Genomic DNA, 57,671 nt, shown 5'->3' on the forward strand with positions numbered 1-57,671 from the left:
TGAATATCCTTTTGGGTGTATATTACTCAAATGACACAGATTTATGAACACTACCACTTATCTACCTTGGTGGTTGGGGCTTGCCGTTCCGGCAATATGGCCTCAGGGACAGTATGGAAATGCTGGATGAATGCCTACGCAATCTTTCAGAATTCGCTGCCAGGTTAAGCCAGAGATTTGGAAAAACTTATGGCTTCGGTGACCATCAAGGAGGTATATACAATTTTTGGTTTATGGCGGAAAACGGTCAGGTAACAAGAAAATATGCTGTGTATCATGACGGGCTCTATGAATATGACCAAAGCTACATCTCGGCGGGTGAACCCACTGAGGCAGAGGTACAAGCCGCTAAACGTTGTTATATTAATGGTTTGTCTACAGGGGGATGTTATCCGGATGGTGCGAATGTTCGGGAAATCGCTACTAACTGGGTTCTTGATCCGCAGCAGTTTTCGCAACGTTTGGTCAGAGCCAAGTTGATAGAGTGGAGCCTGAGAAAGCCCGTGGCATGAGAAGGTGAAATATAAGCAGTGGGCAATCCAGGTGTGGCTTACAGACCTGTCTGCTATGTTGAGTTTCTTGCAAAGGACTAGGGCCATTTGCTGCGAACCACGCCTTGCATCCAGGCCCGTAAGCCGACCCACAGCACACATGGGACTTGTTCACACCTTCCTTAGATGAGTGCACTTGCAGTAAACATGTTTATTTTTAGAAGAGTAAAGAGTTTATTGCCTGTGTTCATTTAAGCGGCAGTTTTCAAGTCAACCCAGAGCGGCAAGATAGAGATTAAGGATTTGCCGCAGATGCGCCCTTGAATGCCACAGATACGATAGTGGGTTGCCAAGGGCGTGGCTTACGGGTTTGTAAGTCACGCCGCAGAGCACAGATGAAACTTGTTCGCCCCTTTTTAGCAGCAGGCTTGCTTTAGCACCTGTAGTAGCCCGGTTTCAGAAGCTGCCAGCTCAGTTTGTTCGTTTAATACATCTGCCAGTATGGTGTCTGTGGTCAGCGGGTTGGCCAGCACCACCCGGAATACAGTCACGGTTTCTCTGTGATATCGGGCGGGTTGGATCCGGGTGCGGGACACAAAAGACTTGCCTTGTTCACGTTGTTTTTTCTGAATGGCACGAGTGAGGTCATCAAGAATGCCATTGATCTCTTTGACCTTTTCAAGATTGCCCTGTGCCAATTGCCGGTTCAGAGCGGTTTGTGCCCAAGAGGGGCACCAACGGTAGGTGAGCAGACACAACTCGGGCGGACTCACCAGTTCAAATTCGCTGTGTTGCTCAATCAAGCCGGCAAAGAAGCGGGCCTTTTCAAGCGAATTATTGATTAGTATTTCATAGCCTTCCTTGCCGATTATCTGCATGCAGGCATGCACCAGCATGGCCATTCCTGGACGGGAACCTTCCAGAGTCTGGCTGCCCAAATCCTTGGAACCTTTACGCAAAATATATTCGGCATGATGCACAATTGCCCGGGCCAGTTCAGGCTGTTTGAACAGCACCATACCGGCACCCATAGGAACATACATCTGTTTATGGGCATCTATGGTCACTGAGTCTGCCATTTCTATCCCTTTGAGCAGATGGCGATATTTGCTGGATAACAAGCTGGCTCCGCCCCAGGCGGCATCAACATGAAAGTGGCAATTGAGCTCGGTTGCCAACTCGGCCAGCTCAGGCAGAGGGTCTATGTTACCGGTTTCTGTGGTGCCGGCGACGCCGACTATCGCCATGACTCGGATGCCCTGCCTGGCCAGCTTGGTGGCCGCCTCGCGCATGGCGTCGACATCGACCTTATTGTTGGCATCGGTCGCGATTGAAACTATGTTATCCCGGCCAATGCCCAACAGATCGGCGGCTTTGCCCAGGGAGTAATGGCCGCGCTCGGACACCAGTATCGCCAGGCCCTTCCAACCGTAATGGCAGAGCGCCGCGCCTAAGCCTTCGCGGTTGATACCGCGAAATTCATCGTCAGCCTTGAGCAGTTGGTTACGGGCAATCCATAGGGCGGTGATATTGGCTACAGTGCCACCGGAGCAGAAGGCTCCCAGAGCATGATTGGCGCTGTGCATCCACTGGTGGTAGAAGTCGGTGGTTTCGCCATAAATGAGGTGATGCATCATTCCCAGCACCTGCCGCTCCAAGGGAGTGAAGGCCTTGGAGGTTTCGATTTTGACCAGATTCTGATTCAGGCCCACCATCATTTTCGACAAGGGCAACACGAAGTAGGGCAGTGCCGATGTCATATGGCCGATAAAGCTGGGGGCGGCGGTGTGTACTGAATGCGCCACCAAATTCTGCATCATCTCTTCTGTGTAGTCAGAAACAAATCTGGGTTGACGCGGGATTTCAAAGGCCTGGAAATCTTTTTCGATTTCACTCAGGGGCTTTTCCAGCGCGGCGATATTCTGGGTCAGGAAACCGGCGAGATCTTGAGACAATGCCTGCTCTATGCGGCTCAGGGTCGATTCCGGTGCTTCGGGCACGGTAAAGATACGCATCAGAGAGTTTTCTGAGGCGGTGGCCTGGCGTTGCTTGCTGGCGGTCATTGGGCTTTGGTCTCACACTGTATCTGCCTGTGTCTGCACAGGTCTTGAAATGGCAGCTCACTTTACTGCAAGGATTACGGTCAGACAAGTTGAAACTGAAACGAAAAAGCGGCGGGCCACAGAGGTTGGCCCGCGAAAAATCAATTGGCGTTATTCAGTTGCAGAGCCAGCAGAGCGGCGATATTGCTTGAGGTGCGCTGCAGATTGGTTCTGGCTTCGGCCAGCGCCTTGGGCAAGTCGCAGGCTGAGGGAATGATATCAAAAATGGCGCTCATTCCCTGCTCCAACACCAGCTCTGAGCCCGCTCCCAAACAGCCGGCAATACCAATCACGGGAATGTTGCGTGCCTTTGCCAGGCGCAAAACTCCCATGGGCGTCTTGCCATAGATGGTTTGTCCATCTATACGTCCTTCGCCGGTGATAACCAGTGCGGCGCCTTCGAGTTTGGCATCAAGCCCCACGGCCTGCATGACTATGTCGATACCGGGGCGCAGCTTGGCGCCCAGAAATGCCATTACCCCAAGCCCCATGCCACCGGCGGCGCCGGCGCCACTTTGCAGGCGCTTATCTTCAAAGCCGCTCTGAACCAGAATATCTGCAAAGTGGCCGAGGGCGGCGTCAAGCTCGGCGACCATTTCCTCTGTGGCTCCCTTTTGCGGCCCGAATACCGCCGAAGCGCCGCGCTCGCCACATAAAGGGTTGTCCACATCACAGGCCACTTCAAAATGGCAGTCAGTGAGCGCCGGATGCAGTTGGCTGCAGTCCAGTGTTGCCAGGGCCACGAGCGCCGCGCCGCCCGGGCCTATCTCCAGCCCGGCACTATCCAATAGTTTGGCGCCCAGCGCCTTGGCCATACCGGCGCCGCCATCATTGGTGGCACTGCCGCCAAGGCCGATGATGAAGTGGCGAATACCACGTTCCATGGCATCGACAATCAGCTCGCCGGTGCCGTAACTGGTGGTGAGCCTTGGATTGCGAAGCGCCGGGCTGACATGATGCAGCCCGGAGGCGGCCGCCATTTCGATAACTGCAGTTCTGGCGCCATGAGTGCCTTCTGTACCCAGAATGCCGTAATGGGCCTTCACTGGTTGTCCGAGTGGGCCACAGACTTCAAGCTCGACCAGGTGACCATTGGTCGCATCGACCATAGATTGCACTGTGCCTTCGCCGCCGTCGGCCACCGGCACTTTGAGGTACTCGGCATCCGGCAGCCTGTGTTTAAAGCCTGCTTCAATTTCATTGGCAACTTCGAGGGCGCTCAGGCTTTCCTTGAAGGAATCCGGTGCTATCACTATTTTCATCTGATTTCCTGTACAACGGGCTGCCGGTGAAACCGGCAGCAGCAAGGGAAGAGTTTAGAGCAGAACCAGGCTAAGCAGCCAGACGAAGATGATGGCGGTGATCCCCTGAATTAGGGTCGCCATGGTCTGAGCCCGATAGGCCTGGGCTACGCTCATACGGCTGAACTGAGTAACCACCCAGAAGAAGCTGTCGTTGGCGTGGGACACTGTCATGGCACCGGCGCCTATGGCCATGACGGTCAGCACCCGGCCCATTTCGCTGCCAAGGCCGATATCTCCCAACATGGGGGCTACCAGAGCCGAAGTGGCTACCAGCGCCACAGTGGAGGAGCCTTGAGCCGACTTCAGTGCCGCCGCCACCAGGAAGGGCATAAAGATACCTATACCCAGAGCTGACAGTGAAGTGCCGATAAAGTCACCGATAGGCGTGGCTTTGATCACAGCGCCAAAAGCGCCGCCGGCCCCGGTAATCAGCAGTATGGGGGCGGCAACAGCCAGGCCCTGTGAGATACGATCGGAAAACTCTTTGACCTTGTTGTCGCCCTTGAGCAGCAAGAGTGACAGCCCCAGGCCTATCATCAAGGCGTTGAGCGGTTGGCCGAGGAAATGGAACAGGCTGAACAGCATGCCTTCACCCATGGGCTTGGAAGGGAAGGCGGCGATAGAACCAAGGCAGATCAGCAAAATAGGAACAAAAATAGGTGAGAACGCCGCCAAGGGGCTTGGCAGCTTGCCATAAGCAGCCTTGAGTGTTTCAAATTCTTCGGCAGAAGCCTTGAGCTCTTCGGCGCCTTCGCCATCCGGCTCAGTGTTCATAAAGCGGTTGGCCCAGAGCAAACCTGCGAAGGCGGCAACGGCAGAAACCAGGATGCCGACGGCAATCACCAGCCCCAGGCTGGCTTCCAGTTGCAGGTTACCGGCGGCGGCAATCGGGCCGGGAGTAGGCGGCACAAAGGTGTGGGTAGCATAGAGGCCGGTGGCCAGGGCGACGCTCATGGCAACGCTGGAAACCTGCATTCTATTGGCCAGAGACTGTTTCAGGCTGTTGAGGATCACAAAGCCCGAGTCACAAAACACCGGGATGGAAACGATATAACCTATGATGGACATTGTCAGAGTCGGGAAGCGCTGCCCGAGCACCTTGATGACCACATCGGCCATGGTGATGGCCGCGCCGCTCTTTTCCAGCACTGTGCCTATGATAGTTCCCAGGACTATCACCAGCCCTATATAACCAAGAATACCTCCAAAACCACCACTGATGGTTTTGGCGATTTCCCCGGCGGGCAGGCCGAATCCGAAGGCGGCGATAAATGACGCCAGCAACAGCGTCAAAAAGGGGTGTAGTTTAAATGTTGAGGTGGCGATAACAATAAAGATGATCACCGCCAATAGTACTAGTACCAGGCTCATAAGTGTCCCTTATTGGGTCGTTATTTGTGTAGGGTTGGGGCGCCGGCGCAAAGGCGGGCTGGCGATTATTATCCCAGTTGCCGCGCCGTGATGGCTTTAGGGGAAAATACGGAATTCCCCCCTGAAAGAGGGGAGTTTTTTGTGCGTATGCACAATTATTTGTGTTCCAGGCGACTGAGGACTTCCCCCAGGTAGAGTTGCAGTAATCCATCCAGGCTTTGCAGTTCTATGCCGGTGATTTCACTGATACGCTCCAGGCGGTATCTCAGGGTATTACGATGGATAAACAGGGCCTTGGCACATTGTTGCTGGTCGCCGAAGTGTTGCAGATAGGCACTCAGTGTACGCAGCAACAGGCCCTTTTTGTCATGCTGTTGCAGTTTGCGAAAAGGCGCAGCCAGTTCCTGACCGCGCCAGCTATTAACCAGCCCGGACAACAATACCGCCAGCGCGTGATCCTGATAGAGGTATTTGGTCTTTTCCGGCGCGCGTTTCTTTCCCAATCTCAGGGTTTCCAGCGCGGTTTGATAGGAGCGCCGAATACCGCCTTCACCGGGAAAGAAATGCCCCAGCGCGATTTTGAGCCGGCCCTGGGTGTCGGCCGGCAAACGGGCAAGCAATTTCTCGATTCGCAGATCCTCAAGCGCCGGATCCCAGCTGCGACCATCGAGAAAGGCGGGTTTGAGGATCACCAACTGATCCATGGCGGTCATGGCCACCAGGTTGTCCCTTTGGGGATACTCGAGTAAGCGCTGGATCTCCTTGAGATCTGTGGCCTTGCTTTCGCCTTTGGCGAGTTCTATCACGGCGGCAACTCTGGGTTTTTGCAGATCTATCTGCAGCTGGGCGGCCCAGGCACAAAAATCGCTTTCGCTATAATTGTCACGTTTCAGCAGTTGCAGAATAAACTCTTCCCGCTGGCGTTTATGCCAGAGATCCAGCTCGAGGGAGTTGGCTTGCTCGACCATCATTTCGGCGGTCATTTTCAACAACTCGCCATAGTGCAGCAGCTCCGCCGGATTACCGGTAATGCCAACAACGCCGATTATCTTGCCGTGGTAGTGCAGCGGCAGGTTGATCCCGGGTTTGACGCCGTGCAGGCTGTGGCGACTGCCTTCATCTATCACTACAGTGCGGTTTTGGGCTATGGCCAGAAGGGCGCCTTCATGGACACTGTTGAGTCGCTGCTTGTCGCCAGAGCCGAGGATCACCCCTTGACTGTTCATCACATTGATATTGTGGTCGATGATGTTCATGGTGCGATCCACTATTTGCTGCGCGGTCGCGGCGTCGAGAAAATACATGCGAGCCTCTAGGGTCTGTTGACCTTTCATGGTTGAATTTTGCTCGTACTAGACGCGTTTTAATCGCGACGCAAGGTATGCAGCCTAGGGGCCTAGGTAAATACCTTGCAACAAAAAGTAAAGCGCGTCTTGCTGAGCCCTTTGAGTAGCATTTGTCGTTGTTTGGTATAAAAAACGACAAAAGCTGCAAAAACCATCTTCAAGGGTCAACAGACCCTAATGTGCCAATAACTCGGCGACTCTCTGCCTGAGCCTGGGTAACAGGTTTTGCTCAAATTCCGGGTGCTGTTTAAACCAGAGGCGATTACGCGGACTCGGGTGAGGCAGCACCAGTTTTGTCGGCCACAGCGAGTCAGCTTCTGCCACGGCGGTGCTGACGGACGCCTTGGCCAGCGGACTGCCATTAAGGTGCCAGGCCATGGCGTATTTGCCGAGGATCAGTGTCAGCTCAATATTGGGCAGGGCGGCAAAAAGCCTTGGGTGCCAGGTGGCTGAGCATTCTGGCCGCGGCGGCATATCACCCTGTTTGCGCCCCTGTTTTTCAACTGTTCCCGGATAGCAAAATCCCATGGGAATGACAGCAAACAGCCTGGGGTCATAAAACTGCTCTCGGCTCACCCCCAGCCACTGCCTTAGTCGGTCGCCGCTGGCATCGTCAAAGGGCACGCCACGCTCATGGGTTATCCTGCCGGGCGCTTGCCCCGCGATTAAAATCCTGGCGTCAGGGTGGGCCTGCAGTATCGGCTTGGGCAGCAATGGCAGTTTATCCCGGCACAGGGTGCAGGCTCGCACCTCATCGAGTAGCGGAAAATCACTGGGCAGAGCGGCAGTTTTCATTATATTTCCTGGTTTTTGATGGATATCAGACCCTACTTAGGCTTCGAAAACTTGGCTCCGAAAATCAGGCTTCGAAAATCAGGCACCGAAAAAGTGTTGCCAGGCCTGAAAGCCTTCATACAATGTCAGCCCCAGCGCCGCCAGTATTAACACTATCCGGCTGAACTTAAAGCCGTTTTCTTTACGCTGTTGCCAATCGCTAGCACTCCAGGCGATAAGCATCGCCGGGATAGTCAGTGGCCAGATGAAATTGGCCAGCAGCAACAATAAGGCAGAGGTTGCCAGCAAGCGCCAACCGGCCTGAGGCCCGGCGACTTTGGCCGAGTTTTTCAGTTGTAGTGGCAATAACGCCAGTGCCACGGCTATCAACACCAGACCGAAGTTCATACTGAGATCGGCAACAGAGGCATGATCCCAGAGGACAAGTAACAGGGTAATGAGCGGAATGGGCAAGGTCCAATAGATATGGCTGCGGACAAACCTAGGGCGGCTATATTGGCCGTTGAAGTAAAAAACCAGCTGCAGTAGCAGGTTAACCAGAGTAAAACCACCCAGCACCAGTATGGTAAACACCCCGGCCATTAACCCCTCGGGTTGTGCAGCCATGGCCGATAGCGGAAAAAGGGCGACCAAGGCACAAGGATATTTCAACTTCATCAATAGATTCTCATCATAAAGGTTGCGCCTTACATTGGCTTAAAGGCGAAAGGCTTGCAAGTGCTTGATGGCTGTTATGGGATGGCTCTGAGACTATGAGGAAAAAAGGGGCAGTTCCGTCCGCCCAAGCTCACAAGGTAACAGGGAGGTGGGCCGGAGGAGCCGGCCCACGAAAGGTAAACTAATCTGCTATAGCTTCCTTAGTTTTGAAAGGGGGTGTTTTCAGCAAAGTATTCGTGGCTGTCGGCGTTTTGAATCGCCTGGGCAGGATTACTCAGGGCCAGCGATTTGGCGCCACTTTGGCCGTAGACAATGTCATCGGTTCCCGCCACCACATTGAAGTGACTCATTTCATGGACTATGGTGCCGCCCTTGGAGTCGGTGCCCGATACCGGTGCGCTCCAGAAGGCGTTACACATGTAGATCTTGTAGGGTTGAGTCGGGTAAACGTAGGCGTAATAGCTCTTCTTACAGCTGCAATCGAAGGTCAGTGGCTGATTGTTCAAGGCCGAGTCTATGGCACTGAAGTTACTGCTGACGCTATTCCAGCGGCTGCTGTTGTAACTGCCAAACCAGGTGGCATAACGCACTGAGCTTGAGGGGTTGTTGTTGCTCGCGAGGTATTGTTTGCTGTCGGCCGCCATGGCGCGGGCGGCGTCCAGTCCCGCCAGAATATCGCTCTGTTGGGAATTGCTGCAACGGCCGGTAAAGCTGATACCGTCGGGTGACGTACCGTCATCGCCACTGCCGGGTTTACCCTTGTTGGCGCCGGACTTGAATTCACGGCCTTCCACATAGAAGCTGACCGGATCTGAATGTATCCCTTCTATCCCTAAGCGGGCCAGCTTCTTTTGTTGGCCCGGGTTGGGGGAGAAGAGTTGCAACGAACTGACATCATAGCTTATCTCGTAGTTGCCGCTGCTGCTCATGTCGTAAAGTGAGGACAACTCTACCTGATAGGACACACTCTCACCGGATTTGAGCTTGATATAGTCCTGTTTGCCGGGAGCCGGGCGTTTGAAATGGGCGCCCAGATAGTGACGGTCAAGGCCATCGGCATTGACTTTGAACAGGGATTCTTCCACTCCATCAGCGGCTGTGTACCACTTGAGCAGTTTTACCGGCTGGTTGGCGTCATTGGTCAGGGTCACAGTGACCAACACGTTATCACTGGCCTTATAGCTCTGCTGGCTCATCTCCAGGCTGGCACGAATGCCATCGGCCAGCACGCTGGTACTGGAAAGGGCCGCGAGCAAGGCTATTCCTTGTAGTGTATGAGTGATTCTCATGCCTTTGTCCTCAGGTCATATAATCTTAATTGTTATAATTGTTGCAAAGATGTAACGTTTCGCAGTGTAAGCTGCAAAAAGGGCCGCTGGCAAGAGGAATTTTACCGAATGCTTGTTGGTTTGGGGGGAGGGTGGGAAGAGATAAAAAAGCCCGCGAAAAGCGGGCTTTTGGGAGCTAAGAGCGAGAATTACAGACGGTAGTTGACGCTCAACATGATCAGGTGAGCCGTGTAGTCATGGCTGTTGTCACCAAAGCTGACCAGGTTCCAGATACCATCCGGGGCGATATCGTTACCTGCGTCGTTGTCCTCGTATTTCTCCATCTTGTAGTCAAGACGCAGCGCCATTTTCTCAGTAGCCTGATACTGGGCATAGAGGTTAACGTTGTGCACTTTGGCATAGTAATCGCCATAGTCGCCTGTGATGCCTTGGCGTACCTGAGTGCTGGAATCCGAGTCAGAGTAGGTGTAATCCAGCCCCAGACGCAGTTTCTTCTCCAGCAGGTTGTCGTAGGCCAAACCGGCCCCTATGACATCTACCTTGTCTTCCACGGTTCCTGTCCAGGTGACAGTGCTGAAGTTGCTGCTGCCGGCCTGATCTGAGTCTATGGTCTGATGGTTGTAGAAGGCACTCAGGCTGAGATCGTCTGTCAGCAAATAGCTGATGCTGGCGTCATAGCTGAGGTCTTTGGATTCAGTCAAACCGATAACCGTGTTGTTGTAGTCATCCAGCGCATAGCGGGCACCGAAATCCAGGGTCAGGGTGTCGATAGGGCTGTGGGTCACCCTGGCCTCAACCTGAGTGCGCTTGCGGTCGGCCAGATTGTACTTGCGCAGCAACTTGTTGGACTCGGAAGAGGTCCACTCAGATGTTTCGTACTCTGAGCCATCGCGCTTGCCATAGCTGCCCTTGATCCACATATTCCAGTGTTCAAAGCTGTTGAGACTGAAACGGGCCCAAACGCTGTTCTCGTCGGTGATTTCCCTGTCCTGATAGCTGCGTTCATCACGACGGTAGTCATAACCTGCGTCCAACTTCATGCCGTTGGCAATCCGGTAATCCATGGCCAACTTGGCCTTGTGACTGGTGTTGTCATAAGGGGTGTTGTAGGCCACACGACCACTGACGTTATTGATACTGATCTGAGTCCATTCCTGGATCTGGGTCTGGTTGTCCCTGTCGTAGTAATCATAACTGCCGCTTATCCGCAGATTGCGGGTGGCGCGTTTGACCGCCTTGAGGTTCATCCCGAGGATATCGACTTTACCGTCCAGGGATTCCTGCGGCAATTGATAGCCGTAACCCGAGGTGATAAAGGCCTCATCCTGGGTCATCTGTCCGGCAAACAAACGGCCGCTGACCACGGCGCCTTTCTGGGCAAATTGGCCGCTCAAGGTCACTGTGTGAGACTCGTTATCCGGATCCAGGCTCATATAGCCCGCCCTTTGGGCACCAAAGGTTGGGTTGAAGGCGTTATCGAATCTCAAGGTCTGGATGTCATTCTTGAAGAATGAACCATTGTAGTTGAGTGCGGTAAACCAGTTGTCACCCTTGAGTTTGATCCCGGCCTCAACCGTATCTGTGGTGTAGTCCACAGGTTCGGCCAGCATCATTGACTGGTTGAAGAAGCTGCCGGACGCAGTTTTCAGGCCGGTTTTTTCTTCGCGCATATAGGTGACATAGGTGCTCCACAGCTCTTCACCCTGATATTCAAGGCCCAGGCCCGCGCGCTTGCGCTTGAGCGACAGCTCAAGTGGGCTCAGGCTGTCATACAGCATGGGCATCTCGCTGCTGCCACCGGCTGTCTGCCAGTTAGCCGGCAGTGTCAGGTTGCCGCTGCCGGCTCCCAGATAAGGGCTCATGGCTGAGTCTGTCTTATAGGTGTGGATCTGACGGTAGTTCAGGTTGATGTTGTACTGCCCGAGTTTACCGGCATTGATATCGACCCGGCCGTTTTCCATACCCAGATTATCGGCTTCGATACTGGCTCGATAGCCGTTTTCACCGCGATAGCTCAGGTCTGCGTCCACCTTGCCGGCAAAGTCATCTTCGGCGGCAAAGGCGTTGGCAGAACGGATATCGTCAGAGTCGTTATAGCCGACCCCGGCGCCAATAGTGCCGGATACACCGGTTTCACTGACGCAACCCTTACAGCTCCAGGCCGAAAACTTCACCTTTTCGGTATTGGCGTTGGCCAAGTCATAACCGTCAGCGGCCATCGCCAGGCTGGCAGGAGCCAGCAGAGCCAGGGTGATCAAATTAAGTTTGAATTTCATCTTCCCGCCTCCTTAGCGTTGGAACAACTTGCCGGATGGATGGTTGGAACCATGGATCTGGCTGTGACAGTTCAGGCAGCTGCGACCACCGGTAAAGGCGTTGTCGTTGACCTGAGAACCCATGCCTGTGTTACCCAGATAGGCACGGCTGGCGTGGCCGTCGCTGGCGTGACACTGTTGACATAGTTGCGGCGCTCGGGTCTTCAGCATGCCATCGTTAACACTGCCGTGGGGATTGTGGCAAGTGACACAATTCTCAGTGACGGGTGCATGCTCCCAGAGTTTTGGGCCGCGCTTCTCCGCATGGCAGCTGTAACAAGTGTCATTGACTGACGCCTTGTTCAGATCGGCATCTGTGGTGCTGCCGTGAGGGTTGTGACAGTCGCTGCACACCATCTGTGCCCACTTCAGCGGGTGGCTGGAACGCTTGTTCATATCAGCCTTTTGCTTGGTGTGACAGCTGGTACAGACTTCCATTTCAGTGTTCTTGGAGAGCACAGGATCCTTGGCGGTATGCACGCTGTGGCAAGAGGCACAGGCAACATCGGCGTTGTCGTGGTGACCACCGTTCCAGGACATACGCTTGTCATCCTGGTGACAGGAGAGACAGACACTGTTCTGCTTGTCGGCTGCCAGGGTTGAACCCTTACCGAAGGTAATCATGGGTTCGTTACCGCCACGGTTGTGTTTGCCCATAGGGCCGTGACAGGCTTCGCATTGTAGTCCGGCCATAGGACTCTTGCTGGAGTCGATGGCACCGTGAACCCCTTTGAACAGGTCCATGACCTTCTCTGACTTCTTGTGGCACATCAGACAGGAGTCGGCGCCCTTGGAAGAGTAGCTGCCTTCGGCAAACTTCTGATCCAAAGTCGCTTCCACTTCTTCCGGGCTCATTTTGGCGTCCCACTTGGAGGCGTGAGCCACCTGGGTGATACCAAAAGATAACACTGCCGTCGCCAGCAGGGCGCTTAGCAGTGTTGGTATATTTTTGCTGATTCTCATATTAGGCATCCTTAATTTGTCCAAACCCTTGAAAGACGGGGGAGGTAACTCCCCCGGCCTGGGCAAATTACATCTTCACCTGAGTGTGATCTGCGGCGGTTGGTTTGTGGCAGTAGAAACAGGTTTCCAGCTGCGCAGCCTGGTTGGCAGGGGTGTAATCACCATCTACCACAGCGCCGTAGGCTTCCAGTTGCTCCTTGGTGTGTACCATGTAGTCACCACCGACAGTGTGACAAGAAGTACAGGTAGCAGTGATAGGCGTGGTGTACTTACCTGCTGAGGTGGCCAGAGCGCCTTTGTTCTTGAAGGCATCAAGATTCAGCTTACTGTGACAGGCTGAACAGTTGCCACCGATCAGGCCGTGAGCCTTTTCAATGTGGGTCTTGTGCAGTTTCATCTCCAAGGCGCCTTTGTTGGCACCGCTGGCGTAAGTCCCATCAGGTGTATGACAGGCCACACAGCCATCAACACCGACGGTGAGCTTGCCATTCACTTCGCGAGCAAGCTGGTCTGTCATCACAAAGCCTGAGTGGTGGCCTTTGTGCAGTTCGAAGGTGTCGCTGTGACAGCCTTCACAGGTGGCAAAGTCCACAGAGTCGATATGACGGTGACTAGGCGCATCACCCGACTTGGTAGCGAAGGCCAGTTGAGCTTTCATACTGGTAGTGGCAACGCCATCGGCACAGGCGATGAGCTCGCTGCCTTGGTTGCACATTTCCAGACCGATAAAGCTAAAGGCAGTATCGGCATCACCGGCACCGAAAGGCAGATCTTGAACGGTAAATTGCAGCTTGCCGTCAACCAGGGTCACGGCGTCCTGCAGCTGGCCGTCTTTAACCAGATCTTTGGCAACCTTGGCTTTACCGCTTCCAGGGCTTTTGTTGTAGCCCATGACAGGGAAGTTAGGGCCCACGTTAGTGATGGTTTCCAGGCGCTTGATCTTGGCCAGCTCCTTGTTGGCATCCAGCGCATTACCGGCTTTATCCAGCAGAGTCACAGTCAGAGTGGCACTGTTGTCGGCATTGCCTGTCATCTCTGCGGCCAGACCGCGCTGAGCGATAACGGCGCGCTTATCAGCGGTTACACCTGTGTGCAGCTCTTCTGTCCACTTGCTGTTGTGACAGGCGATACAGTTGGAGTTGTCGGTTTGTTGGCTGTGGCCTTGGCCTGCAGCAAAGTCGATGTTGCTGTGGCAGCTACCGCAACTTGCAGCAGTAGGCACTTTGGACCAGTTGCCCCAATCGGGCGTCAGCTCGACATTGGTGTCGTTGTGACAGGATTGGCAGCTGTTAAGCGCATCCAGCCCCAGGTCCTTGTGCTTGGCGTGAATAAGGACATTGAACTCTTTTCCTTCACCAACCCGACCAGGAGTGTGGCAAGTGGCACAATAGTTGACGTCAGGATAGCCACCGTTATGTTTGACGTCGGCCAAGTCACCGTGACAGGTATTACAGCTATCAGTACTCACCAGCATGCGGCTGTATGCGGCAGCACCTGAGTTGGCACTGAAGTCGACGAAGGCGTTGCTGTTGGGGATCAGAGTGCCGTCAGGCAGTGGTGTGTTGTAAGCACGCAGCAATACCCGCTGAGCCAGCTCAGGGTTGAAGCTGATGCTATCTTTACTCAGTTCATTGAGTGTCTTGCTGAAGGTGTAGCTGTAGCTACCGTTTTTGTGGTCAACGAAAGTGCCTGCGCAGCTGCTGCTTACAGTGCAGTCTTCGTTGCCGAAATATTGCCACTGAGAGGCGTTACCTGCACCGGTTGCGCCTTCCGGCAGCAACTGAGCGGCGGCGAAGCGGAACTTCTGCAAGCCAACTACCGGCATATCGTCTTCGTTGGTCACGGTAAATTCGACAGTTGGGATACCGTCTTTGACAACGGCCTGCTCAAAGCTGAAATGCAGTGCTTTGATTTCGCCTGCCGGCTCGCCGCCTGGGTTACCTGGATTACCATCGTTGCCATCATCGCCACCACAGCCACCTAAGGCCAGAGTAGCTGCACTGGCTGCCAGCAGCAGTGCGATTCTGGTTTTTTGTGCGTTCATCATCTTGTTCCCTGCAATAGTGGAAGTATCTGGTTTAGGGAGTGGTTGATTTGAGTCAACCAAATTGATTATGTAATTGGCCCTTAACCCGATACCGGAAATAGGATTTCCCCTTGAAAAGGCTAACTCAAGCAGGGCCGAAAAGCTGCATAACTGGTGTTAATGTGTGACTTGGATCTTTCTATTTATAAAGAGGTATTTGAGCTGGTAGGAAAAACTTAATCTCGATCAAAAAAACGCTGTTTTTTAATTCGATTTTAACAATTTGACAGATAAAAAAAGAGAGGCCGAAGCCTCTCTTTAGGGTTAAGTATTAGTGATCGAAACTCCAGTTGGAGTGAGCTTCCAACAGCTGGGAGTCTGTATGACAGGTAGCGCAGGCTTCTTGGCCTTTCTGGGCGTCATAATCACTTGCAGCTACACCGTGGCCTGTACCTATCACACCACCATTGGTCACTATGTGGTTGATAGTGGTTTCACTCAGGCCGTATGGCGGTTGGTGACAGCTGGCGCAGGCGGCAGTCTGTGGTGATACCAGAGTCTGCTCTGTTTCATCTTCGGTCTTGCCGAAGGCAACCGGCGCGGCATCGGCGGCAATTTTCTTCAGTGAGAAGCCGTCTTTACCGTGACAGGTCTGACAGTCTGTCTTCTTGAAGAAGCCATTGCCTGAGCTGTCATACAGGTAGTGCTTGGAGTGCACTATGTATGCCAGGTTAGATGAGCCATTACCCTTCTTGTCGCGGGTGCCGTTATGGCAGGAGGCACAACCGTCGATGTCGTTGGAGAAACGATGCTTGATGGCAGTGGTGTGACACTGCTGACAAGCTGTCATTTCGGCATGCTGAACCCTTGGCGTCTTGTCGACTTTGCTGCCATCCACATTGAAGTAAACTGTGTCAGATGGCACGTAAGGACCGGAGTTAGGGATAACACCGTCTGCGACTGGCTTACAGTTGGCTACAGCGCCTTTGCCATCGAAGCAGACATGCAGCTGGCTGCTCAAGGCCACTTTGACCTCAGGTGTACCCATGACTTCGGCTACTTTGAAGTCGCTGTCGCTGAAGGTGACATCTATGCTGCCGTCGGCGCCTTCACTGAAGTGGTCGTAACCCACTTTCTGGTAGTTAACCAGGAAGTCGTCTTTAACCACGCCGTTGAAGACGATGGCGCTGGTGAAACCGCCGTGTGAGTATGGGCTGGAGTCAATCTGCGCCAGCGTCACATTGGTGTCGCCGTGCTTGACCGTCATATTGGCCGTGACTGTCTTGCTGGCCTCATCATAGGTCATGCTATTGAAAATGACGCGGGTTTTGGCGGCCTGAGCACTGTCGTTGCTGCTATAGTGGGCGCGTTCGGCACCTCGGGCACCATCAGGATCATTGTGGCAGGAAACACAGTTTTGCTTGTTTTCTAGGATCTGGTTGTTTTCTGCATCCCAGTGCCAGGAAGGCACGGCATATGGGCTGTTGTGACAATTCAGACAGGTTGCGGAATCCTTGTCGGCTTTCCAGGCATCGGCCATGGTCAGAGTTTCACTGGGTTGGTGACAGGTCTGACAGTTGCTGGCTGATTGCGGGAAAATACCGTTGTAGAAGGCATGACTGTGCACTTCGTGTGCCATGCCTTTGATGGAGCCGTCGAATTTGTGGCTACCGATCACTTGGTCATTTTCGTCCTTGTCATCTTTCATGTAGCTGTTGTAGTCGGTGTGACAGAAAGTACAGCTTTCCAGGGTGACGTGTTTGCCACCGTGCATGGCAAGTGCGCCATCATGACCGGGTCTGTGACAGCTTTGACAGGTTTCATCGGCGATAATCGGCTTGGGTTTGGCCTGAGTAGTATCGGAAGAGGGTTGCCAGTAGAAGAAACTGTTGTTAACCAGATTAACGTTGGCCGCATTGGCTGTCTTGATGCCAAGATAAATACCGTTGACCATGTCGGCCTTGTAGTCGTATTTACCCAGAGTATCTATGGCTTTGTTCAGTTTCAGTGTGTAGGTGCCGTCCTGATTGTCGGTCAGACAGTCTTCACAGTTTTTACCCTGGAAGTAGGAAGAGCCAGTGTAGAAGCCATCACCTTTGTCTTTGTTAAAGTAGCTCAGCCAGATCTCTCTCGCTTGGCCTTCTACATCGGTCAGGCCTTCAATCTCATCTTCGCTGCCGACACGGCCGAAGGAGACTGCGCCTATGTCAGTGTTTTTCAAACCAAAGACGGCGGCGCCGTTGGCATCAGACAAGCTGAAGTTGATTGTCAGGAAGCCGTTGGTGTCTACAGACGCGGAATTAATCTTGGATTTCAGCGTGTTGACTTTGCTTATAGGTGTGCCGACAGGACCTGGCTTACCTGGTTCGCCATCTGAACCGTCGCTGCCACAACCGGCCAGCATCAGAGACAGCAAACCGGCACCCAACATCGCTTTCGTCGCGGCATTGAAATTAAACCGTTTCATCATGATATTTCCCTGCAAGTGATTTTAATCATCACTAACCAGAGGTTAAATAAGAATAAATCTCATCAACCATGGAAAGTGTGTGGAATTATTTTTCCAAGGCCAAGGCTACCCAAGTGGTGGGGATTAATCAGTCACTTTAGATGGGTTATGTGATTAAGATCCGACTATTTCTTTAGGGGTATACCGCTAGATCAAAAAAAGTTAATCCTGATCAAAAAAACGTGTTTTTTGAAAGAGTTTTTAACGAATTTTGCGGCATAAAAAAGGGAGGCGAAAGCCTCCCTTTGGTAGCAATATTGAGTTTAATTGCCGTGTGCTGTCATCAGCTGAGCCGGGGTGTGACAGGTGGCACAGGCCTCTTTGGCACGATTACGGACATCGGCTTCATCCATGCCATCCAGAATACCGCCGTTGGCCTGAATATGCGATTTGGCTGCATCACTCAGGTACTGCTGGTGGCAGCTCAAACAGGAGCCGGCATCTGAGGATACCCAGATATCCGCGCCGCCATTGCTGATGTCACCATAACGCCAGACGCGATCCGGTGAGCGACCCAGAGTGATACCTGTGACGCTGCCGGAGGACTCTGCATGACAGGTGGCACAATCGGTTTTCAGCACAGTGCCGGACTTAAGCCCTGCATATTTGAGGAAGTGGCCTTCACGCTCGTGTGCCTTCCAGGCAAAGCTTGAGGGGATTTTGCCGCCGGGATAATCGGCATCATTTCGCAGTGTCTTATCCGGTGTATGGCAGGTTTGGCAGTTGACGCCATTGTCATAGTGATGGATCTCCTTGCCATGACAACTCTGACACTTGGTCGGGTCTATGATGGCGCGGCGGGCCATGGCATCCATACTGCTGTCGACACCATTGTTGCCCCAGACAAAGCGGTAGGGTTCCTGCTGGATAGCCACAGAGCGAACGCCGTCGGTTGCACAGTCTGTCAGTTGAATATCGGCAACACCATAACCGCCGTTATTGAAGCAGGCTTCCAGTGCCGACCAGATTTCAAAGCTCTTGCCATCCGGGTTTGCCGGCATATCAAACGCCGGAGTCAGCGTATAGCTCTTGCTGGTGGCGTCAAAACTGCCTTCACTGAGACGAATACGGCGCTGGCTGTAGGAGGCTTCGTTGTAGGCTGGGTAGTCCTTGTCTACATCCCAGCCCACTATCATACGGCTACTCTGATCGATAAAGCTTTGCTCCATGGCGTTACCGTCTTTGTCCAAAACCTGCACTTTAAAGGTCATCTTGCCGGTGTTGCTGCTGACCTCCAACACCTTGACGCTCAGTTCGGCAGCCAGAGTGAAGGCTTGCATCACATCACCGTGGCGCTTGGCTGCGCTGCCGGTACCGTGATAGGTATTGTCCGTGTTGTGGCAAGCCATACAATCTGTGCTGGAGTGGTGGGATGAAGGTTTTTCCGTGTGACAGGCGACACAGGCGGTATTGCTTTTCTCGGCCTTGAACAAGTCGGCATTGGCCGGGGCGCCACTGCCTTCCTGGTGACAGACGCTACAGTCTGAAGCAGGCTTACGGGGGAAGCCGACCACACCATAGTCGTGGACGCTGCCGCCATAACCGACAATCTTGTATGGTGCCGGCACTTCATTGCCATCGGTATCATAGGTATGCCGTTCTGCGCCGCGGTGAATAGCATGGATCAGATAGGTGAACTCCACACTGTTACCCGACTCAGGATCACCAGAGGTCGCAGTATGGCAGGAGGCGCAGTTTTCCAGCGCTATCCGCCGTCCGCCGTGCAGCTCCAGGCTGTCCGGTTGGTGACAGGTGTAACAGGCATCAATGGTGACCACATTGCGGGTCTGAATGCCTTCAGTTTTGCCGCTGGAGGGTTGCCAATCATAATGGGCATTGGCGGTAACCTGGGGGAGTTTCAGCTCCAGCGTGGCCCTTTGAGTGGCATCGGCATCATAAGCTATGGCCAGCGGCTCTGTGACTTCGGCAATATTGACCTGATAACTATAGCTATAGCTGCCATCGCCATTGTCCACCAGACAGGTATCGCAGGCGCTGGCGGCTTCGACTCCAGCCTGATACTGAGGCGATGGACTGAGGTTGTCCACCCCATCGGGAACCGATGATGGTTGTTTGAGGCTATTGATATAGGCTTGCCATTGGAATCCCCAGTCGGCTTCTCTGGCTTCTTCGCCTTCACCTATGGTTTCGGTCACATGTGTCAGCTGAGCGATACCAAATCTGAGGTCATAGTCTTTGTTCAGACCCAGCACAGCTACGCCATTGGCGTTGGTCAACATAAAGTCAACAGTGACCTTTCCTGCTTCCACTTTGGCGTCGGTAAACTTGACCTTGAGGGTGGGAGTGGCATCGATATTCACTCCGATCACGCCGTCCTTACCGTCTTCGCCATCCTTGCCGTCACTGCCACATGCCATGAGCGTCAGCGACATCAGAGTGGCCAATGCCAGGCGGGTATGCCCTTTAACCAGTCTTGAGCTTTTCATCATTATTTCCCTGCATTGCTTTGATTGCACGACTGAGCCAGTGTTTAAATACCGGCTCTTTCCTGTTATTGCCGCCCTTAAAGGGCGGCTTATTGTTGTTACTGAGCGATAGGATGCACTTTGGTGACATCGGCCAGGCCACCCTGCCCATGACAGGTGGCGCAGCTTTCTGTTCCTGCCTTGGCATCGGCTTCAGCGCCTTGGAACACGGCTCCCTGTTGTGTCATATGGTTGCGGGCACCATCGCTCTGGTGGCAGTTACTGCAGATTGCCGCCGTTGGGCTGGTGAAGCTGCCGTCATTCAGACTTAAGGGTTGCACTGCCGAGTTGAGCGGCAGCGCCATACTCAGCACGCCATTTTCATCTTTGCTGTGGCAGTGAGCACAGTTGCCTATGTTCCCCGGGAATTGCAGCGTCTCGAACCCTTCGTAGCGGGCAGAGTGCAGCGCATGGATCAGCTGTTTGAAGTCGGCACTCGTTGCCGACGGATTGGCAGCGGTGGCATCGGCCTGCATATTGGGGTTGTGGCACAGTTGACACTGACCGGCCAAGTCGTTGCGGGCACCGTGGAAGTTCAATTGCTGATCGCCATGGCAGCTGCCACAGGTTTCGTTGCTGACCACCTGGCGCCGCCCGGCCGTGGTGAGGCCCGCCATGTTGAACGACTGATGGCTCGACTTGATAACCAGCACACTGGCGGCGCTGTCACTGCAGTCAACCAGCATGCCTTGGCTGGCACAGACGCGGCCCTGAATCGCCAGGGTGCCTGCATCGGCTTCACTGCCGGCGGGAATGGTCAGTCCATCTAACTGATACTGATAGACTCCATTACTTCCGGACAGCGGCGCCACTTCATGCACTCGAATTGAGCGGGCAGAGCGGGTGGCGTAATCAAAGCTGGTGCCCCAGTTGGCGTAGACCCTGAGATCGCTGACAAACAGCTGTTTGTCGGCGCTGTCGTTATAGGCTGCACCTGTCTGCGGGTTACTCAACTTGAGCGAGAAGCTCAAACTGCTGCCGCTGACACTGGCGTTGGTGACCTCGGCCTTGAATTGCTCTAGGGCCACCATGTTCTGCTGATTGGCATGGACTTCGCGGGTCCAATCCGGATTGTGGCAAGCGACACAATTACTGTTATCCGCTTGCGCCGGATGACCTTCGCCTTTAATGAAGTCGATATTGTTATGACAACTGCCACAGGACTCCATGGTTGGCACCCGGAACCAGTTGTGCTGTTCGCTGAGGGTTTCATCCTCTTTATGACAGGTCTGACAGTCAGACAAGGGTTTGGGGAATCCGGCCAGATGTTTGGCATGGATCATTTGCGGGAAGATGTTTTCCGGATTGCTGATCCGAGTGGCATTGTGGCAAGTGACACAGGTTTCCACCTGGTTATAGTTACCGCCGTGAAACGCCAGGTCATTGTGACAGCTGTTACAGGTGTCGATGGAGACAATGTTGCGGCTGTAGGCCGGAGCCCCAGAGGGTGGCTGCCAGTCGTAATGGTCATTGGTTACCGGCAATGCGGTGCCATCGGCCAAGGTATCACCACCGAGTTTGATCACCACTCTGTGGGTGGCGCCGGCGATTTCAGCTATTTCATTCATACCGTCGAAAGGGGCACTGAAACTGTAGGAGTAGTTGCCATTTTTATGGTCAACATAGGTGCCAGGGCAGCTGCTGGAGCAGGTCTCGGCGGTGAAATACTGCCATTCACTGCTGTTGCCTGCGCCACTGGTGCCTTCCGGCAACAACTGCGCGGCAATGAAGCGCCCGGAGGGGATACCAACCACAGGCTCGTCATCCTGATTGGTGACCCGGTAATCTACCCGGGTAATGCCCTCTTCGAGAGCCGTTTCCTTGACCTCAATTTTGAGCATACTGATATTCATCGCCGGCTCGCCGCCCGGTTCGCCTGGGGTTCCCGGGTTGCCATCATCACCACCGCAACCTGAGAGAGCCAACATGGCGGTCAGCAGGGGCGCGCCTAGATAAAACAGGGGAGTTTTTGGGGTGTATTCCTTTGACATCGCTCTTCGCCTCTTGCTCTTATAGGGAGTAACTCAGTGTCAGCCCCAGATAGTGGGCGTTATAGTCCTGGCCAAGATCTCCAAAGCTGAGCACGTTGGGGATGCTATCTGGGGTTAATCCCTGATTGAGCCAGTCACTGTCCTGATAGTGTTCAAACATCCAATCCAGCCTCAATGCCATCTTGTCGCTGAAGTGATACTTGGCAAAGGCGTTGAAGGTATGACGGCGTGAATAATAGTCGCCGTAATCCAGTGTGAGCCCCTGGCTGACATCTGTGTCGCTTTCGCCTTTTGAGTATTGCCAGTCGAAGCCCAGATCCAGTTGTTTATCCAGCAACTCGTTATAGTAGATGCCGAACCCGGCGACTGTGCTGCTGTCACTGGCACGGCTGTACCAACCGCTGGGGCCGAAAGAGGCTGAGCCAGTTTGATCTGTATCCTGCCAGTCCTGATTGAGCCAGGCATTGAGGCCAAATTGGGCTGAGAATTGATAGTTGCCACTGAGGCCATAGCCCCAACTGCTGACTTCATCCAGGCCGATAAGCGTCTCATCATAGTCTTGCTTTTTGTGATTTAGCGCCAGGCTGAACGACAGGGCATCGCTGAAGCGGTAATCGTTTTGCAGTCGCAACAGGGTTTGCTTGCGATCCGCCAGCCAATACTGACGCATCCATGGATTATTGGGGCTTTGGCTCAGCTCGGAGGCCTGATAACTGCCGCCACTGCGCTCACTGAGTTCACCTTTGAACCACAACTGCCAATCGCGGCTGGCACGCAGGTTCAGCTTGGCAAACACGCTGGATTGGAACAGGGATTCGCGCGCCAGATCGCTATAGCTGTGGTGTTCATACTCGTAACCTGCGTCAAGAGACAGGGCACGGGTAAAACGGTAGTTAAAGGCGATATCGGCTCTTTGGCGGGTGTGGTCATAGGCCGCGGGTGTAGCACTGCCCTGGTGCCAGCTGTCACTGCTCACCTGCGGCCAGTCTTTAAGTTGTGTCTTGTTTTCCCGGTCGCGATAGTCATAGCCACCGCGAACCGACAAGCCTCTGCTGATGCGGGCGGCATACTTGAGTTTGAGTTCCAGCACGTCGACCTGCATGTCGCCATCGATTGCGGGCAACTGGGGTGAAGGACCATTGATGGTGGCCGGTAACAGCGCCTGATCCTGAGTCATGCGGGTGAATGCCGTGTGCATCAATATTTGATGTCCGGCCTCGGATAACTGCAGATCGGCGCCGACTCTCAATGCCTTGTTGTCCGGATTGTCGGCGAGTTGGCCATTATAGGCGGCCCCGAATGTGGGTAAGAAGGCGTTTTCCCAATAGAGTGCCTGATAGTCGTTACTGTATTGGCTGAGGGTCGAATTGAAGCCGGCCAACCAGCCCTTTCCTTTGAAATAGAGTTTGGCTTCCAGTTCGTCGGTGCTGTCATCCACTCGGGTGGCTAATGCCATGGAGTTGGTTAGAAAGTTGCCGTTGGTTTGGCGAGTACCATCCCTTTGCTCGTGACGGTAATTGAGCCCCGCTTTATAAAAGCTGCCCAGGTAATGGGCATCCAGGGTGAAGCGATCCCGCTTCATTTCCAGTCGCTGGCTTGTCAGGCTGTCATTAAGCCCTGGCATCTGCGAGGTGAGGGCGGCCGCTTGCCAGTTGTCCGGCAACATCAGCCTGTTGTCCTGATTGATATAGGGGCTCATGCCATTGTCCGGGCCGAAGTTGGCCAAGGCGCGATAACCAAGACGGATATCAAATTGGCCGGGTCTTCCCATGCTCAGGCTGGCACTGCCGGTGTCATAGCCCAATTTGTCGGCTTCAATGTGGGTGCGGTAACCCCGCTCACCGTAAAAAACGACATCGCTGCCAAGGTGCCCAGTGGCGCCATCGGCGTCTGTGCCGCTACTATTGGCAAACACCGCATTGCCGCCATCATTGTAGGCCACACCGGCTTCAAGCGTGCTGCGGCTTTCCTGTGGCAACTTGCACTGGCCGCAACTCCACTTGTCTTGCTTGAGCTCGGCGCGATTGGCCTGTTGCAGCGAATAGCCACCGGCCCAGGCAGGCTGCATCACGCAGGCTATGGTGAGCGTCAGCAGTGACAGCTTCATCTGTGTCTGTTTCTCGATAACCATACTCAGCTCCTTATCGCTGCAAGAGTTTGCCGGATGGATGGTTGGAACCATGCACCTGGGTGTGGCAGTTCAGGCAGGAGTTGCCGGCGTTATAGGCGTTGGGCATCAAGCCGGTTTGCTCATTGGCAGGGAAGTAAGCTCTGGCTGCATGGCCATCGGAGGCATGGCACTGCTGACACAATTGAGGTGGTTTGGCCAGCAACATGGCTTCGTTGACACTGCCATGAGGGTTATGACAGCTGGCGCAGTTGTCTGTCACCGGGGCGTGTTCCCATAGCTTGGGCCCGCGCTTTTCGGCGTGGCAGCTGTAACAGTTTTCGTTGACCGTCATCTGTTTCAGGCTGGCGTCCCCAAGACTGCCGTGAGGATTGTGGCAGTCGCTGCAGACCATCTGCTCTGTGCGTATCGGGTGAGCGGAACGTTTGTGGATGTCGGCACGTTGCTCTGAGTGACAGCTGCTGCAAACGGCGACTTCGGTTTCACGGCTCTGGATGGGGTCATGGCCTGTGTGCACTTGGTGGCAACTGGCACAGGCAACTCCGGCGGTGTCGTGGTGGCTGGCACTCCAGCCAAGACGCTGTTCATCCTGGTGGCAACTGAGGCAAACGCTGTTTTGTTTGTCTGCCGGTATCGGCGAGTCGGCACCGAAGGTGATCATCGGTTCCTTGCCGCCGCGGTTGTGTTTTCCCATAGGACCGTGGCAGGCTTCGCATTGCAGATCGGCCATCGGAGACTGAGAGACGTTGGGATTGCCGTGGACACCATCAAAAAGCGCCATCACCTTCTGGTTCTTTTTGTGACACATCAGGCAGCTGTCAGCCCCTTTGGGAGAGTATTTTCCTTCAGCAAACTTGGCATCCAGGATGGCTTCAACTTCGGCCGGATCCTTGTCGTCCCATGGTGTGGCTTTGGCTGCAAAGGCCAACAAAAACAATAAGGGGAGAGCACAACCCAACCCCCAAAGGCTTGGTTTACTCGAGTTATCCATTTTCATCATTCCATCCTGAGCGCGTTCATTGCCGATTTATAGTTATTGGGCATGCTTCAGTAATTTACTGAATTGCTAATGTTAAAGAATAGAGCAAAAAAATGACAAGGCGATAACTTTTTAATGATGCTTATGAATAAAGAAGGCTGATTTAAAAAAGAAAACAACAAAGTGTGATCTGCGCCACATTTTGTTGTGACACTCTTTAAGCTGAAATTGGGATCTGAAGCAGAAAAATACCGGATTCAGTTTGGGTTATTTGAGCTTAAGCGGTTTATTCCCGAGCGCTTTTGACTCATAATAGCCAACACAATTGAAAACTATTATCGTTACCAGTTGAAAAGCTTGATCCAGATAAAGTTCTTATTTGACGGTTTCAGGTAAAATCGAATCATTACCCGCATGCTTGCATGCTGTTTTCAGTGGTAGAGGCAATGAAGTTAAGTGAATTGAAACCCGGTGATCGCGCCATGATTTCCGAAGTTGGCCATCTGGATCTGCCTGCAGTGGTCAAACGCAAGCTCCTGTCCATGGGGATCACCCCAAATACCCGTTTTTCTTTGATCCGTCGAGCTCCCATGGGATCCGGGTTGGAATTGGACATCCGCGGCAGTAAGTTGTGCATGCGTCAGGATCTGGCACAGATTATAGAGGTGGAAAAGGCCAATGACTAAGCAGTTTCATTGTGTCACTGTCGGCAACCCCAATGCCGGTAAGTCGACATTGTTCAATGCCCTCACAGGTGCCAATCAACAGGTGGGTAACTGGTCCGGGGTGACAGTTGAAAAGAAAACCGGCCACTTTTCGCTTAATGGCGATGATGTCTTTCTCACTGATTTACCCGGCATTTACGATCTTCTTCCCGCCGGTAGCAACTGTGATTGCTCGTTGGATGAGCAGATTGCCCAGCAGTATCTGGCCAGCCAGAAAGTAGATGGCATTATCAACTTGGTGGATGCCACCAATATCGAACGTCACCTGTATCTGACAGTGCAGCTGCGTGAGCTGGGTATTCCCATGGTTGTGGTACTCAATAAAATGGATGCAGCGGTCAAGCGTGGCATTCGGGTCGATACTCAAGCCATGAGTCGAGAATTGGGTTGCCCCGTGATAGGCGTGACTTCAAGAGAAGCCCAAGACGTCGAGCGGGTCAAGGAGCAGGTGATAGCACTGCTGGAAGGGCGGGTTTCAGAATCGCCTTTGATGCTTAAGTATGATGCCACGATTGAAAGCGGTGTCGCTGCCATTATGGGTAGCGACAGTCAATTAAGTCGGGGCCGAGCCTTGGCTATGTTGGCTAATGGTCTGGGTTGTGGTTCCTGTCAAAACAATTTACTCGATGAACAAGTCTCCAGAGTGACAGATCAATTGACACTCGAAGGCAAAGACATTGAGATCATGGTCGCTACCACACGTTTTGACTTTGTCGAGCGCGTTTACAAGGGTTCTGTCAATGCCGACGGTCAACTGACCTTGAGTGACAGACTCGATAAGTTGGTATTGCATCCTGTATTGGGTATTCCGGTATTTTTGCTGGTGATGTACCTGATGTTCATGTTTGCCATCAACGTGGGCAGTGCCTTTATCGACTTCTTCGATATCAGTGCCGGTGCACTGTTTGTTGATCATTTCGGTGCTTTTCTCACCAACATAGGTGCTCCTGCCTGGTTGGTGACTCTGCTGGCCGGTGGTATAGGTCAGGGTATTCAGACGGTATCGACCTTTATTCCGGTTATCGCGGCGCTGTTTTTGGCTTTGTCTGTGTTGGAAGGCTCTGGCTATATGGCCCGTGCGGCCTTTGTTGTTGACGGTTTGATGCGCCGCATCGGCCTGCCCGGCAAGGCCTTTGTGCCCATGATAGTCGGTTTCGGCTGCTCTGTGCCTGCCATCATGGCGACCCGCACACTGGGTAGTGAACGTGAACGTATCGTCACGGGTATGATGGCACCCTTTATGTCCTGCGGTGCCAGATTACCGGTATACGCCTTGTTTGCTGCGGCTTTTTTCCCTGATTCAGGTCAGAACCTGGTGTTCGGTCTCTATCTCATAGGTATTTTGGCTGCGATAGGCACAGGCCTGCTGCTGCGCAAGACCTTGCTGCCCGGTAACAGCAGTGCCGTAGTGATGGAGCTGCCAAGCTATGAAATGCCCAAGCTAAAAGCTGTGGCTTCCCGCACAGGTAAACGTACCAAGAGCTTTATTCTCGGTGCCGGCAAGACCATTGTAGTGGTAGTGACTCTGCTTAACTTTATTAATGCCATAGGGGTCGATGGTAGTTTTGGCCATGAAGACAGTCAGGAGTCTTTGCTCAGTGTCGCCAGTCAGAAGATCACTCCGGTGTTTTCGCCCATGGGGATAGAGGAAGATAACTGGCCGGCCACGGTTGGGATAGTGACAGGGATCTTCGCCAAAGAAGCGGTAGTGGGTACGCTCAATAGCCTGTATAGCACGGCTGATGGCGGTGATGGCGAGCTTACTCCATTGATGGACAGCTTCTCCGAGGCGCTGGCGACCATTCCGGCCAACCTGTTCGGCATAGTGATGGAAGATCCGCTTAAGCTGTCTGTGGGCCATGTTGAAGATAAAAACCTGGCTGCAGAAGAGCAGGGGGTTGATCAGTCCACATTCGGGGCTCTGCAGGCAGGGTTCAGCGGACAATTGGCTGCCTTCTCCTATCTGCTGTTTATTCTGCTCTACACGCCTTGTGTGGCCGCTATGGGCGCACTGGTGAATGAGTTTGGCAGTCGCTGGGCTACTTTCGCGGCGACCTGGACCTTTGCACTGGCTTACGGTAGTGCCACTGTGGTCTATCAAGGTGCGACTTTTGCCGAGCATCCATTGCAGTCCACCGCCTGGATAAGCTTCTTTGTACTTGCCCTGATTAGTTTCTATATGTGGCTGAAGCGCAAAGGCCGCAAGACCCAGGAGATTATTCCGGGTATCAAGATAGTGACTGAGTAAGGTCGCAGATAAAAAGCAGCCATTTTGGCTGCTTTTTGGATCATGGCGCCGGGTTTGACGAAGCGCGCCGCAGTTTTTATTCTAGAAGGATTGTAACCAGGCATGATCTGTAGGATCATGCCTCTTTTCGTTAGACTGCCATTGTTCGCAAAGAGGAATTTCATGAGTCATGTGGACACCGAAGTACGTCCAAGTAACTTCATTCGCAATATCATAGATGAAGATTTGGCGAGCGGTAAGCACACCAATGTGCACACCCGTTTCCCACCAGAGCCTAATGGCTTCCTGCACATAGGTCATGCCAAATCTATCTGCTTGAATTTCGGTATTGCCAGGGATTATCAGGGCCAGTGCAACCTGCGCTTTGACGATACCAATCCGGAAAAGGAAAATATCGACTATGTGAATTCCATTAAAGCGGACGTGCAATGGCTGGGCTTCCAGTGGGCCGGTGATATCCATTACTCCTCAGACTACTTTGATAACCTCTACGGCTATGCTGTTGAGTTGATCAAAAAAGGTCTGGCTTATGTGTGTTTTCTCAATGGCGAGCAGATGCGCGAGTACCGCGGCACTTTGAAAGAGCCGGGCAAGAACAGCCCTTATCGTGACACCAGCGTTGAAGAAAACCTGGCACTGTTTGAAAAGATGCGCGCCGGTGAGTTTAAAGAAGGTGAGTGTTCACTGCGGGCCAAGATAGACATGGCATCACCTTTCATGTGTATGCGTGACCCGGTAATCTACCGGATCAAATTCGCTCATCACCATCAGACGGGTGATAAGTGGTGCATCTATCCCATGTACGACTTTACCCACTGTATCTCTGATGCGCTGGAAAATATCACTCACAGCCTTTGTACGCTGGAGTTCCAGGATAACCGTCGTCTCTATGACTGGGTGTTGGATAATCTGGATGATTTCAAGATCCCCAACCGTACCCGTCAATATGAGTTTTCACGCCTGAATCTGGAATATACCCTGATGTCCAAGCGTAAACTCAACGAGCTGGTGGTGCGTCAGTTGGTCAATGGCTGGGATGATCCTCGCATGCCGACTATCGCCGGTTTGCGTCGCCGCGGTTATACCCCGGCCTCCATCCGTGAGTTCTGTGATCGCATCGGCGTGACCAAGCAGGATAACCTGGTGGAAGTGGGTATGCTCGAAGCCTGTATTCGCGAAGAGCTCAATGACAACGCCCCGAGAGCCATGGCGGTTATCGACCCGGTTAAGGTGATCATCGAGAACTATCTTGAAGGGCAGTTGGAGCATGTCAGTGCACCGGTGCATCCCAATAAGGAAGAGCTGGGTAATCGTGAGCTGGCCTTTGGCCGTGAGCTTTATATCGATGCGGCCGACTTCCGTGAAGAGGCCAACAAGCACTACAAGCGTTTGGTGATGGGCAAAGAAGTGCGCCTACGCAACGCTTATGTGATCAAAGCCGAGCGTTGTGACAAGGACGCAGACGGTAAGGTCACCACTATTTACTGCAGTTATGACCCAGAGACTCTGGGTAAAAACCCTGCCGATGGCCGCAAGGTCAAGGGCGTGATCCACTGGGTCGAAGCCAGCAGCGCTGTGCCTGCCGAGTTCCGTCTCTATGATCGCTTGTTCGTCGATGCCAATCCTGCCGCGGCAGAAACTGTGGACGAAGTGCTGAACCCGGAATCTTTGGTGGTTAAGCATGGTCTGGTTGAAGCCGGTTTGGTGCAAGCTGAGGCCGAAAAGGCTTATCAGTTTGAGCGTGAAGGTTACTTCTGCGCCGACAGCAAGGACTCAAGCCCAGATAAGTTGGTATTTAACCGCACTGTGGCATTAAGAGATTCATTCGCTTAATGCTTCGGGTATACAGATAGAAAAGGCGCTCATTGAGCGCCTTTTTCATGTCAGCCGCGTTTACTATTGCAGTATTGGGCCGAGTCCCATGCTCCAGAGGATCACACTACCGGCCATCAGAGCGACCAGAAGCACCAAGCCTGCAGTCACCACAGAGCTGGCATAGATAAAGCCTTTTTCTTCGGGAATGTTCATTATGATAGGGACTCCTGTATACAGCAGGTATACCGAGTAGCTAAGCCCTATCAATCCTATCACCATAATAAACCAAAGCTCTGGATAGAGCGCCGCCAGTCCCACCATAAACAGCGGCGTGGCGGTATAGGACGCCAGTTCCAGGCACTGGGTAAAGTCCGGGTGAGCATCAAAGGTTTGACCCATCCAATAGGCCAGATAGGCGAGGGCAAATACGCCGAATACCAGGCTACAGTACATACCGGCACACATAAAGAAGCCGCTTTGAGCCGTTAGAAAAAGAGGTTCGCCGGCACCAGGGTTCCAGCCGATGTGCACAGCGGCGATGTAACTGCAGATAGAAGGGATGAGCGCAATGAGTAGCAGGTGACTGAGACAGCTTTTAAGTGCCTCATGGTTTTGTTCTATGGTTTGCCATTCCTGTTTGGGATGGGTATACAACCCCATTAAGTGATTCAATACCATTATAATTATCCTTATTCCGCTTTGACTTTTGCTCGCCAAACTGCAGACGAGCGTTTTACCGCTCTGAGTCTATTTATTGAACAAAAACGGCGGGGCGTCAAGTTTGTGCTCCGAGAGGCAGTGGGCATAGCATTGGCTTGCTGGTAGACTTGGCGGCCTTGAAAACTCTTGTGGAAGCTTGACCTCAATGCAGCAGTTACTCGCCCCTGTAAAAGAATTCTTGGCCTGTGAAACCCCGGACAGCTGGATAGCGGCTGCCAAAGAGGAGCATAGACTGGCCGAATTGCTGATAGATCACTGTAATTGTGAGCTTAAGGCGGCGCAGACGGCGATGTTTTTGGTACGCAAGTATGCGGTGGACAAACAAAGTGGCGAGCAGTTGCTAACCTGGGCCAGGCCCTACGAAGAGTTTGTTTATCGAAACGACAGGGATATGGCGGCTTTTCTGGCCAGAGAGGTGAAGAAGAACGAGTTGATTGGTGAGTTGACGCCCAGGGCGGGGTTCCCCCATGGCCCTGAACTTATCGCCAAGATGATCCGCCTTATCAAAGAGGAGTTCCATCACTTTGAACAGGTGCTGGAGCTAATGTTGGCACGCAATATCCCATACAGCAACATTCGCGCCGGCCGTTATGCCAAGGGGATGATGAAGAATGTTCGCACCCATGAGCCTGCGACTCTGATAGATAAACTCATAGTGGGCGCCTTTATCGAGGCCCGCTCCTGTGAACGTTTCGCCAAGCTGGCGCCCTGGCTCGATGATGAGCTTAAACGTTTCTATATTTCACTGCTGCGTTCTGAAGCGCGCCACTATCAGGATTATCTTTCATTGGCCGAGGCGATTGCCGGCGAGGATATCAGCGCCAGAGTGGCTTATTTTGCTGAGGTGGAAGCCGAGCTTATTCTAGCGCCGGATGACGAATTCAGGTTTCACAGCGGCGCGTCGCTTTAAACTACTCGATGTTGAGCCAATACTAGGTCAATGCAGATGCCGACAGGGTCGGCATCTGATGGATTGGAAGGGTTTTATAGGTTATCAGGGCTGGATAGATTTAACGCGAGCCGACCAAGCCAAACAGATAAAATCCGAGTCTACTGGCTTTATTCTATGAAAGGCAGGCTGGTCAGTGCTATGTTATCGGCACTGATGCTTAAGACACTACCCTGCTCATACCAGTCTCCCACCACCAAGCGCTGCTTATTACCGGCCAATTGATGGATATCCGGTCTATGGGTGTGACCGTGGATCATCAACTCGGCTCCTGTGTCGGCAAACAGTTCTTCCACCGCGCTCGGCTCAACATCCATTATCTCAACGCTCTTCAACTGATTCTGCATCTGGCTGTTTTGTCTGAGCTTGGCGGCAATATTACTGCGGGTCTTTTTCGGCAGGTGGCGGTATATCCAGCGGGGCAGCGCCATATTGCGAAAACGCCGAAAACGCTGGTAGGCTTTATCCAGAGTGCAGAGGCTGTCGCCATGCAGCAGCACTGTCTTGTGGCCATAGAGATCCAGTCGATACACTTCGGGCAGTAAGGTCATCCCCGCTTTGGCTGCATAGTCTTTCCCCAGCATAAAGTCGCGGTTGCCGTGGATAAAGTACACCGGCAGGCTGCGGCTGACTTCATAGAGCCGCTCGGCCAGCGCCAGGGCAAAGGGCTCGGCCAAATCATCACTGACCCAAACCTCAAACAGATCTCCCAAAATATAGAGTGCATCGACCTGTTCAAGACCGGTATCGAGGAATAGATAGAAGGCGTTGAGGATATCTTGGCGATCGGCACTGAGGTGCAGATCGCCGATAAAGAGAGTGCGCATTCAGAAGTTATCAGTCTGCTATGGTCACTTTCTCGATGATCACAGCTTCCAGAGGCACATCCTGGTGCATGCCGCGGTTGCCCGTGCTCACGCCTTTGATAGCATTGACCACGTCCATACCTTCTACCACTTCACCGAATACACAGTAACCCCAGCCTTGGATGGATTCGTTTTTGAAATCCAGGAAGGTGTTGTCGTTGACATTGATAAAGAACTGCGCGGTGGCGGAATGAGGATCGGAAGTGCGGGCCATGGCTATGGTACCTGTCTTGTTTGACAGACCGTTGTTGGCTTCGTTACGCACAGGGGCATTGGTAGGTTTCTGTGACATCTGCTCGGTAAAGCCGCCACCCTGAACCATAAAACCATCGATAACGCGGTGGAAGATAGTGCCGTCATAGAAGCCTTCCTGGGCATACTTGATAAAGTTGGCCGCGGTCAGAGGGGCTTTTTCACTATCCAGCGCCAGTTTGATGTCGCCGTGGTTGGTGTGCAATGTAATCATGATTGGATCCTCAGGATAAATTTTGTTGGCGGATTCTAACTTATCCGACTCCGGCTATAAAGGGCAGTATTCAAGAGCTTGTGGCAATGCTAAACTGCCAGATTCGTTTTACCCACTAATCCTATATTGTTGAAGAGAAAGTCGATGTTGAAGATATACAACAGTCTGAGCCGCCAAAAAGAGGAATTTAAACCGATTAACCCAGGTAAAGTGGGTATGTATGTGTGTGGTGTCACCATATACGACTTGTGTCATATCGGTCATGGCCGGACCTTTGTTTCCTTTGACATGATAGTGCGCTACCTGCGTTACGCGGGTTACCAGGTTAACTTCCTGCGCAACATCACAGACGTGGATGACAAAATCATCAAGCGCGCCAATGAAAATGGCGAAAGCTGCGATAGCCTCACTGAGCGTCTTATCGGTCAGATGCATCAAGATTTTGATGCTCTGAACATGCTGCGCCCCGATATGGAGCCAAGGGCGACTCTGCATATTGCCGAGATTATCGACATGGTTGGGGCGCTGATCGCCCGTGGTCATGCCTATGTAGCCGATGATGGCGATGTACTTTTCAGCGTTGCTTCTTTCCCTGAATACGGCAAGCTTTCCGGGCAGAACCTGGAGCAGTTGCAGGCCGGTGCCCGGGTCGAAGTGGACGAACACAAGCGCGATCCCATGGACTTTGTGCTATGGAAGATGTCCAAGCCCGGTGAACCTACCTGGGATTCACCTTGGGGCCCGGGTCGTCCCGGTTGGCACATTGAGTGCTCTGCCATGAACAGCAAACACCTGGGGTTGCATTTCGATATCCATGGCGGTGGCAGCGATCTGCAGTTCCCGCATCATGAAAATGAAATCGCCCAGTCTTGCTGCGCCCACGACACGCCTTATGTGAACTACTGGATGCATACCGGCATGGTGATGGTCGACAAAGAGAAGATGTCCAAGTCGCTGGGTAACTTCTTCACCATTCGCGATGTGTTGGCGCATTATGATGCCGAAACCGTACGCTACTTCCTGTTGTCCGGCCACTACCGCAGCCAACTGAACTATTCGGAAGACAACCTCAAGCAGGCCAGAGCCGCGCTTGAGCGAATTTATACTGCGCTTAAAGACCTTGACCTGAGTATCACTGCTGCGCCTGCCGAAGAGTATGTTGAGCGCTTCAAGGCGGCGATGGATGATGACTTCAACACCCCCGAAGCCTACTCAGTGCTGTTTGAGATGGTGCGTGAAATCAACCGCCTCAAGGGCGTGGATATGGCGGCAGCTTCGGCCCTTGGCGTGTCACTGAAACAACTGGCGGATGTTTTGGGGATTGTCAGCTCAACACCTGAAGCCTTCTTCAAAGGCGAGGGCAGCGACGATGAGGTGGCTGAAATCGAAGCGCTTATTGCCGAGCGTAACCGTGCCCGCGCCGAGAAGGATTGGCCGGCAGCAGATGTTGCCCGTAATAGATTGAATGAGCTGGGGGTGGTGCTGGAAGATGGCCCACAGGGTACCAGTTGGCGCAAGAAGTAACCCTCATCGAAATAATAACACAAACAAAAACGCCGGCTGTTGAAGTCGGCGTTTTTTTATCGCTTGAAATTGAAAACCAAACTGAGGTTGGCTTCAATCAAGATGCAGCTCGGAAGTTTGCTTTCAGTCGTGATATTGCTCTGCGGCAAACAGGGTGTTTTCCAGCAAGCTGGCTATGGTCATTGGACCCACGCCACCGGGAACCGGGGTGATGTGGCTGGCGCGCTCACAGGCAAGATCAAAGTCAACATCGCCCACTAAACGGCCACTGTCGAGACGGTTAATGCCCACATCTATGACTATGGCGCCTGGTTTGATCCAGCTACCGGGGATAAAGCCGGGTTTGCCGACAGCAACCACCAGAAGATCGGCGCGGCTGACCTTATCCTCGAGATCTTTGGTGAATCTGTGACAAGTGGTGGTGGTGCAGCCTGCCAGTAAGAGCTCCAGAGTCATGGGACGGCCCACAATATTGGAGGCGCCCACCACAACCGCATCCAGACCATAAGTATCGATACCGGTAGACTTGATAAGGGTCATGATCCCCATGGGAGTGCAAGAGCGCAGTACCGGGATCCGTTGGGCCAGACGGCCGACATTATAAGGATGGAAACCGTCGACATCTTTGTCGGGACGGATCCGCTCAATGACCTTGGATTCTTTAATATGTTTCGGCAGCGGCAGCTGCACCAGAATGCCATCAATGGCGGCATCTTCATTGAGTGAATCTATCAGGGCCAGCAGTTCTTCTTCACTGGTGGAATCCGGCAGATCATAGGAGCGGGAGATGAACCCCACTTCTTCACAGGCTTTACGCTTGCTGCCGACATAGACCTGAGAGGCAGGATCAGCACCCACCAGAATAACAGCCAAGCCTGGGATACGTTGTCCCGCTGCTTGACGTGCAGCGACTTTTTGCTTTAGCTGTTGTCTTATGGATTGCGCAATCGCTTTGCCATCTATTAGTTGGGCTGTCATGGGTGTAGGATATCCTTTGTATGGCGCGATGATGTTGAAAACGGCGCCATTTTACCAGTGAGGCTTGGGAGTGTCATGGACAAACCGGGTCCAGAACACAGAATTTCGTTAAAGCAGCACGTAATTTCGCCAAGCAGATAAAGCGCTTAAAAAAATCGTTGACGCTTGTCGGGTGAGGGGCTAAGATGCGCTCCGTTCTCGAGGCGAGCCGGTTGTAACCGCGCTTGGAGAAAATTTTCGGTGATTAGCGCAGCCTGGTAGCGCATCTGCTTTGGGAGCAGAGGGTCAGAGGTTCGAATCCTCTATCACCGACCAGATTTCAAGGGCAGTGTGGATAGCATTGTCAGTACCGCTTAGGATGCAAATTGAATTTGCAGGTCCTGCGCCCGTAGCTCAGTTGGATAGAGCATCCGCCTTCTAAGCGGATGGTCGCAGGTTCGAATCCTGCCGGGCGTACCACTTTCGGTGGTGATTGTAGCTCAGTTGGTAGAGCCCTGGATTGTGATTCCAGTTGTCGTGGGTTCGAGCCCCATCAGTCACCCCACTCTTTATTAAAAAAAGCGACCTTAGGTCGTTTTTTTTATGCCCTTTTCTGTGGCATTGAGGCTCGACTCCACTAAGAACGGTCGATATAATGCTGCGTCTTGATAACAATCAACAATGTGCGACCGGTGCCGGAATTCACTTCTGATGGGCATTTAAGTCAAGTTAAAGATCAAGAAACGAATACCTGAATAGTTGAAACAATCGGCTATTGCAAAGGACGTTAGACACATTTCGAGGTAAAACAATGCAAGTTTCTGTTGAAACAACCCAAGGCCTGGAGCGTCGCCTGACCATCTCTGTTCCTGCAGAGCAGATCGAACAACTGGTTAAAGACAGCCTGCAACGCGAAGCCAAGCGTGCCCGTATCCCAGGTTTCCGTCCAGGTAAAGTCCCAGCAAGCGTGATTGAAAAGCGTTATGGCAAAGCGATTCGCCAAGACATTACCGGTGAAGTAATGCAGCGCAACTTCATTGAGGCCATCATTGCCGAGAAGTTGAACCCTGCCGGTGCTCCTACCTTTACCCCAGGTGCCACTGACGCCGAAAAGTTTGAGTTCACTGCGACCTTTGAAATTTATCCAGAAGTTGAAATCAAAGGCCTGGACGGTATCGAAGTTGAGCAGCCTGTTGCCGAAGTACAACAAGCCGACGTTGATAACATGATCGAAACTCTGCGCAAGCAACACGCGACTTACGAAGCGGTTGAGCGCGCTGCCGAAGACGGCGACAAAGTGGTTATCAACTTTGTTGGTAGCGTTGACGGTGAAGAGTTTGAAGGTGGCAAGGCCGAAGACTTCGAACTGCAACTGGGCAGCGGTCGCATGATCCCTGGTTTTGAAGAAGGCGTTAAAGGCCACAAAGCCGGTGAAGAGTTCGACATTGACGTGACTTTCCCTGAGGAATACCACGCTGAAAACCTGAAAGGCAAAGCCGCCAAGTTCGCTATCACAGTGAAAGAAGTCAAGGGCGCCAACCTGCCTGAAGTTAACGACGAGTTCGCCAAGCTGTTCGGTATCACCGATGGCGGCATCGATGCTCTGAAAGCTGAGATCAGCAAGAACATGGGCCGCGAGCTGGAACAAGCTCTGAAAGCCAATGTGAAAGAACAAGTTCTTGAAGGCCTGCTGGCTGCCAACGAAATCGAACTGCCAAAAGCGCTGATCGACGGTGAAGTTGACGTACTGCGTCGCCAAGCCATGCAGCGTTTCGGTGGTCAAGGTGCCAACATGCCTGAGCTGCCAGCCGAGCTGTTCACCGAACAAGCCGAGCGCCGTGTTAAAGTCGGTCTGCTGCTGGGCGAAGTGATTAAGTCCAACGAGCTGAAAGCCGAAGAAGAGCGCGTACAGGCATTGATTGCTTCCATGGCTTCTGCTTACGAAGATCCAAAAGAAGTGATCGAATACTACAACGGTAACGAAGAGTTGATGCAGAACATGCGCAACCTGGCTCTGGAAGAGCAAGCTGTTGAAGCGGTTCTGAAATCAGCCAAAGTGACTAAGAAAGATGTCGCTTTTGAAGAATTTATGAACAAGGCTACCGGCCGCGCATAACCTAAGCTTGACTTGCTTGGTTGTTCGCCATTTATAATGGCTCGTATGAGGTCCCTCATGCGGGCCGTTTTTTATTTAGGGAAAGTTAATGATGCATAACGCGCCAGAATCAGTACTTAATGCACTCGTTCCTATGGTGGTTGAGCAAACCGCCAAGGGAGAACGCTCTTACGATATCTATTCACGTCTGTTGAAAGAGCGGGTGATCTTCCTGGTTGGTCAGGTTGAAGAGCACATGGCCAACTTGATCGTGGCACAGTTGCTGTTTTTGGAATCAGAAAACCCGGATAAAGAGATCTCTCTTTATATCAACTCACCAGGCGGCTCTGTCACTGCTGGTATGGCTATTTATGACACCATGCAGTTTATTAAGCCGGATGTCAGCACTGTATGTATCGGGCAAGCGGCCAGTATGGGCGCCTTCCTGTTGGCCGGTGGTGCCAAGGGTAAGCGTCACTGTTTGCCGAACTCGCGGGTGATGATCCATCAGCCTTTGGGTGGTTTCCAGGGCCAGGCATCGGATATCGCTATCCATGCCCAAGAGATCCTGGGGATTAAACAGAAGCTGAACCAGATGTTGGCCGAGCACACAGGTCAACCATTGGAAATCATCGAGCGGGATACCGACCGAGATAACTTTATGAGTGCTTCTCAGGCCATGGAATACGGTTTGGTGGATTCGGTTCTGACCAAACGTTAAGGCTGATTTTTGCTTATGGCTGGGCTATGCTCAGATTGAAGACGCTTAAGTGTATGGCAGTAGAGCAGACTGCAAAAGAGGTAGAGTAATGGGTGACAACAAAGGCAACGGTGATAGCGGCAAATTGCTGTATTGCTCTTTCTGCGGAAAAAGCCAGCATGAAGTTCGCAAACTGATCGCCGGGCCATCTGTGTATGTATGCGACGAATGTGTCGAGTTGTGTAACGACATCATTCGCGAAGAGATAAAAGAGATTTCGCCCAATCGGGATCAGGACAAGCTGCCGACTCCCCATGAACTGCGCGCTCATTTGGATGATTACGTTATCGGCCAGGAGCAGGCCAAGAAGGTGTTGTCTGTAGCGGTTTATAACCACTACAAACGCCTGAAAAACAGCGCCCCCAAAGATGGTGTGGAGCTTGGCAAGAGTAATATTCTGCTTATCGGCCCAACTGGTAGTGGTAAAACCTTGCTGGCAGAGACCCTGGCGCGGTTCCTGAATGTGCCTTTTACCATGGCGGATGCCACCACATTGACCGAAGCCGGCTATGTGGGGGAAGACGTTGAAAATATCATTCAGAAGCTGCTGCAGAAGTGCGACTATGATGTTGACAAGGCGCAGCGTGGTATTGTCTATATCGATGAGATTGACAAAATCAGCCGTAAGTCAGATAACCCTTCCATCACCCGGGACGTGTCCGGTGAAGGGGTGCAGCAGGCACTGCTGAAACTGATTGAAGGCACTGTTGCCGCTGTGCCTCCTCAGGGCGGTCGTAAACACCCACAACAGGAGTTCCTGCAGGTTGATACCTCCAAGATACTCTTTATTTGTGGTGGTGCCTTTGCCGGCCTTGAGAAGGTGATTGAGCAGCGCTCCCATGTGGGCAGCGGTATAGGTTTTGGCGCTCAGGTTAAAGGTCAGGCTGAAAAGGCCACCATCACAGATACTCTGCTGCAGGTTGAGCCGGAAGACCTGGTCAAGTATGGCCTTATTCCTGAGTTTATCGGGCGTTTACCTGTGGTTGCGACCTTGGGTGAACTGGATGAAGCGGCGCTGGTGCAGATCCTGTCCGAGCCCAAAAACGCCATCACCAAGCAGTTTGCCACTTTGTTCGAGATGGAGAATGTCGAACTCGAGTTTCGCGATGACGCCCTCAAGGCGATAGCACAAAAAGCCATGTCCCGTAAGACAGGTGCCCGCGGTCTGCGCTCCATCGTTGAGGCGATACTGCTGGATACCATGTATGACCTGCCGTCCATGGATAACGTGGTCAAGGTGGTTATTGATGAGTCTGTGGTGAAAGGTGAGTCAGCGCCTATTCTTATTTATGAGAATAATGACTCCCAGGCTGCTGCCGGTGACCAATAACTGAGCAATAAGCTATCAGGTTGAAAATTAAGGAGTCCACTGGGGCTCCTTTTTTTATCTTTACCATTGAAAGCCGGGAAAGCGTCCCAATATACTCAATGTAATCTTTAACTGAAACGGAATCGAACTATGACCCTAGAGCGTGAAGCGCGAATCGAATTGCCCGTGCTGCCACTGAGAGACGTGGTGGTCTATCCCCATATGGTAATTCCGTTATTCGTAGGACGTGAAAAGTCCATCCGTTGTTTGGAAACTGCCATGGCGCAGGATAAACAGATCATTCTTGTGGCGCAGCGGGATGCGGATCTGGACGAGCCTGGCATAGACGATATTTTCGACGTAGGTACAGTCGCTTCCATTTTGCAGCTGCTGAAGCTGCCCGATGGCACAGTCAAGGTATTGGTCGAAGGCGGCAAGCGCGCCCGCATAGAACGTTATACCCAGGAAGAAGAGTTCTTTGTTGCCACCGCACACTACCTGGAGTCTGAAGCGCTGGATGACAAGGAAGAAGAGGTGCTGGTTCGCAGCGCTATCAGTCAGTTTGAAGGCTATATCAAGCTGAACAAGAAAATTCCGCCCGAGGTACTCACCTCACTCTCTGGTATTGAAGAGGCCGACAGACTGGCCGATACCATGGCGGCGCATATGCCGCTTAAGCTGGCAGACAAGCAGTCTGTACTGGAGATGGTCAAGGTCGGTGAAAGACTCGAATATCTGATGGCCATGATGGAAGCGGAAATCGACCTGCTGCAGGTAGAAAAACGTATCCGTTCTCGGGTCAAGAAGCAGATGGAAAAGAGCCAGCGTGAGTATTATCTCAACGAACAGATGAAGGCTATCCAGAAGGAGCTTGGCGATCTTGATGAGGGCCATGATGAATTTGAAAGCCTTGGCCGTAAGATTGAAGAAGCCGGCATGCCGGAAGAAGCCAAAGAGAAGGCGTCTGCTGAACTCAACAAGCTGAGAATGATGTCTCCGATGTCGGCCGAAGCCACTGTGGTACGCAGCTATGTTGACTGGATGACCTCAGTGCCCTGGAAACAGCGCTCCAAGATTAAGCGTGACCTCTCCAAGGCCGAACAGGTGCTGGATACAGATCACTATGGCCTGGAGAAGGTTAAAGAGCGGATCCTTGAGTATCTGGCAGTACAGAGCCGGGTGAAACAGCTTAAGGGGCCTATCCTGTGTCTGGTTGGCCCGCCAGGGGTAGGTAAGACATCCCTGGGACAATCTATTGCCAAAGCGACCGGTCGTAAATATGTGCGGGTCGCATTGGGCGGCGTGCGTGATGAGGCGGAAATCCGCGGTCACCGCCGTACCTATATAGGTTCTATGCCGGGCAAGATTATCCAGAAGATGGCCAAAGTCGGGGTGAAAAACCCGCTGTTTTTGCTCGATGAAATCGACAAGATGAGCTCGGACATGCGCGGCGATCCGGCCTCGGCATTGCTGGAGGTGTTGGATCCCGAGCAGAACGCCACCTTTAACGATCACTACCTGGAAGTGGATTACGATCTGTCCGATGTGATGTTTGTGGCCACCTCCAACTCGATGAACATCCCGGGCCCCTTGTTGGATCGGATGGAAGTTATTCGTCTGAGCGGTTACACGGAAGATGAGAAACTCAATATTGCCAAGCAGCACTTGTTGCCGAAGCAGATTGAACGTAACGGCCTGAAGAAGACTGAAATCACTATCGATGACAGCGCTATTCTCGGGGTGATCCGCTACTACACCCGTGAAGCCGGGGTGCGGGCGCTGGAACGTGAGCTGTCAAAGATTTGCCGTAAAGTGGTCAAACAGATCATGCTGGAGAAAGATACCAAGCATGTGGATGTCAATCAGGACAACCTCAAGTCTTTCCTCGGGGTACAGCGCTTTGACTATGGTAAGGCCGAGTCCAAGAACCAGATTGGCCAGGTGACAGGTTTGGCCTGGACCGAAGTAGGCGGCGATTTACTGACTATAGAAGCCACATCTGTGGCCGGTAAGGGTAAGCTCACCTATACAGGCTCTTTGGGTGATGTGATGCAGGAGTCTATCCAGGCCGCTATGACTGTGGTTCGGGCGCGCGCCGAGCAGTTGGGGATCAACCCTGACTTCTACGAGAAGCGTGATATCCATGTGCACGTACCCGAAGGGGCAACCCCGAAAGATGGTCCATCTGCCGGTGCCGCCATGTGTACCGCGCTGGTTTCCAGCCTGACAGGTAACCCGGTCAAGGGTGAAGTCGCCATGACAGGTGAAATTACCCTGAGAGGCGAGGTGCTGCCAATCGGTGGCCTGAAAGAAAAACTGCTGGCGGCCCACCGCGGTGGCATTAAGCTGGTGTTGATACCCAAGGAAAACGAACGGGATCTGGAAGAAATTCCGGCTAACGTAGTGGCAGACTTGGAAATTCGTCCGGTTCGTTGGATAGACGAAGTGCTGCAATTGGCGCTTGAGCGACCAGTCGAAGGCTTTGAAGTGGTTAAAAATTTGGGCTAACGCAAGAAAATGTCCTATGCCACTAAAAAAAATGAAAAAAGGGGCTTAACAAAACCCAGACCTGTGGTAGCCTAGGTCTGTGGAGAGCCAGTTGTGCCAAGCCCTTGGGGCAACTGGCTTTGAGCTGTATCCAATTTAAATTCTTTGGTTTTCCAACTGAGCTTGAACTTTGGTATCAAGCTTGTTATAAAAGCCTCCGCAGACCGCTCTAGAGAAGGATTTGGTTGCGGCGCGAAAACTACATTCAAGGGGATGACATGAACAAATCTGAACTAATCGAGAAAATCGCTTCTGGTGCTGACATTTCTAAAGCCGCTGCCGGCCGCGCACTGGACTCTTTCATCGCAGCTGTGACTGATGGTCTGAAAGAAGGCGACAAAATTTCTCTTGTTGGTTTCGGTACTTTTGAAGTGCGTGAGCGCGCTGAGCGTACTGGTCGTAACCCACAGACCGGGAAAGAGATCAAAATCGCTGCAGCTAAGATCCCTGCATTCAAAGCAGGTAAAGCTCTTAAAGACGCTGTTAACTAATTAACATCGTAGCCTTTGTAGGCTTTCGTAAAGATTAAGCACTGCCAGGCAGTGCTTTTTACGGATTGGGAAGCGCCGGATTAGCCGACGTTTCGGAGTGTGAGGATAAGCTGAAGTAGCGTCTGCAGACTCCATTCATGTTACAGATAGGCGCATCCCACAAGAGATGCGCCTTTTTTTTACTATTAATCGCTAAGCGAGACGTCTGATGTTAGAGAAGATTCGCGAAGGGTCACAGGGCGTAATAGCCAAAGGTATTTTGGTACTGGTGATACTTTCCTTTGCATTTGCTGGTGTAAGCAGTTACCTGGGTTCCTCCTCAGTGGCTCCGGCCGCCACAGTCAATGGTGAAGAGATTTCCACAACCGAACTGGACCAGGCCTATCAAAGCGAGCGTGCCCGTCTGGAACAACAGTTGGGTGAGATGTTTGACGCCCTGGCGGCCAATGATGCTTATCTGGCCAGTATCAAGCAAGGCGTGCTTGAACGTCTGGTAGCGCAAAAGCTGCTGGATCAAGCCGCTGCTGAAATGGGCTTGAGAGTGTCCAATGCTCAAATCGCAGAAGCCATTAGACAAGAACCGGCTTTCCAGACTGAAGGCAAGTTTGACAACGATCGCTTCGAAGCGATTCTGCGCCAACTGGGCTATCAACAAGCCACTTTCCGTGAAAGCATGCGGGTGGACATGACTCGTCGACAGCTGATTAGCGCCTTGATTGGCAGTGAGTTTGTTCTCAATGGTGAAGCCGAATCTCTGGCAAAGCTGCAGGGACAAACCCGTGATATTCGCTATCTCTTGGTTGACGCTGAGCCTTTCCTGGGCCAAGCGACAGTGACCGAAGAGGAAGTCAAATCATTTTACGACACCAATCCGGCCCAATTTGAACGTCCGGAAATGATCAGTCTGGAATATGTTGAGCTTGATGCCAAAGATTTGGCCGATAGCATTGAGGTCAGCGATGAGCAAGCCAAGACTTACTATGATGAGCATCAGAATCAATATCAGACTGCCGAAAAGCGTCTGGCTGCCCATATTCTGATTGATGCCTCGACCGACAACGCCGAAGCCAAGGCCGAGGATATTCATAAGCAACTGGAAAACGGCGCTGATTTTGCTGCGCTGGCCAAGTCCGATTCCCAGGATACCTTGAGCGGTGAGAAGGGTGGTGAATTGGGTTGGTTTGAGCCTGGTGTGATGGATCCTGCTTTTGATGACGCTCTGTTTGCATTGAGTAAGGGTGATGTCTCCAAAGTGGTCAAGACACCATTTGGTTTCCATATCATCAAGTTATTGGATATCCAAAGCGGTCAGACTGCTCCTTTCGCCGAAGTGAAAGACAAGATAGTTGCCCAACTCAAGCAGGATGAAGCAGTCAACCAATTCTATGGTTTGCAGCAAAAACTGGCCGATACCAGCTATGAAATCCCTGATAACCTGCAGGAGGCGGCCAAGGCCGTTGGTGCAGAGATCAAGACTACCCGGTTGTTCGGCCGTGATAACGCGCCTGCGCCTTTCGATAAGCCGGAGCTGTCCAAGGCCGCCTTCTCCAGTGATGTACTGGGAGGTATGAACAGTGAGCTGCTTGAAGTAGAGCGCAACCATGTCGTGGTTATCCGCGTTAAGGAACATCAACAAGCCGGCACGCTGGAATTCGCCGAAGTGAAGCCTGCCATTGAAGCGCGTCTTAAGCAGCAAAAAGCCAATGAGATTGCTCGTGACAAGGCGCAGGAATACATGGTCAAGCTCAAAGAAGGCAGTGCTGATATCGCGCTGCAGAGCCGTGCTAACCTGGGACGTTTCACCCAGGACGTAGATTCGGCTTTGGTGAGCAAGGCATTCCAGATGGCCAAGGCCAAAGAGGGCTTGAGCGTTGATACTGTATCGCTGGCGACCGGTTATGCGGTAGTGGTATTGGATGCAATCCATGCCACTGAAAGCGTACCTGCCGATCAGGTTGCGGCCATTAAGCAAGGTCTTAATAGCCAGTACGGTGAGAATGACTATCGCGCTGTTATCGATATGCTGAAGGCCAAAGCTGAAATCGTTTACCCGGAAGGCGATGAGTAAATAGCTTCAGTGATTTAGCTTAGAAGCCGGTCCAAGTGACCGGCTTCTTTATGTCTGGGATTTATGTTCTGTGGTTAACCAGGGTGCCAGGACTTTGGCGAGCGGCAGGTTAGTCTGGTAAGCGCCAATCTATGGGCGCCTTGCCTTTGGTTATGAGGTAATCGTTGGCCCGATTGAAATGATTACAGCCAAAGAACCCTCTGTGAGCCGAGCGCGACGATGGCTGAGGGGCCTTTAAGATAAGATGTTTGCTGCCATCAATCCGCTGAGCCTTGAGCCCGGCAGGCTTCCCCCAAAGCAGAAATACCACGCTTTTTGTGTATTTATCGACCGCCTCTATCACTCTATCGGTGAATAGTTCCCAGCCGATATGGGCATGGGAGTGTGGCTGATAACGCTCGACACTGAGCACAGTATTGAGCAGCAGCACGCCTTACTGGCCCAGCTGCAAAGATTGCCATGGCTTGGATAGCGAAATCCCGGGACTGTATTGGCCAGCTCCTTAAACATGTTCTGCAATGAAGGCGGTGGCATCACCCCTTTGGGCACTGAGAAGCACAGGCCGTGGGCCTGATCTGGATCATGATAGGGATCTCGTCCCAGGAGCACTACTTTGACTTCTGATAGTGGTGTATAACGCAGGGCGTTGAAGGTATTGTTTTTGGGAGGGTAGATGATTTTTACCCGGGCACGCTCGGCGTTGATATAAGCCAGCGTCTTTTGAAAATAGGCTTGTTGTTTTTCAGGGCCCAGCACTTTGGCCCAACTGATATCCGTATGCATAACAAAAAACAGCGCCTTGCGGCGCTGCTCATTGATTATTCGTCAACACCCAGCATTACGCTGCTGGCTTTGATCAGTGCGTATGCACTGTCACCGACTTTAAGCCCTAAACGCTCACAGGAGGCTTTGGTGACTACGGAAGTTAATTCGACACCCGGAGCCAGTTCAATGGTGACTTCGTTGTTTACAGAGCCTTCTTCGATGGCTTTGATGGTACCGCCAAGACAGTTGCGTGCACTGATTTTCATGGTTTTCTCCTGGAAGAATAATTAGCAAGGTAAAGAGTATAAACTCAATCGTCCTCAAGATGGATGCCTGAGCGACAAATTTGGGCTCCAAGCGCTGATTCTGCAACCATAGGTAAAATGCCCACGGTCGATTCATTGCCTGAAAGCTTATAATTTAACCTTTACTTGTGGTGGTAAAAGAAAACGCCGCTTGATAGCGGCGTTTTTCGGTCAGCGTTATTGTTTCAATTTAGAGTTCAATCACGTCAAACTCAACGGCTGGATTAACGTCGGCATCATAGTCTATGCCTTCGATACCAAAGCCAAACAACTTAAGGAATTCGGCCTTGTACTCACGGTAATCAGTCAGCTCACTGAGGTTTTCTGTGGTGATTTGTGGCCAGAGATCGCGACAATGCTGCTGGATGTCTTCTCTCAGCTCCCAATCGTCCAGGCGCAGGCGGTTGGCATCGTCTACTTCTGGCTTGCTGCCATCGGCCTTGTATAGGCGCTCGCTGAACATACGGTAAATCTGTTCCATACAGCCTTCATGCAGGCCTTCTTCGCGCATCTTCTTGAAGACCATGGCGATATACAGTGGCATTACCGGAATAGCCGAACTGGCCTGAGTGATCACACTCTTGAGCACGGCGACATTGGCACTGCCACCCTTGGCGGCCAGTCTTTGGTTCAGTTCGCCGGCGGCGCGGTCGAGATCCATCTTGGCTTTACCCAGAGCACCATGCCAGTAGATAGGCCAGGTCAGCTCTGTACCTATATAGCTGTAAGCTACTGTCTTGCAGCCATCGGCCAGCACACCGGCTTTGTCGAGGGCATCTACCCACAGTTCCCAATCCTGACCACCCATCACAGTCACAGTGTCGTTGATTTCCTGCTCTGTGGCCGGTTCAACCGAGGCTTCAATGATGGTGTCTTTGTTGGTGTCCACCGCGGTAGAGCGATATGACTCGCCGATAGGCTTGAGGGCTGAGCGGATCACTTCGCCGCTGTCAGGCAATTTACGCACAGGCGAGGCCAGTGAATAAACTATCATGTCTATCTGGCCCAGATCGGCCTTGATCAGCTCAATCACCTTGGCTTTGGCTTCATGGCTGAAGGCATCACAGTTGATGCTCTTGGAATACAGGCCTTCTGCCTTGGCAAACTTGTCAAACGCCGCCGAGTTGTACCAACCGGCTGTGCCTGGTTTGGTTTCAGTGCCGGGCTTTTCAAAAAAGACCCCTATAGTGGCAGCGTCGGAACCAAAGGCGGCGGCAATACGGGAGGAGAGACCATAACCACTGGAAGAACCTACCACCAGTACTTTCTTGGGGCCATTGGCTATCTTGCCTTTGGCCTTGGTGGTGTTGATCTGCTCCAGCACGTTGGCTTCACAGCCCAGAGGATGAGTAGTGGTACAAATGAAACCACGAATTTTAGGTTTAATAATCATGTCTTAGCTTCTTCTTCCGAAAACTGTCATTAGGATAAGTATTTCAACTTGAATTGGTACTGATTTTTTCAAAAAGCCTGCCGACGGGGCAGTGGTTGGAGCAGTTTGAACCCTTATCAACGCTTGCGGGTCAATTGTGCCTGCTCTTGCAGCAATCTTTGGGTGTATTCATGTTGCGGGTCATTGAACAGGGTCTCAGTGGCGGCTTTTTCCACCATCACCCCCTTGTGCAACACCATGATCTTGTCGCTTACATGGCGAATAACATTGAGGTTGTGGGACACAAATATATAGGAAAGTCCCATCTCTTTTTGTAGCTTGAGCAGCAGGTTGAGGATCTGCGCCCGCACCGAGAGATCCAGGGCCGTCAGGGCTTCATCGGCGATAATGATCCTCGGGTTGAGCATTAAGGCTCGAGCCACCGCCACCCGCTGTTTCTGACCTTCGGAAATCATGTGGGGGTAAAACTCCACATGTTCCGGCAGCAAGCCGACTTTGCGCAGGGTCTCAATCACTTGTTCGCTGCGGGCATGGGCCGACAACCGGGTATTAAATCTCAGCGGCTCATTGAGCAACTCCCCTATGGTCAGCCTGGGGTTGAGTGAGGTGTTGGGATCCTGGAATATCATCCTGATAAGTCTGCAGCGCTGTTTCAGATCATGGCTGTCGAGCGGCTCGCCATTGAACAGAATTTGTCCGCCGCTGCGATACTCGGCGCCGACTAAAATGCGGGCCAAAGTACTTTTGCCGGAGCCGGCTTCACCGGCGATGGCCAGGGTTTCGCCACTGTTGAGTTCGAACGAAATGGGCGCCAAAGCTTCAGTATATTGGCGGCGAAAGCCCTTGTAGCCGCTGAAGTAGCGTTTGCTCAGGTCCGTGACTTTAAGCAAGGGAGTCGTCATCAATAGGCTCACTCTGATAAGGGAAATGGCAGGCGTAATATCTGTCTTTGTGATGGCTCAGTTGCGGTTGCACCACGCATTGTTTGCGGGCTTCTGGGCAGCGAGGCCCCAGGCGACAGCCTATCGGCAGATGTTGCAGCGCTGGCACTGAGCCCGGCAGGGTCGGCATCAGTGTTTTGTGGGCTGCAGGACCGGAGTAGTCCGGCATATTATCCAGCATCGCCTTGGTATAGGGATGATAAGGCTGTTCAAGTAGCTCTGCGGTAGGGCCGGATTCCATCACCTGCCCGCTGTAGAGCACTGTTAGCCGATTACACCAGTTCGACAGTGTGTCCAGCTCGTGGCTGATCAGCAAGATGGCGACGTTCTGCAACTGATTGAGCTGGGTCAACAGACGAAAAATCTGCGCCTGGGTACTGGGTTCCATCGAAGCCGTGGGTTCATCGGCTATCAGCAACTTGGGGCGATTGGCGAGCGCCATGGCGATCATCACTTTCTGGCATTCACCTTCGGAGAGTTCCCAGGCGTAGCTGGCCAGCACCCGCCGCGGCTCTTTGACCCCCACTTTGTGCAGCCATTTCTGGGCAGTGAGGCGCCGCTCTTTACTGCGGCGAAAGAAAGGTGTCTGCCTATTCAACGGCATGGCTTCAATCAATTGGCTGCCCACGGTCAGCGCCGGGTCGAAACTGCCGGAAGGGTCCTGAAATATCATTGACATATCAGAGCCCATCAGACTACGGCGTTCTGCATGGGTCATTTCCATCAGGTTGCGGCCATCCCACATCATGCGATCGGCGGTGACAGTCCAGTTGGGGCCGGGAATACCGAGAATGGCCCGCGCCATGAGAGAGCGGCCCGAGCCGGATTCACCGACCAGACCATGGATTTCTCCGGCATTGACCGTCAGGCTGACTTTTTCCAATGCCTTGACCCGCCCTTGTGGCGTGTCCAGTTCTATGGTGAGATTTCGTATATCGAGTAATGGCATAATCAGTTTCTGATGGGCGCAAGCGCCGATCTCAGTCCATCGCCGACCAGGTTGACGGCCAATACACTCAGCAGGATAGCGGCTCCCGGAATGGTCACAGTCCAGGGAGCGGTCAGCAGGTTATCCAGCCCCTGGAACACCATGGCGCCCCATTCGGATTTGGGCGCCTGGGCGCCGAGGTTGAGAAAACCCAGCGCGGCGATATCCAAAATGGCCGCTGATATTGCCAGCGTGGTTTGAATAATCACAGTCTCCCAGACATTGGGCATAATCACAAACCAGAATATCTGCAGACCATTGGCACCATCCAACTTGGCGGCGGTGACATACTCTTTTTGCAACTCTTCATGCACGGCTTGATGTATGGCGCGCACAAACTGAGGGGTGAGCGCAATCCCCACCGCCCAGAATACGTTCATCAGCCCTGGGCCCATTACCGCCACCACCAAAATGGCCATCAAGAGTGATGGAATCGACAGCAAGGCATCGAGCAGGTGCCCAAGGATACTGGACTTGAGGCCGCGCATCATCCCCGAGAATGAACCTATGATAAATCCGACCAGGAGCGCGGTGGCAACAATCGCCAGCGCCATGCCGAAGGTGTAGCTGGTGCCGTGCAGTAGGCGGGAAAAGATATCCCTGCCGAGATCGTCTGTACCGAGAAAGTGCTCAACCGTGCCGAGATCGTCCCAGGATGGTGGCAGTAACAGGGCGTTGGGATCTTGAAAATCGGCCGGGTAAGGGGCCATCATGGGCCCGAACATTGTCAGGATCAGCAGGCAGAGCACTCCCCAAAGCCCGGCAAGCGCAAAAGGGTTGGCGGCAAAGGTACGCCAGAGCTTGAGGCTGGGGGACGGAATATCGTCTTCCTGATAAATCTTAATTTGAGGCATAGAGTTCCTTCCTGCTGAGCGGATTGGTGGCCGTATGCAGCACTTCAATCAGAATACTCAGAAAGATAATCAGCAGCGCTACCGCCAGTGTACCGCCCTGGATCACAGTGTAATCCCGCTGATAGATACCAGATACCAGCCAGGAGCCTACTCCAGGCCAACTGAAGATTACCTCCACCACTATGGCATAACTGGCAAATGGCCCCAGCATAAGTCCCAGATGCTTGAGCAAGGGGATCAAGGCATTGGGCAGGGCGTGGCGCAAAACGATTTTGCTGGTTGGCAGACCTCTTGCCTCGGCGGCGCGGATATAGGTCTGGTTCATCACATTCATCATCGCCGAGCGGGTAATACGTACCACCACGGTAAAGGGCAACACAGACAAGGTCAGCGCTGGCAAGATTATATGCAAGGCGGCATCCTTAAAGGCGGATAAGCGGTATTGCGAGTCGGAAAGCAGGGTGTCTATCAGCATAAAGCCGGTCACAGGCTTGATTTCATAGAGCAGGTTTATCTGGCCGGAAATTGGCAGCCAACCCAGCCTGACACCGAACCAGAGTGACAGGGACAGCCCGAGCCAGAATACCGGAATTGAGTAACCTGTCAGTGTTACCGCCATGATGGCGTTTTGGGTTAGTTTCTGTTTACTCAATGAGGCCAGCACCCCCAGTGGCACCCCGAAGATGATGGCAAATAAACCGGATACAGTCGCCAGTTCGAAAGAGGCCGGCAATACCGCCAACAGCTCTTCTGCCACTGGCCTTTGAGAGGTCACCGAAATACCGAGATCGCCACTGAGTCTCTGGGTTAAATAACCCATAAACTGGGCAAAAGAGCCGCCATCGAGATGATAATCGGCAATGATTTGCGCCTCCTGGGCATCAGTCGGTGCCTGGATCCCGGTCAGGGCGTAGATGCGGTCAACCGGAAACAAACTGGTGGCATAGAAGAGTACACCAATCAGCAGCATAGAGGTGGCGACAAAGAGGTTGAGTCTGCGCAATAGGTAAGCAGCCATCATTCTTGATCCTTTGCGGGCGGCATTGGGGCATCAGCAGTCGCTTTATTGCCGTGGCCTATGTTGGCAAAGGCGATACCGCCAAAAGGCGTTAGGCTGGTTTCGGTCACGCTGGCATTTTTTAGCGCCATACGTTTGGCATGTGCCAGACTCACTAGCGGCATATCCTGTGCCAGAATCGCCTCGGCCTGGCGGTACAGCAAACTGCGACTTTCTCTGTCGGTCACGCGTCTGGCCTGGTTGAGCAGGCCGTCAAATTTGGGGTTACACCAGCGGGAACGGTTGTTGTTGGAGGCGATGGAGCCACAACTGAGCAAGGGGGTAAAGAAGTTATCCGGATCGCTGTTGTCGGCGTTCCAGCCGATGAGTACTGAGTCATAGTCACTACGCGCCAGTTTTTGGGTGAACACACTCCAATCGTAGTTGACGATATTGACCTTGACACCTATGGTCGCCAAATCAGCCTGGATCAGCTCGGCGGTCTTTAGCGCATTGGGGTTGTATATTCGTGCCACAGGCATAGCCCAGATATCCAGCTCCAGTTTATCTATGCCGGCTTCATCCAGCAGCGCCCTGGCTTTGTCCGGGGCATATTCATAACTCTTGGCCGAGTCGGAATAGGCCCAGGAGGAGGGCGGCAGAATACCGGTTGCCTCGACGGCAGTGTCCTGATAAACGGCTTTGAGCAGGTTTTGCTTGTCGATGGCGTAGGCCAGCGCCCGTCTGACCCTGACATCATTGAACGGCGGTTTTTGGGTATTGAAGGCCCAATAGGCCACGTTCATCCCGGGGCGGCTCTCCAAAACCAGGTTGTCGTGCTGCTCAATAACCGGCAACTCACCGGCCTTGGGCAAGGCCGAGACGCTGCAATCGCCGGTGATCAGCTTGGCCAGGCGGGTAGTGCTTCGTGGCGTGATATCGAACACCAGCATTTCAGACTGCGGCATATTGCCCCAGTAACCTGGGTGGCGCCGGTAGCGGATATATTCATTCTTAACGTATTGCACCAGCATAAAGGGGCCTGTCCCTACCGGCTGGTTATCCAACTGTTGTGGGCTGCCTTGGGCGAGAAGCTGATCGGCATACTCTTTGGAAAGGATTACCGCAAAGTCGGTGGCCAGATTGGACAGGAATGAAGCATCGGGTTGGTTGAGTTCAAATCTGACTCGGTATTCGCTCAGTTTGCTGATGGATTTTATCAGCCCGGCAAAGCCTATGCTTTGGAAGAAGGGGTAACCGCCCTGAGCTACCTCATGGAAAGGGTGCTGTTTGTCTATGATGCGATTGAAACTGAACAGCACATCATCTGCATTGAAATGCCGGCTGGGGTGAAAGTATGGCTGTTCGTGAAATAGGGTACGCTGGCGCAACTCAAACTCATAACTGAGGCCGTCTTCGCTTATTTGCCACTCGGTTGCCAGTGCCGGGATGATATCGCCGCTCTCGGGATCATAATCCACCAGGCGGCTATAAATTTGGTGCGAGGTGGCATCGATTGTGGTTCCCGAGGTCACCAGCTGCGGGTTGAACGACTCGGGATTGCCCTCGGAGCAGTAAACCAGGCCGGAAGGCACTTTCTGTTGACCACAGCCGCCAAGCAGCATTGTCAGAGCCAGGCCGGTCAGTATGCACCCGGTCAGTTTCAGGCGCCGACATGAGCGGAATAAACGCCCAGTGGCAAGGCGTCCGTAGAGCTTGCTCCTGGAGACTTGCGCCATTGCATCAGAGCCTCGCCCGGGGCTTAACGTCAGCAGATTCATTACAAAATCGTTAGTTATTCAGATGTTGACCGAACATTTTAGCAGTGCAGCCGTTACCTGGGCAATCGGCTTATGCCTTATCGAGCAAATTGTATTTTTTCAGTATGCCTCTGAGCTGATGGTAGCTAAGTCCCAGTAGCTCGGCGGTTTTCTTTTGATTGAACTGGCTGGCACTGAGCGCACGTTGAATCAGGTCGGTCTCGAAGTCTTCACAGCATTGTTTGAAGTCCACCGGGAACTGTATCTGGTTTGCCGAAGGTTCCGGGTTATCGCTCGTCGGTGCGGCGGCACTGCCGGCAAGGACTTCATTGCCAACATCAGCAGTCGCCAACTGGCGACTATGGGTCTTGACCCGCTTGGTGGGCCGGTAGGGCGAGGCAAAGGGGTCGAGCACTATGTTCTCAATCGGTTCGGGGTTATGGCCATGGCGATAGACGCTGCGCTCTATGGCATTTTTAAGCTCCCGAATATTACCCGGCCAGTTGTGATCCATCATGGTTGCCACGGCTGCGGCGGCAAAACCGGTGAACAGCTCCAGCTTGAGCTGGCGCGCCATGCCCACGGCAAAGTATTCGGCCAATGGCAGAATATCTTCCCGGCGGCAGCGCAGCGGCGGCAGGGTAATCACATCGAACGCCAAACGGTCGAGCAGATCGGCTCGAAACTCGCCAGCTTCCGCCAGACTGGGTAAGTCTTCATTGGCTGCGCAGATTAGGCGTACATCGGCATTGAGGGTCTTGCTGCCGCCCACCCTTTCATATTCACCATATTCAATGACCCGCAGCAGCTTCTCCTGAATGAGGCCGGACGTATTGGCCAGCTCATCAAGAAACAGGGTGCCGCCGTCGGCGCGCTCGAAGCGGCCTTCATGGCGTCCCTTGGCGCCGGTAAATGCGCCGGACTCATGGCCAAACAGTTCACTTTCCAGTAGATTTTCACTCAGAGAGGAACAATTGAGCTTGATAAAACTCTGATCCCAGCGTTGGGAAAGATAGTGCAGACGTTCGGCGATCAACTCTTTACCCGTCCCCCGCTCACCTATGATAAGCACAGGTTTGGACAGTGGTGCGATTTGGGAAACGTGCTCCAACACCTCCAACAGAGCATTGGATTGACCGATAAGATTGTCTTGCTGATAGGGATTGGCCACGATAACAGTTAGTCTTTAACGCTAATAATTGGTGAAAATCATAATATGCGGGTAGGTTAAATAAATAAAGCAAAAGTTAAGATTTATATTAACTAATTGATATTGTTAAGAAAATAAAAGTTGGCACGGGATCTGTATTACAAGAACCGAGACCCACAATAAATGTAGAGGACAGGATTATGGGAATTTTCACACGTTTTGCCGACATCATTAATGCCAACATCAGTGCCTTGCTGGACAAGGCAGAAGATCCGGAAAAAATGGTGCGCCTGATCATTCAGGAAATGGAAGATACCCTGGTTGAAGTGCGTTCTACTTCGGCTAAAGTATTGGCAGAGAAGAAAGAGTTGCTCCGCCGTATTGGCAAAGTGCAGCTTCAGGTGCAGGATTGGCAGGAAAAGGCCGAGCTGGCATTGACCAAGGACAGGGAAGATCTGGCCAAGGCCGCGCTGGTTGAAAAGCAAAAAGCCGCAGCGCTGGCGCAAACCCTGGAGCAAGAGCTCGAGGTGGTTGAAGAGCATATCGCCCGCCTGAAAGAGGAAGTGGGTCAACTGCAGGAAAAGCTGGCCGATGCCAAGGCTCGCCAGAAGACCATCATAATGCGCAAGCAAACTGCTTCTTCACGCCTGGAAGTGAAAAAGCAGCTGGATTCCAGCAAAATCGACAATGCCATGCTCAAGTTTGAACAGTATGAGCGTCGCATCGAAGGTCTGGAGGCTGAAGTTGAGTCCTATGATCTGGGTGGCAAGAAGTCCAGTCTGGAAGAGGAATTTGCGGCACTCAAGGCCGAAGATTCTGTCAGCGCCGAGCTGGAAGCCTTGAAGGCCAAGGTGAAAGGCGATAGCGCCAAAACCAAAAAATAATACAGACTCAGAGGTGATTTATGGATATGGACTTACTGCTGGCACCCCTGATTATCTTCATGATCTTTGTGGCGCCAATCTGGTTGATTCTGCATTATCGCAGTAAAAGTCAGGTGAGCCAGGGGCTTACCGAGGCAGAGTTCAAACAGCTTAACGATTTGATAGACACAGCTGATAAGATGGGCCAAAGGATTGAAACGCTGGAAGCCATCCTGGATGCCGAGTCCCCGGAATGGAGGCAACGTCATGACTGAATCAGGCAAGCGTACTCTTTACCGCATTCCCCAGCAAAGGAAGATAGCCGGGGTCTGTGCCGGGGTAGCCGAGTACTTTAATCTGGAACCTTGGTTGGTTCGGGTCGCTACGGTTTCAATCCTTGTGCTCGGTGGCTATGGAATGGTGATTATCACCTATCTGGTGCTGTGGATGATACTGGATGTCAAACCTTGGACAGCTAAAGACACCCATAAGGACATTGGGGTCAAGAAAAAGGTCTGGCAAGCCGGGGAGCCCGCCGGGCAAGCGCTCAGAGATGTAAGCAATCGCTTTCAATCGCTGGAGCATAGGCTCAGGGCACTCGAACAACATGTCACCTCTGAGCAGTTCGAGTTGAAAAGACAGTTCAACAACCTATAAATCCTTGTTCAAGGGGCGGTGTTTACCGCCCCGTTTGTTTGTATCAGGAGACTTATGGCAAGCGTCAGGCAAGAGTTCGGCAAACTCAAATATAAAACCCGCGAGTTGGCACAGCGCACTACAGACAGGCATCTTAGGTTGGCGGTTACCGGCCTTTCCGGCGCCGGCAAGACGGCCTTTATTACCGCGCTGGTGGATAGACTGCTGCGCGCCGGTACTGAGGCTGATGGCAGGGGCTTACCCCTATTTCAGGTGTGCCGCGACGGACGTTTACTCGGGGTTAGGCGGGAGCTGCAGCCGGATTTGACCATAGCCAGTTTTGACTTTGATGCGGCGATTGCCAGCTTGACCGCGGCCAGGCCCAGTTGGCCGGCATCGACCCGCAGCATCAGTGAGCTGCGGCTGACGCTCAAATATGTGCCTACAAGAGGGATGCTGGCAAAATTGGCTGACAGCGCCAAGCTGCATCTTGACATAGTCGATTACCCCGGGGAGTGGTTGCTGGACTTGCCCATGTTGAGTCAGGACTTTAACCGCTGGTCCGAAACCCGTTTTGCTCGGCAATCAACCCTGGAAGCCTCGCCTCTTTACCCTAAATTTGCTGCAGCGCTGGCGGCGCTGGATTTGTACGCCGATGCCGACGATCAGGCGCTGGCCGCCATTGCCGAAAGTTATCGGTTACTACTGCTGGATCTGGTGCATCAACAGGGGTTTTATCAGGCACAGCCGGGGCGAATGTTGCTGCCCGGAGAACTGGCCGGTACGCCACTTTTGGCCTTTTTTCCCCTGTTACCCGAGCAACTCAAAGACAAACAGCAACTGGCATCGGCCGGACGTCGCAGTAATTATCAGGTGCTCAGGCACAGATATCAGCAATATCTGGCCAAGGTGGTTAAGCCCTTCTATCAGGAGTATTTTGCCGGTTTCGACCGTCAGTTAATTCTGGTGGATTGTTTCAGCGCCCTTAATCGTGGCAAGGCGCAGTTTGAAGATATGGCCGAAGCACTCAATGCCATTAGCGCCAGCTTCCAGTATGGCCAGTCCAATTTGCTGCGCCGTTTGTTTGCTCCTCGAATAGATACTCTGCTGTTTGCCGCCAGTAAAGTCGATCAGGTGACCCGGGATCAGCAGGGCAATGTGTTGTCACTGCTCAGTGCCATGCTGGCGCCCAGTCGGCAACAGGCCGGATTTGCCGGCAGTAGGGTGGAAACCATGGCCATCAGCGCCATCAAGGCGACCCGTCACGGTATGGTAAAAGATGCCGATGGCGCAGAAGTGGAAGTAGTCTGTGGCAGGCGCATGAGCGATGGCCAGAAGGTGACCCTGTATCCGGGCGAGGTGCCCAGAGCCTTGCCTGAGAAAGCGTTTTGGCAAAGGCAGGGATTTCATTTCTGTGAGTTTGCGCCGCCCGACAGCCAACCGGAACTAGGCTATGAACATATCCGGCTCGATCACCTGCTGGAGTTTCTTTTGGGCGACAAGTTGAGGTAAGTCGTGGCAAAACACAGTTCAGAAAAGCGTGTTGACAATGCTGCCGGCAACGGCAGTCACGCTGATGAAGCGCAAACCACAGAGTTGGCGCCGCAGAGAATTTTCAGTCATCAGCCGGAATCCGCCGTCGAATTGGCCGCGGCCAAGGATTTCCAAGGCGATGACTTTGTTGAATACCCCACAGAAGCCGAACTGGAACAAGTGCTGAGTGCACAGCCCAAGGCAGATGAACTCATCTCCCTCAAGCCCAAACGCTGGTCCTGGTTGGCGCGTTTGGCTCTGCTGGGCGTGATGGCGGCTGTTGTGGTGCAGACACTGCTTGGTCTTATCGATGCCTGGCGGGAAAGCCCTTGGCTGTTTGGTTTTTACAGCCTGGTGCTAGCCTTGGTGCTGGCCTGGGTTGGCAAGCTTTGTTTCGGGGAGTGGCGTAAACTCAAACGCCTGCGCCAGGTGGAAGATACTCAGCAAACCGGGCAACGCCTGCTCGGCAGTATGCAGATGGGCGAAGCGCGCGATTTTATCTATGGTATTTGCAAGCAGATGCCCAAGGGGCCGGAGCAGGACAGGCTGCAGACGCTGCTGAATCCGGAGCAGAATGATGCTGAGCAGTTGCAACTGTTTGATCAGGTAGTGCTGACCGAGCGTGACAAGGTTGGAATGAAGCTGGTGCGCCGTTATGCGGCCGAATCGGCGCTGTTGTTGGCGGCCAGCCCGCTGGCGGTACTGGATATGGCGCTGATCCTCTGGCGCAATCAGAAGATGATCCAGGATATCGCCCGCTGTTATGGGGTAGAGCTGGGTTATTGGAGCCGTATTCGGCTGATCCGCGGGATCCTGGTTAATATTCTCTATGCAGGCACCACAGAGCTTGCCACCGACTTGGGTACCCAATTGCTGTCGGTAGAGATGTCCGGCAAGCTTTCGGCGCGGCTCGGTCAGGGACTGGGGGGCGGTTTGTTGACGGCGAGACTTGGCTATCAGGCGATGGCGCTTTGTCGGCCGCTGGCATTTTCCAGTGCCAGCAAGCCCAAACTGTCGCGGATCCACAAAGAACTACTATTGGAACTGAAGGATTTTTCCGCCTCAGTGCTGGCCAGAAAAACTGAACGTAACAAAGATTTTACAACCAAGGGGTAATGATTTTTGCTTGCCGATTTGGGCAAGTCTTGCTGACTCAGTATGTTGGTGCCAGGACAACTGAATCATCCCGGGCGA

At 52.8% G+C, this 57,671-nt stretch carries 44 protein-coding genes, 3 tRNA genes and 1 pseudogene; 20 read left to right on the forward strand and 28 right to left on the reverse strand.

Going from position 1 to position 57,671, the window contains the following annotated elements:
* Window positions 1–113: 113 nt before the first annotated feature.
* Complete coding sequence (locus CX651_RS02695; RefSeq protein ID WP_101053318.1) at window positions 114–512, forward strand: hypothetical protein; 399 nt, start codon at window positions 114–116, stop codon at window positions 510–512.
* 395 nt (window positions 513–907) lie between these two features.
* Here CX651_RS02695 and panP read toward each other — a convergent pair whose 3' ends face one another.
* From panP to CX651_RS02770, 15 genes are all read right to left on the reverse strand, one after another.
* Entirely contained in the window at window positions 908–2,554 is a 1,647-nt protein-coding gene (gene panP / locus CX651_RS02700; RefSeq protein ID WP_101053320.1) for a pyridoxal-dependent aspartate 1-decarboxylase PanP, read from the reverse strand.
* A 140-nt stretch (window positions 2,555–2,694) separates the two neighbouring features.
* Window positions 2,695–3,855: a glycerate kinase gene (locus CX651_RS02705; RefSeq protein ID WP_101053322.1), complete on the reverse strand. Its 1,161-nt coding sequence runs from the start codon at window positions 3,853–3,855 to the stop codon at window positions 2,695–2,697.
* Window positions 3,856–3,909: 54 nt separating this feature from the next.
* A complete protein-coding gene (locus tag CX651_RS02710) occupies window positions 3,910–5,268 on the reverse strand; it encodes a GntP family permease (protein ID WP_025886739.1) in 1,359 nt (452 codons plus the stop codon).
* Window positions 5,269–5,423: 155 nt separating this feature from the next.
* On the reverse strand, window positions 5,424–6,572 hold the full coding sequence (locus CX651_RS02715; protein ID WP_101053462.1) for a sugar diacid recognition domain-containing protein: 1,149 nt from the start codon (window positions 6,570–6,572) through the stop codon (window positions 5,424–5,426).
* 216 nt (window positions 6,573–6,788) lie between these two features.
* Window positions 6,789–7,409 carry a uracil-DNA glycosylase family protein gene (locus tag CX651_RS02720; RefSeq protein ID WP_101053324.1) on the reverse strand — a complete coding sequence of 207 codons (621 nt, stop codon included), beginning with the start codon at window positions 7,407–7,409 and terminating at the stop codon, window positions 6,789–6,791.
* 78 nt (window positions 7,410–7,487) lie between these two features.
* The gene (locus tag CX651_RS02725; RefSeq protein ID WP_101053326.1) at window positions 7,488–8,066 is read right to left on the reverse strand and encodes a hypothetical protein; all 579 of its coding nucleotides are present in this window, start codon (window positions 8,064–8,066) and stop codon (window positions 7,488–7,490) included.
* A 200-nt stretch (window positions 8,067–8,266) separates the two neighbouring features.
* Entirely contained in the window at window positions 8,267–9,355 is a 1,089-nt protein-coding gene (locus tag CX651_RS02730) for a M35 family metallo-endopeptidase (protein ID WP_101053328.1), read from the reverse strand.
* Between the two features lie 188 nt (window positions 9,356–9,543).
* Window positions 9,544–11,631 carry an MtrB/PioB family decaheme-associated outer membrane protein gene (locus CX651_RS02735; protein ID WP_101053330.1) on the reverse strand — a complete coding sequence of 696 codons (2,088 nt, stop codon included), beginning with the start codon at window positions 11,629–11,631 and terminating at the stop codon, window positions 9,544–9,546.
* Between the two features lie 12 nt (window positions 11,632–11,643).
* Entirely contained in the window at window positions 11,644–12,642 is a 999-nt protein-coding gene (locus tag CX651_RS02740; RefSeq protein ID WP_373296799.1) for a DmsE family decaheme c-type cytochrome, read from the reverse strand.
* A 58-nt stretch (window positions 12,643–12,700) separates the two neighbouring features.
* Window positions 12,701–14,680, reverse strand: coding sequence for an OmcA/MtrC family decaheme c-type cytochrome (locus tag CX651_RS02745; RefSeq protein WP_101053334.1), 1,980 nt, complete (start codon window positions 14,678–14,680; stop codon window positions 12,701–12,703).
* A 310-nt stretch (window positions 14,681–14,990) separates the two neighbouring features.
* Window positions 14,991–17,129 (reverse strand): OmcA/MtrC family decaheme c-type cytochrome, encoded by a 2,139-nt coding sequence (locus tag CX651_RS02750; protein WP_101053336.1) that lies wholly within the window; start codon window positions 17,127–17,129, stop codon window positions 14,991–14,993.
* Window positions 17,130–17,431: 302 nt separating this feature from the next.
* Complete coding sequence (locus CX651_RS02755) at window positions 17,432–19,618, reverse strand: OmcA/MtrC family decaheme c-type cytochrome (RefSeq protein WP_167398130.1); 2,187 nt, start codon at window positions 19,616–19,618, stop codon at window positions 17,432–17,434.
* A 95-nt stretch (window positions 19,619–19,713) separates the two neighbouring features.
* On the reverse strand, window positions 19,714–21,645 hold the full coding sequence (locus CX651_RS02760) for an OmcA/MtrC family decaheme c-type cytochrome (RefSeq protein ID WP_101053340.1): 1,932 nt from the start codon (window positions 21,643–21,645) through the stop codon (window positions 19,714–19,716).
* Between the two features lie 19 nt (window positions 21,646–21,664).
* The gene (locus CX651_RS02765) at window positions 21,665–23,776 is read right to left on the reverse strand and encodes an MtrB/PioB family decaheme-associated outer membrane protein (RefSeq protein WP_101053342.1); all 2,112 of its coding nucleotides are present in this window, start codon (window positions 23,774–23,776) and stop codon (window positions 21,665–21,667) included.
* Between the two features lie 10 nt (window positions 23,777–23,786).
* Window positions 23,787–24,770: a DmsE family decaheme c-type cytochrome gene (locus CX651_RS02770; RefSeq protein WP_101053344.1), complete on the reverse strand. Its 984-nt coding sequence runs from the start codon at window positions 24,768–24,770 to the stop codon at window positions 23,787–23,789.
* Window positions 24,771–25,198: 428 nt separating this feature from the next.
* On the opposite strand from CX651_RS02770, the gene CX651_RS02775 reads away from it, so the two are divergent.
* The 3 genes from CX651_RS02775 to glnS all read left to right on the forward strand — a co-directional run bounded on the left by CX651_RS02775 (window position 25,199) and on the right by glnS (window position 29,558).
* Window positions 25,199–25,438, forward strand: a complete 240-nt coding sequence (locus CX651_RS02775) for a FeoA family protein (RefSeq protein ID WP_039033911.1) — start codon at window positions 25,199–25,201, stop codon at window positions 25,436–25,438.
* Entirely contained in the window at window positions 25,431–27,725 is a 2,295-nt protein-coding gene (gene feoB, locus CX651_RS02780; protein WP_101053346.1) for a Fe(2+) transporter permease subunit FeoB, read from the forward strand. The genes CX651_RS02775 and feoB overlap by 8 nt, the downstream gene beginning before the upstream one ends.
* 162 nt (window positions 27,726–27,887) lie before the next feature.
* The gene (gene glnS / locus CX651_RS02785; protein WP_101053348.1) at window positions 27,888–29,558 is read left to right on the forward strand and encodes a glutamine--tRNA ligase; all 1,671 of its coding nucleotides are present in this window, start codon (window positions 27,888–27,890) and stop codon (window positions 29,556–29,558) included.
* Window positions 29,559–29,621: 63 nt separating this feature from the next.
* Here glnS and CX651_RS02790 read toward each other — a convergent pair whose 3' ends face one another.
* Complete coding sequence (locus CX651_RS02790; protein WP_039033881.1) at window positions 29,622–30,218, reverse strand: Yip1 family protein; 597 nt, start codon at window positions 30,216–30,218, stop codon at window positions 29,622–29,624.
* Between the two features lie 187 nt (window positions 30,219–30,405).
* Here CX651_RS02790 and miaE point away from each other — a divergent pair, with 187 nt between their 5' ends.
* Complete coding sequence (miaE, locus tag CX651_RS02795; protein WP_101053350.1) at window positions 30,406–31,170, forward strand: tRNA isopentenyl-2-thiomethyl-A-37 hydroxylase MiaE; 765 nt, start codon at window positions 30,406–30,408, stop codon at window positions 31,168–31,170.
* A gap of 149 nt (window positions 31,171–31,319) precedes the next feature.
* Here the strand turns inward: miaE and CX651_RS02800 are convergent, their stop codons facing one another.
* Together CX651_RS02800 and CX651_RS02805 are read right to left on the reverse strand one after the other, a co-directional pair.
* The gene (locus CX651_RS02800; protein ID WP_101053352.1) at window positions 31,320–32,036 is read right to left on the reverse strand and encodes a UDP-2,3-diacylglucosamine diphosphatase; all 717 of its coding nucleotides are present in this window, start codon (window positions 32,034–32,036) and stop codon (window positions 31,320–31,322) included.
* A 10-nt stretch (window positions 32,037–32,046) separates the two neighbouring features.
* A complete protein-coding gene (locus CX651_RS02805) occupies window positions 32,047–32,541 on the reverse strand; it encodes a peptidylprolyl isomerase (protein WP_039033884.1) in 495 nt (164 codons plus the stop codon).
* A gap of 144 nt (window positions 32,542–32,685) precedes the next feature.
* On the opposite strand from CX651_RS02805, the gene cysS reads away from it, so the two are divergent.
* The gene (cysS, locus tag CX651_RS02810) at window positions 32,686–34,065 is read left to right on the forward strand and encodes a cysteine--tRNA ligase (protein WP_101053354.1); all 1,380 of its coding nucleotides are present in this window, start codon (window positions 32,686–32,688) and stop codon (window positions 34,063–34,065) included.
* Between the two features lie 123 nt (window positions 34,066–34,188).
* Here cysS and folD read toward each other — a convergent pair whose 3' ends face one another.
* Complete coding sequence (gene folD / locus CX651_RS02815) at window positions 34,189–35,043, reverse strand: bifunctional methylenetetrahydrofolate dehydrogenase/methenyltetrahydrofolate cyclohydrolase FolD (RefSeq protein WP_101053356.1); 855 nt, start codon at window positions 35,041–35,043, stop codon at window positions 34,189–34,191.
* Window positions 35,044–35,281: 238 nt separating this feature from the next.
* Here folD and CX651_RS02820 point away from each other — a divergent pair.
* The 9 genes from CX651_RS02820 to CX651_RS02860 all read left to right on the forward strand — a co-directional run bounded on the left by CX651_RS02820 (window position 35,282) and on the right by CX651_RS02860 (window position 44,292).
* Window positions 35,282–35,358 (forward strand) — tRNA-Pro (locus CX651_RS02820).
* A 67-nt stretch (window positions 35,359–35,425) separates the two neighbouring features.
* Window positions 35,426–35,502: transfer RNA gene (locus CX651_RS02825), tRNA-Arg, on the forward strand.
* A 9-nt stretch (window positions 35,503–35,511) separates the two neighbouring features.
* Window positions 35,512–35,587, forward strand: a tRNA-His gene (locus CX651_RS02830).
* 246 nt (window positions 35,588–35,833) lie between these two features.
* Window positions 35,834–37,138, forward strand: coding sequence for a trigger factor (gene tig / locus CX651_RS02835; RefSeq protein WP_101053358.1), 1,305 nt, complete (start codon window positions 35,834–35,836; stop codon window positions 37,136–37,138).
* A 91-nt stretch (window positions 37,139–37,229) separates the two neighbouring features.
* Window positions 37,230–37,838 (forward strand): ATP-dependent Clp endopeptidase proteolytic subunit ClpP, encoded by a 609-nt coding sequence (clpP, locus tag CX651_RS02840; protein ID WP_039033912.1) that lies wholly within the window; start codon window positions 37,230–37,232, stop codon window positions 37,836–37,838.
* Between the two features lie 88 nt (window positions 37,839–37,926).
* Window positions 37,927–39,207, forward strand: coding sequence for an ATP-dependent protease ATP-binding subunit ClpX (gene clpX / locus CX651_RS02845; protein WP_039033888.1), 1,281 nt, complete (start codon window positions 37,927–37,929; stop codon window positions 39,205–39,207).
* Window positions 39,208–39,336: 129 nt separating this feature from the next.
* Window positions 39,337–41,694: an endopeptidase La gene (lon, locus tag CX651_RS02850; protein ID WP_101053360.1), complete on the forward strand. Its 2,358-nt coding sequence runs from the start codon at window positions 39,337–39,339 to the stop codon at window positions 41,692–41,694.
* 257 nt (window positions 41,695–41,951) lie between these two features.
* Window positions 41,952–42,224 carry a nucleoid-associated protein HU-beta gene (gene hupB, locus CX651_RS02855; protein ID WP_025010704.1) on the forward strand — a complete coding sequence of 91 codons (273 nt, stop codon included), beginning with the start codon at window positions 41,952–41,954 and terminating at the stop codon, window positions 42,222–42,224.
* Window positions 42,225–42,432: 208 nt separating this feature from the next.
* Window positions 42,433–44,292, forward strand: coding sequence for a SurA N-terminal domain-containing protein (locus tag CX651_RS02860; RefSeq protein WP_101053362.1), 1,860 nt, complete (start codon window positions 42,433–42,435; stop codon window positions 44,290–44,292).
* Between the two features lie 109 nt (window positions 44,293–44,401).
* On the opposite strand, the pseudogene ung reads toward CX651_RS02860, so the two are convergent.
* From ung to pspF, 9 genes and pseudogenes are all read right to left on the reverse strand, one after another.
* Window positions 44,402–45,075, reverse strand: a pseudogene (gene ung / locus CX651_RS02865) (uracil-DNA glycosylase).
* A 35-nt stretch (window positions 45,076–45,110) separates the two neighbouring features.
* The gene (locus tag CX651_RS02870) at window positions 45,111–45,323 is read right to left on the reverse strand and encodes a TOBE domain-containing protein (protein ID WP_025010701.1); all 213 of its coding nucleotides are present in this window, start codon (window positions 45,321–45,323) and stop codon (window positions 45,111–45,113) included.
* 229 nt (window positions 45,324–45,552) lie between these two features.
* The gene (gene fabV / locus CX651_RS02875) at window positions 45,553–46,755 is read right to left on the reverse strand and encodes an enoyl-ACP reductase FabV (RefSeq protein WP_101053364.1); all 1,203 of its coding nucleotides are present in this window, start codon (window positions 46,753–46,755) and stop codon (window positions 45,553–45,555) included.
* 116 nt (window positions 46,756–46,871) lie between these two features.
* Window positions 46,872–47,657 carry a peptide ABC transporter ATP-binding protein gene (locus CX651_RS02880; protein ID WP_101053366.1) on the reverse strand — a complete coding sequence of 262 codons (786 nt, stop codon included), beginning with the start codon at window positions 47,655–47,657 and terminating at the stop codon, window positions 46,872–46,874.
* Window positions 47,638–48,645: a peptide ABC transporter ATP-binding protein gene (locus tag CX651_RS02885; RefSeq protein ID WP_101053368.1), complete on the reverse strand. Its 1,008-nt coding sequence runs from the start codon at window positions 48,643–48,645 to the stop codon at window positions 47,638–47,640. Before CX651_RS02885 ends, CX651_RS02880 begins: the two co-directional genes overlap by 20 nt.
* Before the next feature lie 2 nt (window positions 48,646–48,647).
* Window positions 48,648–49,538 (reverse strand): ABC transporter permease subunit, encoded by an 891-nt coding sequence (locus tag CX651_RS02890; protein ID WP_039033894.1) that lies wholly within the window; start codon window positions 49,536–49,538, stop codon window positions 48,648–48,650.
* Window positions 49,525–50,556 carry an ABC transporter permease gene (locus CX651_RS02895; RefSeq protein WP_101053464.1) on the reverse strand — a complete coding sequence of 344 codons (1,032 nt, stop codon included), beginning with the start codon at window positions 50,554–50,556 and terminating at the stop codon, window positions 49,525–49,527. Before CX651_RS02895 ends, CX651_RS02890 begins: the two co-directional genes overlap by 14 nt.
* Entirely contained in the window at window positions 50,556–52,160 is a 1,605-nt protein-coding gene (locus tag CX651_RS02900; RefSeq protein WP_226564195.1) for an ABC transporter substrate-binding protein, read from the reverse strand. Before CX651_RS02900 ends, CX651_RS02895 begins: the two co-directional genes overlap by 1 nt.
* A 226-nt stretch (window positions 52,161–52,386) precedes the next feature.
* On the reverse strand, window positions 52,387–53,466 hold the full coding sequence (gene pspF, locus CX651_RS02905) for a phage shock protein operon transcriptional activator (protein WP_101053372.1): 1,080 nt from the start codon (window positions 53,464–53,466) through the stop codon (window positions 52,387–52,389).
* Window positions 53,467–53,645: 179 nt separating this feature from the next.
* Here pspF and pspA point away from each other — a divergent pair, with 179 nt between their 5' ends.
* Genes pspA through CX651_RS02930 form a run of 5 tightly spaced genes read left to right on the forward strand, consistent with a single transcriptional unit; the run spans window position 53,646 to window position 57,593 of the window.
* A complete protein-coding gene (gene pspA, locus CX651_RS02910; RefSeq protein ID WP_039033897.1) occupies window positions 53,646–54,329 on the forward strand; it encodes a phage shock protein PspA in 684 nt (227 codons plus the stop codon).
* Between the two features lie 20 nt (window positions 54,330–54,349).
* Window positions 54,350–54,583: an envelope stress response membrane protein PspB gene (pspB, locus tag CX651_RS02915; RefSeq protein ID WP_101053374.1), complete on the forward strand. Its 234-nt coding sequence runs from the start codon at window positions 54,350–54,352 to the stop codon at window positions 54,581–54,583.
* Window positions 54,576–54,965 carry an envelope stress response membrane protein PspC gene (pspC, locus tag CX651_RS02920; RefSeq protein WP_101053376.1) on the forward strand — a complete coding sequence of 130 codons (390 nt, stop codon included), beginning with the start codon at window positions 54,576–54,578 and terminating at the stop codon, window positions 54,963–54,965. The genes pspB and pspC overlap by 8 nt, the downstream gene beginning before the upstream one ends.
* Window positions 54,966–55,019: 54 nt before the next feature.
* Entirely contained in the window at window positions 55,020–56,456 is a 1,437-nt protein-coding gene (locus CX651_RS02925; RefSeq protein ID WP_101053378.1) for a YcjX family GTP-binding protein, read from the forward strand.
* 3 nt (window positions 56,457–56,459) lie between these two features.
* Window positions 56,460–57,593: a TIGR01620 family protein gene (locus tag CX651_RS02930; protein WP_101053380.1), complete on the forward strand. Its 1,134-nt coding sequence runs from the start codon at window positions 56,460–56,462 to the stop codon at window positions 57,591–57,593.
* Window positions 57,594–57,671: the final 78 nt, after the last annotated feature.

This window comes from Shewanella chilikensis, assembly GCF_002836945.1.
Taxonomy (GTDB): Bacteria; Pseudomonadota; Gammaproteobacteria; order Enterobacterales; family Shewanellaceae; genus Shewanella; species Shewanella chilikensis.

Bases quoted from the DNA above. Each gene is read 5' to 3' on its own strand.
- CX651_RS02695 (WP_101053318.1), top strand. From the start codon at position 114: ATGGAAATGCTGGATGAATGCCTACGCAATCTTTCAGAATTCGCTGCC.
- panP (WP_101053320.1), bottom strand. From the start codon at position 2,554: ATGACCGCCAGCAAGCAACGCCAGGCCACCGCCTCAGAAAACTCTCTG.
- CX651_RS02705 (WP_101053322.1), bottom strand. From the start codon at position 3,855: ATGAAAATAGTGATAGCACCGGATTCCTTCAAGGAAAGCCTGAGCGCC.
- CX651_RS02710 (WP_025886739.1), bottom strand. From the start codon at position 5,268: ATGAGCCTGGTACTAGTACTATTGGCGGTGATCATCTTTATTGTTATC.
- CX651_RS02715 (WP_101053462.1), bottom strand. From the start codon at position 6,572: ATGTATTTTCTCGACGCCGCGACCGCGCAGCAAATAGTGGATCGCACC.
- CX651_RS02720 (WP_101053324.1), bottom strand. From the start codon at position 7,409: ATGAAAACTGCCGCTCTGCCCAGTGATTTTCCGCTACTCGATGAGGTG.
- CX651_RS02725 (WP_101053326.1), bottom strand. From the start codon at position 8,066: ATGAAGTTGAAATATCCTTGTGCCTTGGTCGCCCTTTTTCCGCTATCG.
- CX651_RS02730 (WP_101053328.1), bottom strand. From the start codon at position 9,355: ATGAGAATCACTCATACACTACAAGGAATAGCCTTGCTCGCGGCCCTT.
- CX651_RS02735 (WP_101053330.1), bottom strand. From the start codon at position 11,631: ATGAAATTCAAACTTAATTTGATCACCCTGGCTCTGCTGGCTCCTGCC.
- CX651_RS02740 (WP_373296799.1), bottom strand. From the start codon at position 12,642: ATGCCTAATATGAGAATCAGCAAAAATATACCAACACTGCTAAGCGCC.
- CX651_RS02745 (WP_101053334.1), bottom strand. From the start codon at position 14,680: ATGATGAACGCACAAAAAACCAGAATCGCACTGCTGCTGGCAGCCAGT.
- CX651_RS02750 (WP_101053336.1), bottom strand. From the start codon at position 17,129: ATGATGAAACGGTTTAATTTCAATGCCGCGACGAAAGCGATGTTGGGT.
- CX651_RS02755 (WP_167398130.1), bottom strand. From the start codon at position 19,618: ATGATGAAAAGCTCAAGACTGGTTAAAGGGCATACCCGCCTGGCATTG.
- CX651_RS02760 (WP_101053340.1), bottom strand. From the start codon at position 21,645: ATGTCAAAGGAATACACCCCAAAAACTCCCCTGTTTTATCTAGGCGCG.
- CX651_RS02765 (WP_101053342.1), bottom strand. From the start codon at position 23,776: ATGGTTATCGAGAAACAGACACAGATGAAGCTGTCACTGCTGACGCTC.
- CX651_RS02770 (WP_101053344.1), bottom strand. From the start codon at position 24,770: ATGAAAATGGATAACTCGAGTAAACCAAGCCTTTGGGGGTTGGGTTGT.
- CX651_RS02775 (WP_039033911.1), top strand. From the start codon at position 25,199: ATGAAGTTAAGTGAATTGAAACCCGGTGATCGCGCCATGATTTCCGAA.
- feoB (WP_101053346.1), top strand. From the start codon at position 25,431: ATGACTAAGCAGTTTCATTGTGTCACTGTCGGCAACCCCAATGCCGGT.
- glnS (WP_101053348.1), top strand. From the start codon at position 27,888: ATGAGTCATGTGGACACCGAAGTACGTCCAAGTAACTTCATTCGCAAT.
- CX651_RS02790 (WP_039033881.1), bottom strand. From the start codon at position 30,218: ATGGTATTGAATCACTTAATGGGGTTGTATACCCATCCCAAACAGGAA.
- miaE (WP_101053350.1), top strand. From the start codon at position 30,406: ATGCAGCAGTTACTCGCCCCTGTAAAAGAATTCTTGGCCTGTGAAACC.
- CX651_RS02800 (WP_101053352.1), bottom strand. From the start codon at position 32,036: ATGCGCACTCTCTTTATCGGCGATCTGCACCTCAGTGCCGATCGCCAA.
- CX651_RS02805 (WP_039033884.1), bottom strand. From the start codon at position 32,541: ATGATTACATTGCACACCAACCACGGCGACATCAAACTGGCGCTGGAT.
- cysS (WP_101053354.1), top strand. From the start codon at position 32,686: ATGTTGAAGATATACAACAGTCTGAGCCGCCAAAAAGAGGAATTTAAA.
- folD (WP_101053356.1), bottom strand. From the start codon at position 35,043: ATGACAGCCCAACTAATAGATGGCAAAGCGATTGCGCAATCCATAAGA.
- tig (WP_101053358.1), top strand. From the start codon at position 35,834: ATGCAAGTTTCTGTTGAAACAACCCAAGGCCTGGAGCGTCGCCTGACC.
- clpP (WP_039033912.1), top strand. From the start codon at position 37,230: ATGCATAACGCGCCAGAATCAGTACTTAATGCACTCGTTCCTATGGTG.
- clpX (WP_039033888.1), top strand. From the start codon at position 37,927: ATGGGTGACAACAAAGGCAACGGTGATAGCGGCAAATTGCTGTATTGC.
- lon (WP_101053360.1), top strand. From the start codon at position 39,337: ATGACCCTAGAGCGTGAAGCGCGAATCGAATTGCCCGTGCTGCCACTG.
- hupB (WP_025010704.1), top strand. From the start codon at position 41,952: ATGAACAAATCTGAACTAATCGAGAAAATCGCTTCTGGTGCTGACATT.
- CX651_RS02860 (WP_101053362.1), top strand. From the start codon at position 42,433: ATGTTAGAGAAGATTCGCGAAGGGTCACAGGGCGTAATAGCCAAAGGT.
- CX651_RS02870 (WP_025010701.1), bottom strand. From the start codon at position 45,323: ATGAAAATCAGTGCACGCAACTGTCTTGGCGGTACCATCAAAGCCATC.
- fabV (WP_101053364.1), bottom strand. From the start codon at position 46,755: ATGATTATTAAACCTAAAATTCGTGGTTTCATTTGTACCACTACTCAT.
- CX651_RS02880 (WP_101053366.1), bottom strand. From the start codon at position 47,657: ATGACGACTCCCTTGCTTAAAGTCACGGACCTGAGCAAACGCTACTTC.
- CX651_RS02885 (WP_101053368.1), bottom strand. From the start codon at position 48,645: ATGCCATTACTCGATATACGAAATCTCACCATAGAACTGGACACGCCA.
- CX651_RS02890 (WP_039033894.1), bottom strand. From the start codon at position 49,538: ATGCCTCAAATTAAGATTTATCAGGAAGACGATATTCCGTCCCCCAGC.
- CX651_RS02895 (WP_101053464.1), bottom strand. From the start codon at position 50,556: ATGGCTGCTTACCTATTGCGCAGACTCAACCTCTTTGTCGCCACCTCT.
- CX651_RS02900 (WP_226564195.1), bottom strand. From the start codon at position 52,160: ATGCTGCTTGGCGGCTGTGGTCAACAGAAAGTGCCTTCCGGCCTGGTT.
- pspA (WP_039033897.1), top strand. From the start codon at position 53,646: ATGGGAATTTTCACACGTTTTGCCGACATCATTAATGCCAACATCAGT.
- pspB (WP_101053374.1), top strand. From the start codon at position 54,350: ATGGATATGGACTTACTGCTGGCACCCCTGATTATCTTCATGATCTTT.
- pspC (WP_101053376.1), top strand. From the start codon at position 54,576: ATGACTGAATCAGGCAAGCGTACTCTTTACCGCATTCCCCAGCAAAGG.
- CX651_RS02925 (WP_101053378.1), top strand. From the start codon at position 55,020: ATGGCAAGCGTCAGGCAAGAGTTCGGCAAACTCAAATATAAAACCCGC.